We start from the raw sequence: 56995 nt of genomic DNA on the forward strand, positions 1-56995 counted from the left end.
ACCTGGCCACCTTCTTGCGCTGCATCGAGTTGCCCCAGGCCATTGCGGACTGGTCGTTGACCAGCCTCCAACTGAAGCTGATCAAGATCGGGGCGCGTGTGGTACGTCACGCCCGCGCCATCACCTTCCAGTTGGCCGAGGTGGCCGTCACCGGCCCGATGGTGCGCGCCATCCTCGCCGCCATCCGCCGTCTTCGAGCGCCACCGCTATGCGCATGACAGCGATCCAGATCCAAACTGAACGAAAGCGGCAGGACGGGTCTGCCCGATGCGCTGAAAAACACCACCGCCGGGCAAGAACGTGGTGGCTTCAACGCCAAATCCGCCCAGTTCCAAGAGCCTGCGCGAACGCAGACGCCTCTCGGGGCGAAAATGCTTGTCCAGAGGGCAGATTCAGTCGATTTTAGCGTCAGAGGGCACGCCACTTGGAGAATGTCTGTTAATAAGGTTGGAATGATGTCGCTGGCGCTACAAGCAATAAAATATAAGATCTGGCTTCAGCTTCTGGCAGTCGGTCTAGGCGTTCTTTTATATTTGGTCGAACAGGATACAGCCGTCCTGTTCGCGATTGCCTCAATATTGTTAGTGATAGGAATTTTGTACTTATTTCTGATAGGCTTGCGGCAAGGTTATGTTTGGTTCGCTATCCTGTTTGCCATTCTGTGCGCATTCAATTTTATGCTCAACGTGACGGGTGGATTGAGCATTGGCCGCATTTTCCACTTTGTTGACGCAGTTCTTTCATTCGTAGCAATATGCGGGATCGTGATTTGGTTTCGCGAACGACGAAAGTTAGAAAAAAGCGGCGACAGATTTGAATAGTTTCCATGCAAAAATGGGGACTGTTGCATTAACCGACATTGACGACGCTGATAGGTGAGAGCTGGCCAATTACACGGCCAGCCCAAACAAGGCGTTGACGAAGGCGATCTCGCCCCGGACGCCCGGCTCCCTGCTTTGGATATGCCCGTTGATCACTTAGTTTTCAGCCGTGCGCTCCGGCATGAAATCTCGGCCGCAGGCCAGACTATATGTCAAAGATAACCATTCACACCCATCGACGAGGCAGAGATGCGCAGGAAGCTTCCGTTCTAAAGGAGCCCCTTGAACGAAGTCTGAAAGGAGCGAACGGCACAGAGCCGACGTTCGCGCCAAGCGTTTCGAAACCCAGTTGTTACGATATCACAATGGCTCATTCATTCTCACCCGAGGCCTTACGAAGGCATGCTCTACCGCACCAGAAGTTTATAAGCGTCGGCTGATTTAGGACTTTTGAAAGCCACCTCAGTCGTCCCCATTTCGAAGGCCTGCTCATAGCCCATGCCAGCAGCAATACTCTGATAGAAAAGATAGCTGAAACGTGCGGCCGTTTCGTCATTTACCGCACCTGTCGAGCCCACAACGCAATCTACGTAAGGAAGACACTTCTGAGCCACATCATCAGCGTAGCATGCGTGAAGCACGAGGCACTCAATGTCGCGGTATGCCTTCAAAACCCGAGCAAGTAGATCACCGTCAAGCGGGGCTGTGCTGCCATCTTCCGTCTCGAAGAGTAGTACTCCGGGAGCGCCGTGCCCGCTGAAATGGAGGATCGCCGGGCGTTGGCGCACGAGCTCCTGTTGGATCTGGTTGAGCTGAGCGGCATAGATGCTGTCAAACGCAAGCGGGCGTTTCTGACTCGGCATTGCTGCCATTCGTTCGCGAAGCGCGGCAACCTCTTTGTCTGGACGAATTAGCCGTTGGTCATTGGGCGTCGCAGTCATGATCAGTACTTTCGTCTTTGCTTGTTCTTTGATCATTCTGATTAATCCTCCATGCGCGTTCAAGTCGTCCCCGAATAGGTCCGCGACAACCGGATCTTCCCGATGAAGCTTATTATGAAGAGGCTTGCCCTCAGCTCCTCGCAGCACATGCCGTCGCACATCGCCACCCTCCGAGGCAAGTTCAATCGCGGTTTCCTCATACGAAGGTAAGCAATCGGCATATCGACCGAAGTGCTCGGCGAGCAGCACTCGGACGCGCGGCTCGGCTTCGGTTCTAGCCCAGTCGAGCGTGATGTCCCCAAGTCCGTCGTAGTAGCTTCGCAATAAACCCTTCGCTAGACCCTCTCGGGCCAAGACGGAGTGATAGCTACTTCCTGCAAGGATTAGGTCCTGTCGTTCGGTCGGGTCAGATATTTTCGATGCGCCGAGCTCAAGCAGTTTTGCTTGGACATTATCTGGCTCGGCCTCGGTCCGCTCAAAGGGGATACCCAAGTGCTCAAGGCCGAGGGCACGGTTCTCCGTGACGGCCCAAATGCTGTATTGCCGTACGATTGCGTCATCGTGCTGTCCCAAGGCACGCACGAGCTGGCCGTTATCGTATCGCGGGTGCAGTAGGTGCTTGATGTCTCGATTTAGCCCGATAACGATCAGTGCGAGTTTAAGGAGTTCCGCATCGGCTAGATCAATATCGATACTCAGCTGGACGTTCCCGAGCTGCGCGGCGGTGACGGTTTGCATTGCGGCGAGCGTCCGTATCTCAGGAGAAACGGGCGCTTTCAAAGAAAGTGCAGGTATGGCGCCACGGTAGAGCTTGGCAAGGGCGGCGATGGCCGCGCCGACGATCTCAGGGTCTTCAGCATGCCGGGTAAGCGCAACGGTGACGCTATTTGCTGCACCTTGTTGCGTACCAATGCGCGCGATGGTGTTAAGGGCCCATCGGATGACTTTTTGATCGCCGGCGTTAACGGCCAAATACCCCGCCAGAACCTCGAAATCACGACGAGCCTCGGGCGACAGAGAGTGGCCGCTTCGGCACCGGCGGCAAAGCTCTTGCAAGGCGGCCTTCTGTCGTCGAACGTCTGAGCTATTAAGCTCAAATTTCAGGAAAGCGACTTCGAGGTCACTAATTCTAGTCGTGGACAAATTCTGCTTGACCCTTCGCTGTAAGCCATCCAAGAAGTCTCGCACTCCAAGGCTCGAAATCGTTAATGTCATTCGGTGGCGCGGACGTTTTAAGCCAGCTAGGGTCATTCAGTGAAAGGCGCTTAGTCGTAGGCTCAAACCAATCGGGGCTGTCCCAGCGAAGAACGATCACTAAATCGAGATCGCCCTGCAGGTCGGCTAGTGCGGTTACACACTCAATTTTCGGTACCTGCTCTGCGGAGTCCTCGAATGTGGCGAGGGAAAGATCGAGGTCCTGAGTAAGGACGCCGACCGCACAATCGAGAACTCCGAGGCGGTCGGTCGAAAAAAGTGATACATCTTCAGCAGCAAGAGCTCCAGGGAACCCAATCGACCGTCGGTTGGCAAATGTGTCACGATCGTCGCGATAGCGCCCAAGTCGATATGAAAGCACCTCACTGCCTCGTCGGACAATCGAGAATGTCCATATCGCGCAATAGCCGTGCTTCTTCATATCCTTAGGCTGCATCACGGTAAGGCCACCGGACCCATCCAAACGTTCGGAGAACTCCGACATCGAAATGCTAGTGTTTTCAAGCGATGCGACCATCGTGCGGCGTATGGCGAGGCTGTCGGGTCGCTTAAGGTCGCGCGTCCGTCGCCGGGCGGGAAATTCGATCTTCCACTTTGCAGGATAGTCAGGATCGTTAAGGAACTCTTTCAGTGCGTACTGTCCCGGCTCAGTGCGGTAAAAAATAGATCCCTCTCGGTCGCGAAGAATGTCTTCACTTAGACGAGCCTGCAAAGTCTTTTGCTGAGTTTTTCCAAAGAGGTGAGCTGGTAGGATTTCGGCTTTTTGCGCAGTAGCCAATATCGACTTAGCTCCCATGGGGCGCCGCCGTGCGCGAAGTACGATTCTGGCGATGTCGAGATATGAATCCACGGTTACCCCCAGTGGCAGGATGATAAAGGACACTATACTTAGCAAGGTCTGACTGCACAATGATGGACTGATTGCTAACTTTATCCACTACCTGCACACCCCTGCCCGCCTAGCGATTTGCAGCATCACCTGCAGAAGACTCGCCTGGTTGAGCGACCGCCTTCGTGATTGTAGGCTGTGAAAGTCGCGGCTGCGGGATTAAGGATGCTGCACGAGGCACGAAGGTCGAGAAAGGGCTGCGAACGGTCATGCTTCCTGGGATGCTTGGACCTCAGCAACGTATTATTTCGGGCTCTGCAGATTGTGTTTCCCGGAGATATTGGTGCGGAGCGAAAGCCCCACCGTTGCCGATCATCTTTGACGCTATGAGCCCTAGGTGTTTAGCTCCGACGTCTCTGCCCTAGAACCATGTCGCCTGCCTAGGCAGGCCAAAAGCACCGCGTGGCCCGCCCTTCAAGTCGTACGATCAACGTCCGGCAGGAGGGAGTGAAGGTCAGACACTAGCTGATCCCATGGAAGAAAATGTCGATCTCCAGTGCCAGACCCACATCGAATTCACTGAGCTCGGGCCCAGTCCAGCTGTGCTGCTCGAGGTCATCAAGGAAGTCCCGGCGTTTCTGCTCGTCGCTCGGCTCCAAGGGCAGTGCTCCGGCGGCACGCAGCAGGTCGATCCGCTTGTGGACCTCGCGCATGGCTGAGAAGGCTTCCATCATCATCGGCATCAGGCGCGGGTCTTTCCGCCAAGACTGACCTGCGAAGACCTCCTGAACGACACGGTTGCCGGCGCCCAGGCAATCATAGGCGACACAGCCGGGAAAACCTTCCTGCGTCAACCTGTCATGAATCGAGCAACTGTGCCCTGAGAGGTTCCGGCAAGGTTCCTCGGGGTTCTTGGAAAATGCGAAATCCTTGCCTTTGTCGAAGGCCAGCACGACGCAGCAAAGCGCCGCGCATTTTGAACAGTCGGTCTTGAGATGGTCGGTCTGGGGCATTGTCTCTTTCGGTTTTCAACGGACCTCCCAAGGGAGGGTGTCCTGCCATCGTATCCCGCGAAATGCCTCTGAGATTCAAGATCCGGCCTTTCTCCCACCATTTCGTATCAGGCCGCGCGACCGCAACGCGCAGGAAGCGAGCAGTGCCAAAGAACGAATTCGCTGAAGGCAATATGGAGAGAATGGGCCGGAGCCGACATCGGCCGAGCGCGTTGTACTACGCCGCAGCTTCCGACTGGCCCATCAGCATTGAGTAACTGCGCTGGCACTGACCTGCCACTTAACCGTATCCACCTACAAGGATCTCTGCCGTTCAGGATAGTACGTCCAGGCGATAAACCGGCTGGTCTTCTGGCCCTGCGCCATTTCGACAACCTTGAGCTCGGCAACCTTCGCTTTGTTCAGCAGTCTGAAGAGTGGCTTGAGGTTGTCTTTTTTGGACACCAGGCAAGTGAACCACAGGCACTGCTCGGCAATATTCATGCTCTGCTCAATCATTCTGGCGATGAAGCCGATTTCACCACCTGGGCACCAAAGTTCAGCATTCTGGCCGCCAAAATTGAGCTCGGCAGAGTGACCCTTGCCAAGATTTCGCCACTTTCGTCGCGTGCCCTCTTCAGCCTGCGCAAGCGACGCATGAAACGGTGGGTTGCATAGGGTTACATGGAAAATATCACCAGGGCCAACGACGCCTTGAAAGATATCCTCCGGGTTGTTCTGACGTCTGAGCCTGATTTTCAGCTCGTTTCGCTGGCATATCTGTCGTGCCGACTTGATCGAGACCGGGTCGATATCGACGCCGGTGAAGTCCCAGCCATATTCATGCTGACCTGTCAGCGGATACACGAGGCTGGCACCGGTCCCGATGTCCAACGCCTTGATCTCGGGACCGTGCGGGATCTCCTTGCCATTACTCTCGGCAAGAAGATCCGCCAGGTAGTGGATGTAATCGACGCGGCCCGGGATCGGGGGGCACAGAAAGGAGGCAGGAATATCCCAGAAATCAACTTCATAGTGCGTCATCAAGAGCGCTCGATTTAGCATACGGACCGCGTCCATGTCCTGAAAATTGATCGTCATCTGACCGCGCGGGTTTCGCTTGGTGAATGCCTCCAGTTCGGGAGATTTCACGATCAGGCGTTCAAAGTCGTACCCCTCCCGGTGTTGGTTGCGGGGGTGCAACATGGATTTGATAGCCATGGAAAACCTTCTAGCCTACTGGTGCAGGCAGCTCGCCCGACAGGGTGTCATGATTAGAGCTTCGTAGCCGCTTAAGGAATACCTGAACGGCCCTCCGCTACCATTGACGCAGAACGCGACTAAGTCCGCAGCCAGCCCTTCTACGACCTTCGTGCCAAGTACAGAATGAAATGGGGCCACCGACACGAAGGGCGGAAAGCTGACTTTCGCTGCGATTGCGCGCCGATCAGACCAGCATGGCCAAAGCAGACCTAGGGAATAGCTTTCTGAGCATTGAATAACTACAGTTTCAGTGGCTTGTGCGCCGAAGTGGATTAGAGTGGCGCATGCAATGCCCAAGTGCGATTCTTCCACTCGTAGCGTCCATGTTAAATTCGGAACCAAATAGAGAGATGCAATGCCTGATAGTCGGAATCGTATATTTGTGTCCGTTGCCGTCTCTAAGCCCGACGGCGACCTCGGTGAGCTGCCGGGGGTGATTAGGGCATCTGAGCGGATGGCAGCGTGGGCCGATGCTCACGATTATATCCCCTTGCTTATTAACGATAATGACTTCCCAGAAGTCACAATAGAATTGCTGCGCACTGAGATTTCCAAGGTAATTAAGGAAGTCACCAATCGGTCAGCACTGCGCCGCATAGTTATCTTTTTTGCTGGCCACGGCGCTTCCTTTGGCATTGACGACCAAAGCTGGATGCTTAGCAACTGGGACAAGCGACCGACCGAAGCCGTGAAGGTTTCTTCATTGCAGCGAATGCTCGAATACTATGGACCAGAACAAGTAACAATCATTGGTGATGCCTGCCAAGAATTCTCCGCTAAGTTTATTGAGGTCGTTGGCAGCCCAGTTCTCGACAAGCCAGCAGAAGAACGTAGGGACTACGAGCTAGATCGCTTTTTTCCAGTCGACGCCGGCAGCCAAGCCTTCATGATAAAAGCGAATGGCGAAGAACAGGCTTTTTGTCTTTTCACCGAGGTGATGCTCGACATACTGGAAGGCGATGCCCCTGAGAAATACTTCGAAACAATAGACGGCAGCCGCCACGTGACGAGCCAGACGCTGGCTATGTATCTAAAAGACAACTTAGCAACTGAGGCAGGCAAGTATGGCGTCATTATGAATCCACGCCCGAGACCGGGCTTCTACACTGATCGAATTTACTACTCACTACCGAAACAAGACATGCCAGCTAGTTCAAAACCACTGAGAGCACGTGGATCGTCTACCGACCGTATCATCCTACCCTTAGACTCTGTTGATTATCGTTCACCATTCGGCAGATCTGTGCCTCGATTAGCGCTGACCGAAAGATCCGATCAAGCGCATGCTGGCGAGCTTGCAGAAGCGCTTAAGGAGACGCATTTTACAAATGAACGTGACTATGCAGCTGCGGCCTACGACGAAGTTAGTGATTACTTCGAGACAGGCTGCGGTATCTGTTTCAGCGGCGCTGAAATCAACAAGGTCCACGCTTCACGTGGATCGCTCTCGCAGGAATATTTACCTCCGAACTGGTATCGACTGGAACTTAGTAACGACCACGATCCATTATTGTGGGCCGACGTGGTTGTTGAACATGGCGACGGCAACTCTTCTTCTGCCTGCATCGTTCAAAATTTCATCACTGCTATACATGTTTTCGAGCAGGGCAGAACTAATGTGCTGCATCGAAAACTCTTTGCGTCTGTCAAAGAGGGTCAGGACATTATCTCACTGCTCGGCAGGATGCATGCGGGGTTACTGACTGAAAACGAAATCGTTGATTCTGCTGCGTTTCTGCGGTGGGGAAAACATGAAGTGATAACTGTGGGAGTGGTTGCCTCGCAATTTTACGATTCGATACGTGATACTGAGAGTCTGCGTTCTATCGCCGCATTCTATGCAAAAAACAATCAACCAATACCACTCGACATCGTTTTGTTCGGCGGAGGGCGATTGTTTTTCAGGGATGGTTCTCTGTACGCTAACGTCCCTGCTACGCCTTTGAGAGAACCTCGTTCGGAAGTCGAGCGCGAGCGAAATTACACGTTTAGTGCGACGAAGGAAGTATTTGAACACCCCGTTGCAGGGCGAGTGCCCTGGATGCGTCAGGCATGGGGCGCGATCGAAACGGCTGATTGTCACGAAAGTGCTAAAGAGTGGCGTGCCCTCGCTTTGCGTGTATTGCCACACCTTGGCGCGGGACCTTTTACCTTGGTGAAGCGCGAGGGACGAGACGCGCTACTGGCGCTCGCTGGCATAGTTACCCGCCGAGAAGAAGATACTGGTACAATGCGGGCAATGGATTGACCGACTCCCAGGGAGGACGACACAATGCGGATGATATTGGTACACGGCATCTCGCAGGAGGGCAAAAGCGAGAAGATAATTCTCGATGAGTGGCTAACACCGCTTCGTGCAGCTCTAGCCAAACAAGGTAGCGACCCGATTGGCCGTCTTAGTCGGATAGAGGCAGTATTCTATGGAGACTTGCTTGGTTCAAATAGTTCGCCTTGGTTAAAATCGGAGACCCTCCCGATGGGAGCCGAAGAGGCGAGTGACGATTTTGATGATTTTGCCGTTGAAGCACTGGAGGCTATGGCCATTTCCATCGGAGTTACGAGGGCCGAGATCGAGGCTGAGGCAGCGGACACGACTGTGCCAATGGGCAAAGGGCCACACAAAAAATGGCTAAAAGCAATTGCTAGGGCCGTTGAGAAGATTTCTCCGCTCAAGGGAGCAATGGCGTTGCGTGTGCTTGGGGAAGCCCACGCATACATTCGCAATAAATATGTTCACAATCTCGTCAATAACAATATTCGTCCGGTTTTTGAAGATGACGAGCCCGCAATCATTATTTCACATTCTCTTGGAACCGTCGTGTCATATGCACTATTGCGAGAGTTTGAGCGGAACAATCGATCGCGGCAATCGCCTCTTTGGCTTACGCTTGGATCGCCCCTTGGTATTGACGTTGTTCGAAAAAGCTTCACCAAACCACGCATTCGGCCTTCAGGCGTTTCACGATGGGTAAACGCTGCTGATCCTGAGGACTTTGTGGCGTTGCATTCTGCCCTTTCCGCCCCAGACTTTGGTCCTGACATAGAAAACTTTTCTGATGTTGAAAATGGGCCGGAAAACCCGCATGGGATTGCTGGCTATTTAAGCGATGTACGTGTTGCAAAGGCAATCATTGAAGCTATCCCATAGCTGAGCGATCACTCTCTGAAAAAATTACCCTAAAGCGAACCTCATTACGTAAATAGGCACTGTTGCGCAAATCGGATTGGGGATTCATCCCTTGAATCCAGCGTGATAACTGGGAGGCATGAGCAGACCATCACCCCCGACCGGCTCTGTTGCGCAAAGTGCGTGAACTCCGGACTCACCCTTCCCCCAGCCGGACTTCTCCCAAGGACTCCATGACAGGTATGCCGAGCACAGTGTAGCCGTTCATCACGCGGCGCGGACTTGGAGTTAAGCGACCTGACGATCGAAGTCGCGTGCCATGAGGCTCTGCCCCAGCAGCTTCACGTAGTACATCTTCGTCGCGTCTCGGCGCGGCGCGGCTTCGGCGGTGGTATCCGCTCCGCGTTCGCCAGATGGCACGGCCGAGGTATTTCGAGGCGCGCAGCGCCTCGTTGCGGGCGCTGGCGGTCGACGGCTTCCACGGCCTAGCGTTCTTGCGTGGCGGTATAACCGCATCGGCGCCGCGGTCGGCGATAGCGTCGTGGCACTTGCGCGTCTCGTAGGCGCCGTCCGCGGTGACCGACCCGACCTCCACATCGGCGGCGATCTGGCCGAGCAGCTCGGGCAAATCGGGCAGCATCGGCGCGTCACCGACGTTGCTGCCGGTGACCTCGATGACTCGTATCTCCAGTGTCTGTTCGTCGACTCCGATACCGACCGACGTGATTGAAAGCATGAATTCCGGTTCAGCGCCCATTATCAAACCCTCAACAGCTCATTGGGGAACCCCAATACCGCCCACTTGGTTACGCTGTCCGAGCCGCAACAAGTGATTTGATGCTCGCCGCGCTTTCGCTCGTGGCGGGATTGAAAACCATCAGTTTCAGATCGGGACGGCTTTCTACGGCGAAGGTAGAGAACTCCAGCTCGATCAGGCCGATCTCTGGATGGCGGAGGCGTTTGACGCCCTCGCCGTGCCCAGCCACGTCATTGTTGCGCCACATAGACTCAAACTCCGGGCTCGTCCGGGAGAGCTCTTCGACAAGCTGAGCGATCTCGACAGAGGCCCCGGCTCGCGTGGCATCGGCCCTGAATGCCCCCACAGCGAACCGCGCAACGCTGAGCCAATCCTCATTTGCCGCCCGCGTGCCTGGGTCCGAAAATAGCCGCCGCAGAATGTTGCGCTGCTCCCGAGGGAGCTTGGAGTAGTCAGTCAACAGCACTGCCGCCGCATCGTTCCACGCCACGACGTCCCATGTCGCAGTCATGATGATGGCCGGGCTGGCGGGCATTGCGTCCAGCACGCGCTGCAGCCGTGGCGTAATGCCGTCGTGTTGCTGCAGCCGTGGCTCTGGGCGGTGCCCGAACGCGAGGATAAAGAGGTGTTCGCGCTCGGGCTCGGTCAGCATCAGCCCGGCCGCGATACGTTCAAGGACTTCTCTCGACGGTGCCCCGCCCCGCCCCTGCTCCAGCCAAGTGTACCATGTCGGGCTGATGTTGGCGCGCTGAGCAACCTCTTCCCGTCGCAGGCCGGGCGTGCGTCGGCGGCCGATCTTGAAGCCGAAGGTGGTGGGATCAAGCCGGCTCCGACGATCGCGCAGAAAACTGCCAAGTGTGATGCTGTTCTGATTGGACATGGCGATCCTGTTACCACTTATACCACGATAAGGAAACTACTTTACCTGTAACGATAGTGCGCGCAGATATGCTTCAAAGCAATATCGGAGGATATCCCATGCTAGTTTTTCTTACCGGAGCAACCGGTTTCATCGGATCGCGCATCGTGCCGGAGTTGTTGGCCGCCGGACATCAGGTGCTGGGCATGACCCGGTCCGACCGTGGTGCCAAGGCGCTCGAGGCTGCCGGAGTGCAGGTGCATCGCGGCACACTTGAGGATCTCGACAGCCTTCGGGCAGGGGCCGCAAAGGCCGACGCCGTGATCCACACCGCTTTCGACCATGAGTTCGAGAACTTCGTCGCGAATTGCGGAAAAGACGGCCGTGCGATCGCCGCAATGGGGTCAGTGCTTGAAGGCTCCGACCGGCCTATGATCATCACTTCGGGCACGGGGATGGGCGACGGCGAAAAAGGACAGCCCGCCACCGAGGATGTGTTCAACATCGACCACCCCAATCCCCGCTCGGCTTCGGAAGTGGCCGGCAATGCCCTGCTCGAGGCGGGCGTGGATCTACGGGTGATGCGGCTGCCGCAGGTTCACGACACGGTCAAGCAGGGCCTCATCACGCCCTACGTTGATATCGCGCGTGCGAAGGGCGTCGCGGCCTACATCGGCGACGGTGGCAATCGCTATCCGGCGGCACATGTGCTGGACGTGGCGAAACTCTTCGTCCTGGCGCTCGACAAAGGTGAACGCGGCGCGCGCTATCATGCCGTCGCCGAGGAAGGCGTGATGCTCCGCGATATCGCCAAGTCGGTAGGCGCCGGTCTTGATGTACCGGTGACATCCATCACCCAGCAAGAGGCGGCGGCGCACTTCGGATGGTTCGGGATGTTTGCCGGAATGGACCTTCTGGCCTCCAGTGAAATGACCCGCGCGCGCCTTGGCTGGCAACCGACAGGGCCGGGATTGCTCGAGGATCTCGCGCGGATGGACTACGCTTTGCCAGCGACAGCTTAACGGCTCTGAAGCCTGCTGGCACATCGTTTGGCATGGTGAATGTCGGCGCCGCGCACCTCGCCAGTCGGTCTTCATCAAAATAGAGGGCAGCGGCGTCTCTCATCTGACGTCGATAGAACGGGCCGGGACACTCATGCCCCGGCCCGTTCTTTATCTGCGCCCCAGTCGCCAAACGATCCGCGGTGCGTCCCAGAGCGTCGGCAGCAGCGTCAAAGACACCGGCACCGCAGTGACCACGATGAAGCTCTGCAGCTTGCTGACCCCGCCGGAGCCGATGGAGACAAGGATCACCGCCATGATGCCCATGGCGATGCCCCAGAAGGCCCGCAGCCAGGCGCGCGGCTCGCCCTGCGACATGGATTGCGCCACGACGTAGCTCATCGAGTCGCCCGTGGTGGCCACGAAGGCCACCGTCAGCACAAGGAAGGCAACCGACAGCGCGGTGCCGAAGGGGAAAGCCTGGGTGATCGCCAACAGGCCCGCCGGCAGGTTCAGCCCCTCGAAGGGAATGGAGATGACGCCCGGATCCATCTGCTCGAAGATGATGCCCGAACCGCCGATGATGGAGAACCAGAAGTTGGTCACCACGGGCGCCACGATGGAGAGCATCAGGATCATCGACCGGATCGACCGGCCCCGACTGATCCGCGCGATGAAGATCGCCATCAGCGGGCCATAGCCAATGAACCAGCCCCAGAAGAAGATCGTCCACCAGCCGAGCCAGGCGCTGTCGCCGAAAGCGCCGGCCTCGCCACGGAACAGCGACATGGCGAAGAAGTTCTCCATATAGGTGGTGAAGCCGCCTGCGAAGTTGGCGAAGATCGCCGTCGTGGGACCCATCACCAGCATGAACACCAGCAGCACGAAGACCAGCCCGATGTTGAACTGCGACAGGATCCGGATACCTTTCGACAGGCCGGTCACAGCAGAGATTGAGTAGATCGCCACCAATCCCAGCACCACGATGGCCTGCGTCACGAAGGTGTCCGGAATGCCGAAGAGCGCGTCCAACCCATAGCTGACCTGCAGCCCGAGGAAGCCGATCGGCCCGACGGTGCCGGCCACCACCGCGATGATGCAGGCGGCGTCGACGAGGGTGCCGAAGGGCCCGTGGATCACCCGGTTGCCGAAGACCGGGTAAAGCAGCGTGCGCGGCGCCAGCGGCAGCCCGCGGTCATAGTGATAGTGCGACAGCAGGATGGTCGCCAGGGCGCCAAGGATGGCCCAGCCGGGAAAGCCCCAGTGCAGAAAGGCCTGTGCCAGCGCGGCATGAGCGCGCGCGTTAGGGTCGCCGGAAAGGTCACCGAAGAGAGGTGGAGTCGAGAGGTAGTGCGCGATGGGTTCGCCCGCCGCCCAGAAGACGCCGCCGCCGCCGAGCAGCGTACACATGATCATCGCGCCCCACTGGAAGGTGGAGAACTCGGGGACCTCAAGGCCCCCCATCTTGTGGCCCGCACCGCGCATCACGCACAGGCCGATGCCGACTAGGAAGGTCGCCAACAACAGCACCTGCCAATAGAGCCCGAACCACCGGGCCGAGAAGGCGAAAGCGGCGTCAATCCAGGTGGAGAGCCGGTCGATGTCGAACAGCGCCAGGGCGCAGAATGCAAAAATGAAGCCGCCAGTGAGCAGCACCAGCGGCACGTCGAGGCTCCGGTTCCGGCCATCACGGCCGTCCGGGCTTTGTATGTCAGGCATATCGTCCTTTCGGGGAAAGTCGCTTTTGCGCTCGTTCCGCGCTTTCTTGCTGCGGGCTCAGGGTCCATGAACGACATGGCGCACAACTGGGACGCGGAAAGCGCCTGGCTGCGGCACAGCCGGCTCGCGTCGAAGCAGCCGCCTAACGAAGGCGCCTAGAGGATGTCAATACGTGACGCCAGCAGAGGGCGCTCTTTTCGGGGATGTTGAGAAGACCCAAAACCGGCAGTGGTGGCAGCTGCTTCACATGTCGTTCGGCCATGACTGGGCGGGGTGCCCTCCGGATATCCCGCCGGCAGTATTGCTATCGCCGCGTCATGTACGAATGGCACATACGCGCTGGCTGGCTTTGCTCTCGCCCCCATCGCGTGCGCCAGCCTTCCGGTCCTTGCGAGACTCCTGCGCCCTCCCCCTCACGGCTCCCAGTCACGGGTGATGTCCTGTGCGTCCCGCTCGATTTCCGGCGGCAGGTCGGGTCGACCCAGAAGGCTGCGGACGCGGTGCATCATCGTCTCGAGCCATGTCGCGCGCTGTTCGGTCTCATCGATCTTGCGCACGAGGCGCAGGATCGGCGGCAGCAGCCGCGCTCTCAGGCTCTTGGGCGCCGCTTGGACGGGCGCGGGATCCGCCATGGTGATCTTCCCGCCGTCTGTCACCCGAATCGTGCCGGCCCCAATCTCCGCGACCACATGGTGAATGGCCGCGAGGCTGGTTTCGACCTCGGCCTTTTCGTCCATGACCACCCGCGCTTCCTTCAACAGTTCCGTCCGGGCTTGAGCCAACATCTCTTCGGTCTGAGACACTTCTTCCGACAGGGTCGCCAGGCGCGCCGCTTCCGCACGGGCTGCCGTTTCCGCCACGGCCACGGCCGCTGCTTTCGCCTCGGCCTCCGACTCAGCCGCCTCTACCACGCCCGCACGCTGCGCTAGGTCGGCCTCTGCCGCCGCAAGCGTCCGCGCCCGCTCTTCCAGACCTGCGGTCGCCGCCGCGATCGCGGCCTCTTTCTTTTCGAGGCGCGCCTCGTAGGTCTGCCGCCTCTTCTCTTCCTTCGCGGCCAGCTCCGCGCGGGCCGTGAGCTTTGCGAGGTGCCCACGCGTTTTCGCGGCAGACGCCTCCAGCGCATGAATCTCGGACTGATGCGCCACCTTCTCCCGTCTCAGCGCCTCGATCCCGGCCTCCGTCTCGTCCCGGACAGCCCTCATCTGCTCCAGCTCCAACGGCAGATCCTGGTGCAGTTCGCGCACGCTGCGGTGAAGCGTCTCGGCATAGTCCGCGCCGGCGTCGAGGCGGTCGCGCTTGCGATGCCCGCGCTCAATCCCGGCGTGATAGCGCTGCATGACCTCGGCCGCGATGTCCTGCAACCGCGCCGTTGTCCCAGCCTTCGTCGCCGCGCTGACGGCGAGGCCCTTGTCCGTGTAACCGCGCAAAGTGAAATGGGCGTGGATCGTGGTCTCATCGAGGTGAATGACGAGGGACTCGAGCTGCGTGCCGAGCTCCGCAGCGATGGTCATTGCGAGGTCCAGGAATGCGGCGTCCTGCTCCGAGGCCGACAGCGACCCGAACATCTTCGCGGCCTCGGTCCCGAAGGTGATGATGCCAGAGGTGATCACGGCGGCATCCCGTTTCATGGCGCGCTGACGACCCGCGATCTGACGCAGAGCGGCATTCTCGCGCCGGATCTCAGGCAGCGGACGCAGGGTCATCAGGACGCGGTTCAGCTCGGTCCGGGCCGTGTCGACATAGTCCGGGATCTTGCCCAGACGGAAATCATGTGCTCGGGTCCCCTTGGCCTTCGACATGCTGCGCGCTTCGATATGCACGGAGACGGCACGCGGATTGGCGTCGCGGGACGGTCGGGCGGAAGAGGTGGCGGGGGTGTTGATCAGATCCTTCATGTCTGTGAAAGTCTGCGAGGTTGGCGAAAATACAAAACGCCTTATGTCAGTCTGGTATTACGTCTTGTCTGGTCCGGTGAGACTGGAATGGCAGAACCTACTAGGCATAACCTCACTCTGGCGAGTTCACTTATGCCGAGCAGTCGAAGGGAACCGCTGCGCATCCCCTTTCGAAACCCCAGGCCAAAAGGGGCATGCCCCTCTTAACACCCCACGCGCCAGTGCGCTTTTTTGGCGACGCACCCGGACATGTCCGGGTTGCTCTGAAGCTGCAGACCCCGGGTCCGGCTCTAGCGCTTGTCCGGGACATCGCGTTGCTGCGCCGGAGTACGGCTCGTATCTCTGAGAGGCGGGAGCGACGCCGGGCTGGACCTGACCTACCCGCGTGCGGTTTGCCATATCAGCCAAGACAACCACACATCTCTGTTCCCCATATCGCGACGAGGAACGCTCTCGCGCGACGTACCTGCCGCGGCATCATCCGGCCTCAGCCCCCGTCGAGGTTCAGCAGCGCGCGGCGAAACTCCGGCTCGCTCAGGACCACCTCGCCCGCGCCAAGCGCCTGCGCATGGGCCAGAGCGCGCGAGGTCAGGCGCTGCGCCGTCTCGATGGTCGTGGCCATGTCCAGCCCCCGCGCCTGCCCCACCACGATCAGCGCGGCGAACAGATCACCCGTGCCCGGCAGGGCAATCGGCAGATGCGGCGTCGGGTGGCGGCTGAGGCCTTCTGGGGCTAGCAGCAGGCTTTCGATCTGTCCGGGGGCTGTGTCCTCCAGCGCGCACCCGGTGACGATCAGTTGCGCCTGTGGCGACAGCGACAGCAGGCGGCGTGCGCTTTGCAGATCGTCCAGGGTGGCAATCCCCTGCCCGGTCAGCCACGACAGCTCAAAGGGGTTGGGTGTCGCGATATCGGCGAGGGGCAACAGCTGGTCGCGCATGACATCCGCAATCGCCTCAGGCACGTAAAGCCCCGGCCCGGCATCGCCCATCACCGGATCGCAGATATAGCGGAGCCGTGGGTTGGCCGCCTTCGCTCCGGCCACGAATTCCGCCAGCATCCGGGCGACCTCGACCGAGCCGATATAGCCCGACAGGATATAATCGGCCCGTTCCGGCAACCCGCGTTCCTGCGCGCCCAACAACAAATCGGCAAAGTGAGCCGGATCGAGGGCCCGTCCGCGCAGCGTCGGATAGTCGGGCGTGTTGGAGAAGATCACCGTGGGGATCGCCGCCACCTCCAGCCCCGCGGCCTGCATCGGGAACAGCGCGGCGGAGTTGCCGACATGGCCAAAGACCACCTGGCTCTGAATCGAGATCACAAAGGGCGGGCGTTTCATGCGGTGCCATCCAATCTTCTGGTCCGGTTTTCGTCATGGCCGCTGTTCAGCGGTCGCACGGCGCAGTTGCGCCATCCCTCGGACAGAACGTCAAGCGTGGCAACCCTGACGATGGCCGAGGGGACATCGCGCCATAGATCACATCGCTATAATGCTGCCCTCTCATCCCGGACGTTTCCGGGGAGCGGGTCAGCCGATACGGAAACGCCCCTGCGTTTTGCAAAATCGCCGGCTGTCCGTCCACCCGACACCTCTGCATCCTTCGCGCTTGACCTGAACCAAGGTTGAGGTCGTATCGAGACTGCGGGTTTAGTCTTGCCAGGAGAGAAAAGGTGACAAAGGCTGCGATTGAGGCCGCTTCAAAGGCTGAGCAGACAGGCGCTTTCGCGCGGTTCTGTGCGGCTGTCGGACTTGCAAATCTTGGCGATGGGATCGCTGTCGTCGCGTGGGCGTGGACGGCATCGTTGCTGACACGAGACCCGCTTTGGATCGCGGTCCTGCCTGCCGCGTTGCGGGTGCCTTGGGTACTGTTTGCCTTGCCGTCGGGGCTTCTGGCGGATCGCATGGACAGACAGCGCCTCATCGTGGTCTGCGATCTGATCCGCGCGACGGCCTATGGCATTGCAGGTGGGGCCCTCTTCCTGAGTCTGCCACTGCCGGTGCCTGCGACGGGGGACACCGACACGCTCTATACCAGCCTGCTCTGGCTCGGGCTGCTGATAGGCTGCGCCGAGGTCGCCAGAGACAACGCCGCTCAGTCCATGCTGCCCGCTATCGTGCCCCGTGAGCGTCTGGAGCGGGCCAACGGCCTGTTGGGAAGCATCGAGACCGTCGGGAACGAGATGGCCGGTCCAGCCGTCGGGGCATTCCTCATGACGCTGTTTCTTCCGTCACCCTTCTTGATGGTCGCGCTCGCCTTTCTACTTGCCGCTCTGTTGACCAGATCAGTGTCGGGAACCTTCAAGCCGCCGTCTCAAACCGGCAGGAGGCGGGAGTGGCGCGCGGAATTGATCGAGGGCTTTCGCTTCGTTGTCCACCACCCGATGCTGCGAGTGCTCGTGCTCATCACGGGGGTTTGGACCTTCTTTACGCAGATGGCTCTGATCGCGCTCGTCCTGCATGTGCAGGAGAACCTGAAAGCGGGGGCCACCACGTACGGGCTCATTCTCGCAGTCGGTGCAATCGGTGGCGTCGTCGGGGGTATCGCCGTGGCACCGCTCAGGAGATCTCTGCCACCCGGTGTGTTGGCACAACGGATGAACATGGTCGCTGCGCCGATGTTTATGCTCATCGCGATGGCACCCTGGCCGGCAACTGTCGCTGGCGCGATGTTCATCTTCTATTTCAGCGGCATCGTATGGAATACGCTTTCCATATCCTATCGCCAGCGCGTCGTGCCTGATGAGATCAGGGGGCGGGTCAACAGCGTCTACCGCCTCTTCGCGTGGGGAATGATGCCGCTTGGATTGGTCGCGTCAGGAGGCATCGTGACTCTGGCGGAGGATTTGTTTGGGCGCGAAACCGCGCTGACAATGCCTTTTCTGGTTGCTGCGCTCGGTGTGCTAATCCTCGCCACTCTGTCTTGGCGCCCTCTGGGCAGGGGGTTTCAGTGATCTGAGGGTTTCGCGCAGAGCAGGCGTTCATACTTGCGGCAACAGGCGTTCATACTTGCGGCAAGATGTGAGGCTTCCCATCGTTCACGACGCAGGAAAGAGCGAGGGCCATGCAGGCAAACCTGCTGTCCCAGACGTTCACATGAGCGCCTGCTATCTCCCGACACCAAGGGATCAGTGCAGCGAAACCCCATGTGACGACACGCGTTGTTCTGCCTGTTCGGTCGGTTTCGCAGACAAGGTGCCTTGTTTGATGATCGTAACGGCGTACCCCCTGTTTCGAGCGGCAAATGCCGTTTTCAGGACGCAATAGTTGAAGTCCAGCCCAGCGATGCGCAGCTTGCCAACCCCCAGCTTTTCAAAAAGCCTATCGAGTTCCCCTGTCTCAAAAGCGTCCTGCACCCGCTTTATAAGGACGTGATCAGCATGCCCGGCAAACGGCTCGGCCACCTCGGTGCCAGCCGTGCCTTCCAGCGCCTGCCCCTTCATCGCCATCCTGGCAACGGCCTTGGTCGAGGGGATCGACCATTCCTGGCGGACGGCAACAATCGGAAGGCCGTTCAACTTTGCAGCTTTGATTTCGTCAAGAATGACATCTCTGGCGGCCGCCTTCGCTGCATCTGAGTATGGGCCGTGATCCCAAAAGACGGACTGAAGGTCGATGAGCAGCAATGCCGTTCCAGTCCTGTCGCCAATCGGCTTGCCGCGACTGATCGCGCCGATGCGCATGATCCCCCAAGACAGCCAAGCGACGGCGGACAGCACCAGCGCACCAAGCAAGTAAACGATCACCATGTCTGTTCCTCTGCCTTCGCCTTCAGCTTCGTCATGACGGCCTGAACCACCCTCAAGGCTGTTGAAACATCTTCGTCTTTGAAGTCGGCTGCGATGTCTTTCATCACATCCATTTCCTTCTGCATGATGCCTTCGATCACTGCGCGCCCCTGATCTGTCAGAGCCAGCAGGAAGGATCGCTTGTGTCGGGGATTTGGCCGTTGGGTCGTGAACCCCGAAGCCAAGGTTTCGTTCACCATCAGCTGGACGTACTGTCGTTTGATCTCGAGCTTCTCCGCAATATCGGGGACTGCCAGTTCGCCGTGCGCGAGCAGCATTTCCAGAACGGCACGCATCCGGACGGTCAGGGCAGTATCGACGAGCCCTCTCTCGACACATGCTTCCGCGGCCTGCATCAGGGGACGTGACGCCCAAACTAGATCATATAATGGTTTTGCGTTCATATCGACATTGTGCATGTCAACTTGACAATATCAATGTCATATTTACCAGCAAGCCAAGCTTTCTGAAAATTTCAGCCTCGGCAGCTTCGGGCTCAGACCAGACCGCCGATGCGCTCGAAACGAAGGCAATCTATGTCTCGAAAATCGGTCCCTGCCAGCGATTTGGCAGGCATTCCAAATTCGCCTGAAAACGTGAATTTTGGCCACCAGCGCATCGTGGCGGACCTCTGTTTTGGCGATATCGCCTTTTGAAACTTTCCGGTTATGTTCCCTATTTGTCGATAGCTGTTTTGAAACGCCTACCCATTGATATCGTTTGATTATCAGATGGATTGCAAATCCGCGCATACCTAAACTCGCCGAAACCCACTCTTCAAGACCATGCGCCTGGACACAGACCTCCCCCTCAGGACTGATCTCCGCACTCTACCTCCCCTGACCGCCCGCGAAATCACCGCGAAGAAGCGATCCATTCGCACAAAGACTGGCCCGACAGGCCATCCGGGGCTAAATGAGACGTCAGCACTTCAAACCAGAAGGGCCAACAGGGGGATCGCATGACAAACACCGAAGCAAAGCGGCGCCTGCAGATCGTTTGCGCCGCATTCCTGCATATACCGCTCGTCGCCATTGCCGCCTTTGCGCTGTCGCAGGGGCTTGACCGCCATATCACCATCCTTGCGGTGGCTCTGGTCGCGACGATCTTCTCGACGCTGTTCATCGTGGTCTATATCGGTCGGGTGTTTGACCCGGCCACGCTCAGCGCCGCGCGGTAGGGCTCTAGACGAACAGGTAGAGTATCCAGATCAGCAGGGCCAGCTTGGCCAGTGCCAGCGCCATGACGACGCCCCGGTTGCGCGGGTCTTTCGCCTCCTGCAAGAGGCGCTTCCACATCGGGACGGGTGGCAGCGTGAACAGCTCGGCCTCGATCCTGCTCCAGACCTGTTGCGCAGGGGCCTCCTCCAGCGGGACCGCGGAGAAGAAGCAGGCGACAAAGTCCTCGTCCCAGGCCCGCACGGCGGCGCGCATCTCGGGATCGATGTTCAGCTCATGCAATGCATCCTGACGCTCCTGCCCCTGCAGAAGGCCAAGCGCGAGTTCTCCGGCAAGAGCGAATTTTTCGTCGTCCAAGGCCTGCACACGCCCCCACTCTGGCGATGATCCGTTCATCGCCGGCACTCTCTACAAGGCCAAGGTGACGCAAACCTTGCGACGACGCAATGGAATCGCCCGTTTACAGGCAAGTCGCAGCACCGCACGGCCGCAACGCGCTACAACCCTCAGCTCCGGGCAAACCTCCGCCGCCTTAGACGCAGGCCGCCTGCAAGCCCACGACAACCGCCTCAAGCGTCACCGCATCGCCGGTTGAAATCAGCACCAACCCAGTGATGTCCGGCGGCGACAAAGTCAGACTGACGCGCCGCCCGACACATTGCACCAGAACGCCCTGCCCCGTGGCCGCGTCGTGCACGCCGCCCTTGGCGCGGTGCACCGAGGGCGGCAGCCCCTCCAGCAGCGCGCGCAACCGATCCAGATCGACCGGCCCCTCCGGCTGCCAAAGCGCGGTAGAGAAATGCACATGGCTTTCGGGCGCAACAGCCGTGCCGTGCCCGCTGATGCCAAACAGCAGATCCAGCGGCAGATCGCCAGCATCGGCCCGCACCACGCCCGTGCCCGCGCATGTCTCGCCCAGCCAGTCGCGCACCTGCGCCGGATGCCCCGCCCCGACCAGATCGCCCTTGGTCAGCACCAGCAGATCCGCACTGCGCAACTGCGCGGTGATCAACGACCCGACGAACTTGTCGCGCGCCCGCGCCTGCACCGTCTCGGCGTCGACCGCCACCAGCACCGCATCCAGCGTAAAGCCCGGCCAATGCCCCGCCGCCATGGCGATCCGGCGCGGGTCGGCCACACCGCTCGCCTCAAGGATCAGGCGTTCGGGCGGGTCCTCCCAGGCGGCAATCGCGCTCAGCGTCTCGCCCAGATCGTCCCCGATGGAGCAGCAGACACAGCCGTTCGACAGCTCCACCACCCTCTCGCCACTGGCCCGGATCAGGGCGGCGTCGATATTGACGGGGCCGAAGTCATTCACCAGCACCGCCAGCCGCACCCCGTGATCGCCCGCCAGCGCCCGGTTGAGTATCGTCGTCTTGCCGGAGCCGAGGTAGCCCGACAGCACCGTGACCGGAATGCGCCCGCTCATCGTGCAATCGGAAACGGCGTGCCCTCGAACACCGTGCCCCAGATCGGAATATCGCGCAGCGCCTCGGGCGCCACCTCCCAGGGGTCCTGCTCCAGCACGGTGAAATCGGCCTTCTTCCCAGCCTGGATCGAGCCGACCTCGTCTTCCATCCCCAGCACATAGGCCGCGTCGATGGTGATCGCGCGCATCGCCGCACGCAGGCTGACGCGCTCCTCAGGGCACAGCACCGCGCCGGATTCCGCAATCCGGTTCACTGCCACCCAGGCCGAATTCAGCGGCATCGCCGGGGCCATGGTGAAATCGGAATGCAGCGCGAAGGGAATGCCTGCCCGCTCCACCGCGCCAAGCCGCGCCATCTGCGAGGCGCGCTCATACCCGATCGAGGCCTGCCAATAGGCCTCGCCCAATTCATGCACGTAATAGACGTTGGCCGAGACAATCGCGCCGAGGTCCTTGATCCGGCGCACCTGTTCCGGGCTGGAGACCCCGAAATGTTCAATCGTGAAGCGGTGGTTAAAGCGGGGCTTGTCGTCCTGCAGCTTCTGCAAGACCTCCAGCGCCAACTCCAACCCCAGATCGCCAGTGCAGTGGACGTGGATCTGCTTGCCCTCGGCCCAGAAGGCACGGGCGTGGGCCTCGAACGCTTCGGGGGCCATCAGCCATTCGCCGTGGTGCCCGTCGATAAAGCCCGGATCGCGCATCTGCATCAGCTCGGCAAAGAACCCTCCGTCGGTGAACAGCTTGACGCTGTTGCCGAAGAACAGCTTGTCGGTGCTGCGCCCGGCGAACCCGGCCACCCGCGCCACGTCCTCGGCCGGATCGCCGCTGAAACTGCCCCGCTGCAGGGCGCGCGGGACGATCTTCATGCGGAACGGCGTGTCGGGCCGGTCCAGCGTCGTACTCAGCACCTGCCATTCCAGCGCGTCGTTCATCAGCGGATAGGCCAGCTCTCCGATGGTGGTATGCCCGCCGAGGTGCACCGCCCGCTTCACCAGATCGAGACCCCGCATATAGCGCTGCGGCGCCAGCAGCACCTTGTTCATCGCCTGCGTCGCAATCGCCAGCCCGGTCTCGTAGAACCGCCCCGTCTCCAGATCAATCTGAGGATGCCGCTCCAGATCCTCGCGCGCGGCGCCAAGCCATGCGATCGCCGCGTCATTGGCAATGATCTCGTGAAACGAGCGCTGCCAGACGAAGATGGGCTTCGTCGCCGAGATCGCATTCAGCGCAGCACGGTCGACATTGCCGTGCCAGATGCGGTGAAATCCCCAGGTGACAACGATCTCGTCGCTGGCCCCCTCGCCCGCCACCACCTCGGCCAGCCGGGCAAGGTAGGCCGCGTGGCTGGTCACCGGCGCGCAGGTCCGATCCGGCAGCACCCATTCCATCGCGGTGATGAAGTGGCACGGCAGCAGCATCGCCCCCAGAGTGGGATGCAGATGCGGGTCGATGAAGCCGGGCATCAGCACATGCCCCTCGAACTGCCGGTCGATCCGGTGCGGATGCGCTGCCAGCCAGGGCGCGAGCGTCTCCAGCGTGCCGACTTCGATGATGCGCCCGTCGCGCACCGCGACCGCGCTGGCCTCCGGCATCGCATCGGTCATGGTGCGGATCTTGCGGGCAGTGAAAACGGTGATCTCGGACATAGCAAAGGCCCCTTGCGGCAGTGATCCCTGTCAGAAATTCGCTGAGCTGAACGACCAGACGATCACGGTGTTCACCGCGCCGGGATTGCGGCACCAGTGTCGACCCGTCGCGGTCATCTGGAAACTGTCGCCCGCCTCCAGCAGAAGCGTCTGCCCGTCGATCTTCAGCTCCAGCTGGCCCGAGACGACGAAACCGCCCTCCTCGCCCTTGCGCTCGCGTCCCTCCTCGCCGGTGCCGGCACCGGGGGCGAAGGTGGTCATCACCATCTCCAGCCCGCCGGTCAGATGCGGCGACAGCAGCTCCTCGCGTACCCCCGCCTGACTGAGGTTGATTTCCCGCCGGTTGCCGCGCCGCACCACGAAGTCGCTCTCGGGCGATTCCTCAGCGGCAGTAGCAGAGAAGAACCAGCTGATCGAGACGTCGAGCGTGCGCGCAATCTTATCCAGCGTGTCCAGCGTGATCGGGCTGACACCCCTCTCAAGCTCGCTCAGATGCCCGACAGAGCGGCCAATCGCCCCGGCCAGATCCGTCAGCGTCAGCCCCCGCGCGCGCCGTAGCTCTCTGATCTGACGCCCCGCTGGCAGGGTCGAGCCTTCGCCATAGGCCTGCGCCTGTTTCCGTTTGCCCGTGCTCTTCGCCGCCATCGATTTTTTCCCGTCAAATTTCGCATTGGTGAAATTTTTGTTGCATTATTTCGATTCTCCCGCAAGTCTCATGAAAATTCAGGGGCAAATTTTCACCAAAAAGACCCCGCGCCGTCCAGCCAACAGGAAAACCCCAATTCTTGCACATCTCTCCAGATCGTTACGCGGCGCGGCGCCACTTGCCCTTGCCGCAGCCCTCAGCTTTGCCCCCGCAGCCCATGCCCAAGACGGTGGCACGCTGAACATGTTCACCTCGGGCTATCGCACGCTGAACCCTGCCGTGCAGTCCGGCGCGGCAACCGGCGTGCCCGGCTCGCAGATCTTCGCGGGCCTGATGACAGTCGGCGCGGACTACGCGATCCAGCCCTACCTCGCGCAAAGCTGGACCGTCTCGGTCGACCAGCTGACCGTCACCTTCACGCTGACGCCAAACGCGCATTTCCACGACGGCACCACGATCACGGGCGAGGATGTGAAATTCTCGCTTGAGGCCGTGCGCGAAAACCATCCCTTCGGCGCGGCGATGTTCGGCAATGTCGCCTCGATCGACGTGCCCGATGACACGACGGTCGTGCTGCATCTCAGCCAGCCGGTGCCGGGGTTGATGTATGCCTTTCAACCACTGCTGATGCCGATCCTGCCAAAGCATGTCTACGGCGATGGTCAGCCCCTCAAGACCCACCCGCGCAACATGGAAAACGTCGTCGGCTCCGGCCCCTTCAAGGTGGCCGAGAATGCCCCAGCCGAACGTCTGGTTCTGGTCAAGAACGACGACTTCTTCCTGCCCGGCAAGCCGCACCTCGACAAGATCGTCTTTCCGGTTGTGAAGGACCCGCTGACCCGTGTGCTGATGCTGGAGAAGGGCGAGATCGACTATGCCCCCTTCGCCGGCCTGCGCCCCAACGATGCCAGCCGTCTGGAAAAGACCAAGGGCGTCAACGTCACGACCGAGGGCTACGACGCCATCGGCTATGTCCACTACCTTGAGATGAACCTGCGTAACGCCCCCTTCAGCGACCATGCAGTGCGCGAGGCGCTGGCCCATGCCATCGACACCGGCTTCCTGTCCAAGGTGATCTTTGGCGGCCGCACCGTGCCCGGCACCGGCCCGCTGCACACCGGCAACCCCTTCTATAGTGCTGACGTGCCGATGTACGCCCCCGACATGGACCTCGCCGCGCAGATGCTGGACGAGGCAGGCTATCCCGTCGGCGCGGACGGCACGCGGTTTGCCTTCACCCTCGACGTGCCGAGCTGGGCGCCCCAGGCGCATGTGCCCATGGCCGAATATATTCAGGCGCAGCTGGCCAAGCTGAACATCACGGTCGAGCTGCGCAAGGCCCCCGACTTCGGCACATGGGTCAAACGCATCGCCGCCTTCGACTATGACGCGACGATGAACGGCTCGTTCAACTACCCCGACCCGACCATCGGCGTGCAGCGTCATTTCGACTGCGACAACATCAAACCGGTGATCTGGGCCAATACCGAGGGCTACTGCAACCCCGATATGGACGCCCTGCTGGACGCCGCCGCGGTTGAGCCGGACTTTGAAAAACGCGCCCTGCGCAACGCCATCCTGCCCGTCGTCACCTTCGCCGGTCTGCAGTTCGGGCAGGTCATCTCTGGTGCCGTGCTGGTCGAGACGGTCTTCGCCTGGCCCGGCCTCGGCACGCTGGCCTATGAATCGATCCTGCGCCGCGACACCCCCACCCTGCTGGGCATCCTGTTCTTCTCGGCGCTGATGGTCATCGTGATGAACATGCTCACCGACGTCGTCTACCGCCGCATCGACCCGAGGATCAAAGCCAGATGAGCGACATCACCTCAGCGCCCCTGAACGCCCCCACCCCCGTCTCGCCCGGACGCCAGGCCTGGGCCATGTTCCGCCAGAACCACGCCGCCGTCTTCGGCCTTGCCATCCTTGGCCTCATCTTCACCGTCTCGCTCTTCGGTCCCCTGCTTTATACCGTCTCGCCGCGTGAGATGGTCTGGATGCCGCTGACGCCACCGGGCCAGTCCGAGTATCTCCTCGGCCTCGTCTCCTGGACCTCGACCGCGCGCCTGACCCGGGCCGAGTTCATGCGCCTGCGCGAGATGGACTACGTCAAGGCCGAACGCTCCATCGGGGCGGGCAATGCGCGGCTGATCTGGCGCGTCATTCTGCCGAACGCCGCGCCGCCGCTGATCGTGGTCGCCGCCCTCAGCATCGGCTCGGCAATCCTGTTCGAGGCCGGCCTGTCCTTCCTCGGCCTGTCCGATCCCAACGCCACCAGCTGGGGCCGCATGATCGGTGACAACCGCCCCTATATCCTCGACAGCTCCTGGGGCGTCACATTTCCCGGCCTGTGCATCTTCCTCACCGTGCTGGCGATCAGCCTTGTCGGTGACGGGCTGAACGATGCCTTCAACCCCAGACTGAGGCAGCGCTGATGACCACCCCCCTCCTCTCCGTCCGCAATCTTGAGATTTCCTTTCGCAGTGGCGGGCAGGACATCCCCGTGGTGCGCGACCTGTCGTTCGACCTTTCGTCCGGTGAAATCCTCGGCATCGTTGGCGAGTCCGGCTGCGGCAAAAGCATCACAGCCCTGTCGCTGATCGGACTGGTGCCCTCGCCCCCGGGGCGCATTTCGGGCGGGCAGATCCTGTTTCAGGGCGAAGACCTCGTGCAGGCGTCTCAGGCCCGCCTGAACGCCGTGCGCGGCAACGATATCTCGATGGTGTTTCAGGAACCCATGACCTCGCTCAACCCGGTGTTTTCCATTGGCGAACAGATTGCCGAGACCGCCCGCGCCCACTTCGGCCTCACCCGCGCCAAGGCCTGGGCCCGCGCGGTCGAGATGCTGGCCCTCGTCGGCATCCCCTCGCCTGCGAAACGCGCCCATGACTATCCGCACCAGCTGTCGGGCGGCATGAGGCAGCGCGTCATGATCGCCATCGCGCTGGTGTGCGAGCCGAAGATCCTGATCGCGGACGAGCCGACAACCGCGCTGGATGTCACCGTGCAGGCGCAGATCTTCGATCTGTTTCAAGAGCTTCAGCAAAAGATCGACGCCGCGATCATCCTCATCACCCACGACATCGGCGTCGTCGCCCAGATGACCGACCGCGTCATGGTGATGTACGCGGGCCGCAAGATCGAGGAAGGCCCGGTCACGGAGTTTCTCGGCGATCCGCGTCACCCCTACACCCGAGGCCTGATCAGCTGCATCCCCCGGCTGAGCCTGCCACCGCAGGATCACCCCGCTCCGCTGTTTGAAATCCCCGGCGTGGTGCCCGCGCCAAAGGACCTTGGCCGCCCAGGCTGCGCCTTCGCGCCGCGTTGCGCCGGGGTTCAGCCCCGCTGCCACACCGAAACCCCGGCCCTGAGCACCCGCGCCCCCGGCCGCGCCGTCGCCTGCTGGCTGGAAACCGAGGACGCCCTATGACCGCTCCAGTTCTCGAGGTTGAAAACCTCAAGGTCCATTTCCCGCTGCCGGGCGGAGAGGCGGTTCATGCCGTCGACGGGCTGTCTTTTTCTCTGCCCGCGGGCCTCGCCTTCGGGCTTGTCGGGGAAAGCGGCTCGGGCAAGACCACAGCCGCCATGGCCTGTGCCCGCCTGACCGAGATCACCTCCGGCCAGATCCGGCTGAGCGGGCGCGACATCACCGCCCTGCAGGGGACCGCACTGAAGGACGCCCGCCGCGATGTGCAGGTGGTGTTCCAGGACCCCTATGCCTCGCTCAACCCGCGCGAACGGGCCGGGGCCATCGTGCGCCGCCCCCTCGATCTGCTGAAGATCGGCACGCCAGCCCAGCGCGACGCCCGCGTGGATGAGCTCTTCGCCCTTGTCGGCCTGCGCCCCGATCAGAAGGCGCTGTTTCCGCACCAGTTCTCCGGCGGTCAGCGCCAGCGGATCGGCATCGCCCGGGCGCTGGCGACGGGGCCGAAACTGCTGGTCTGTGATGAGCCCGTCTCGGCCCTCGACGTCGCCATTCAGGCGCAGATCCTCAACCTTCTGGCGCGTCTCAAGGCCGACCTCGGCCTGTCGTTCCTGTTCATCAGCCACGACCTCGCCGTCGTGCAGCACCTGTGCGACCGCATAGCGGTCATGTATCTCGGTAAGATTGTCGAGATCGCCTCGCGCCGCGACCTCTTCACCACGCCGATGCACCCCTATACCCACGCGCTGATCTCGGCCGTGCCCTCGCCCCACACCGCCGCCAGCCGCATCCGTCTGCAAGGCGACCCGCCCAGCCCGATCAACCCGCCCAAGGGATGCCGTTTCGCCGGGCGATGCGCCCATGCGCAAGACATCTGTCATCGCGTCATGCCGACACTGATCGCGAACGACACCGACCACGCCGTCGCCTGCCACCGCGCCCATGACCCCGTGGTCGCCGCCGCCCGCACCGTCCTTCCGCGCAGCGCCCAATCCGCCTGACGCCCCCTTTCCCAGACCAATCCGCCCGCAAGGGCGCGGAGACCCCACCATGACCATCCCCACCAAGGCCAGCGCCGTCATCATCGGCGGCGGCATCGCCGGCTGCTCTGTCGCCTATCACCTGGCCAAGCTCGGCTGGACCGACGTCGTTCTGCTGGAGCGAAAGCAGCTCACTAGCGGCACCACATGGCACGCCGCCGGCCTGATCGCTCAGCTGCGCGCCACCAAGAACATGACCCGCCTCAGCAAATACTCACAAGAGCTCTACGGAGAGCTGGAGGCCGAGACAGGCGTCGCCACCGGGTTCCGCCGCAACGGCTCCATCACCATGGCCCTGACCGAGGAACGCCGGGAGGAGATCTTCCGTCAGGCCTCCATGGCCCGCGCCTTCGGGGTTGAGGTCGACCAGCTGTCCGAGGCTGACCTGAAGGCCCTCTATCCTCACCTCAACACGACCGGTTTCGCCGGGGCCGTCCACGTCCCGAAGGACGGTCAGGGCGATCCCGGCAACATCGCCCTCGCACTCGCCAAAGGTGCCCGGATGCGCGGCGCCCACACCTTGGAACATATGCTGGTCACCCAGGTCCACGAGACCACGCGCAACGGCCAACGCGCCGTCTCCGGCGTCTCATGGCAAAAGGACGGCACGCAGGAGACCGGCTTCATCGCCACCGATTTCGTCGTCAACTGCGCCGGTATGTGGGCCGCCGAACTGGGCCGCAAGAACGCCGTCAACGTCCCCCTGCAGGCCTGCGAACACTTCTACATCGTGACCGAGACGATCCCCGGCCTGACCCAGCTGCCGACTCTGCGGGTGCCCGACGAATGCGCCTATTACAAGGAAGACGCCGGGAAAATCTTGCTCGGCGCGTTTGAGCCTGTCTCCAAACCCTGGGGCATGCACGGCATCCCCAAGGACTTCTGCTTCGACCAGCTGCCCGAGGATTTCGACCACTTCGAGCCGATCCTCGAAAAAGCCATCACCCGTGTCCCCCTGCTGGAAAGCGCCGGTATCCACACCTTCTTCAACGGTCCCGAAAGCTTTACCCCCGACGATGCCTACCACCTCGGCGAGGTGCCCGAGGTGCGCGGCTATTACGTCGCTGCTGGCTTCAACTCGGTCGGCATCCAGTCCTCGGGCGGCGCGGGCATGGCGCTGGCGCATTGGATGGAACACGGCCAGCCGCCGTTTGACCTGTCGGACGTCGATATCCGCCGGATGCAGCCCTTCATGGGCAACCGCACCTATCTGGTGGAGCGCGCCAAAGAAACGCTCGGCCTGCTCTACGCCGACCACTTCCCCTACCGCCAGAAGGCCACCGCCCGCGGACTACGTCGCGCTCCGTTCCACGATCTGCTCGCCGCCCGTGGCGCCGTCTTCGGAGAAACGGCGGGGTGGGAGCGCGCCAACTGGTTCGCTGCCCCCGGTCAGACTCCGGCCTATGAATATTCATGGAAACGGCAGAACTGGTTCGACAATTCCGCGACTGAACACCGCGCCATCCGCGAAAATGTCGGCCTCTACGACATGACCTCCTTCGGCAAGATCCTCGTCGACGGGCGCGACGCGGAAACCTTCCTGAACCACATCTGCGGTGCCGAGATGGCCGTGCCCACCGGCAAGATCGTCTACACCCAGTTCCTCAACCCCCTCGGCGGGATCGAGGCCGACGTCACCGTCACCCGCCTGTCCGAGACGCGCTATATGGTCGTCACCCCCGCCGCGACCACCGTGCGCGACCTCAGCTGGATGACCCGCCATCGCGGCGATTTTGCCGTCTCTCTCTTTGACGCCACCGCGTCGGAGGCCGTGCTCTGCGTCATGGGGCCGAACGCCCGCGCCCTGCTGCAGGCCGCCGCCCCCTGGCACGACTGGTCGACCGAGGCCCACCCCTTCGGCACCATGCAACAGATCGAGATCGGCCTCGGGCTGGCCCGCGCGCACCGCGTCTCCTACGTCGGCGAACTGGGGTGGGAGCTGTACATCTCCACCGATCAGGCCACCCATGTGCTGGAGCATCTGCTGCAGGTCGGCGGCGCCTTCGGCCTGACCCTCTGCGGCCTGCACGCGATGGACAGCTGCCGGATCGAGAAGGGCTTTCGCCACTTCGGCCACGACATCACGCAAGAGGATCACGTCCTCGAAGCGGGCCTCGGCTTTGCCGTAAAAACGGCCAAGCCCAGCTTTATCGGCCGCGACGCCGTGCTGCGCAAGAAAGACTCCGGACTGTCCTCGCGAATGCTGCAGTTCCGCCTGAGTGACCCCGCGCCGCTGCTCTATCACGCCGAACCGATCCTGCGCGACGGCGCGGTCGTCGGCTACCTGACCTCTGGCGCCTATGGTCATACGCTGGGGGGCGCGGTTGGTCTCGGCTATGTGCCCTGCGCGGGTGAGGCGGTGGCGGATCTTCTGGCCTCCTCCTACCAGATCGAGATCGCAGGTGTTCGGCACGCCGCCGAGGCCTCGCTCAAGCCGCTCTACGATCCGACCTCAGCCCGCACCAAGGTCTGATTTTCGCACCGTTCAGTTACCGTTCAAATACCGACGGGATACCGACATCGCAATTTTGCGATATCTTCGCCTTGGGCGGCCGCCATTTCACACCGCCGCCCAAATCGGCCCTCTTCCTGCAAAACACCTGATTTTCAGGCGCAACAAATCCGTGATCTGATGCGTTGGGTTCGTGAACAGGGACCGGTACAACCGCCGGACCAGGGTCAAGGGACCGGAGCAACAGATGAACGCGATTGCAGAGCCGAACGGAGACACCCCACGAGATATGGATATCTCAGCCACTGAGCCCACTACATCTACCGCGATTGAGGGGCCCATCACGATCATCGCCAACCGCAAGTCCGGCACCAATGCCCGTGACGCCGAGGCGATTGACCGTGCGCTGGCGGTCTTTGGGGCCGACAAGGCCGAGCTGCGCCACTGGGATCCGAAAGAGGATCTGGACGCCCTTGTGCGCAGCGCCATCGACGACGGAGCCCGTCTGATCGTCGCCGCAGGCGGGGACGGCACCGCCATGGCCATCGCCTCCTCCATGCTCGGCACCGGCTGCGCCATGGCCGTCTTGCCCTTGGGAACATTCAATTATTTCGCCCGCGGGTTGAACCTTCCCGAAGATCCAGAAGAGGCCGCGAGGGCGATTTTGGCCGGCTACACCCGCGACATCAGCGTCGGCATGGTGAACGACCGGGTATTTCTGAACAACGCCAGCCTCGGCATCTACCCCGCGATCCTGAAGGAGCGCGAGACGGTCTATGCCCGCTGGGGCCGCCGCCGGTTGATGGCGCATTGGTCCGTGGTTAAAACCTTTCTGCAATTTCAACGCCCTATGAAGCTGACCATCTCCGCTGACGGCAAGAAGATGGACCGCCGCACGCCGCTGCTGTTCGTTGCACGCTCCGCTTTTCAGCTGGAGCGATTCGGACTGACCGGGGGCGAGGCGATCCACCGTGATCAATTCGCCATGCTGGTCGGGCTTGGCGATACGCGCGCCGACCTGTTCGCCCTCGCCTGGCGGCTGGTCACACGCAGCATGCGCGAGGGCCGCGACTATGAACTGATCTGCGCCAGCGACGTCACGGTCGAGACCGCAAAGCGCCGGGCTCTGGTGGCGTTTGACGGCGAAAAAACCCGTGATTACAGTCCCTTCGAGTTCAAGATGTCCGACGAAAAGCTGACCATTGTGCTGCCAAAGGATGGCCCGGCATGAGGCGCATCCTGCATCTTTCCGATCTGCACTTTGGCCGCACCTCACCCGAACTGGAGGCGCCTCTGCTGGAGGTGATCCACCGGCTGGACCCCGATCTGGTGGTGATTTCGGGCGATTTCACGCAGCGCGCAAGGATTTCGCAGTACGAGCAGGCGCAGGCCTTCGTCGCCCGGATCAAGGCCCCTGTGCTGGGCGTTCCGGGCAATCACGACACGCCGCTCGACAACCTTTTCATGAGGTTTTTCAAACCCTTCTCGCGGTACAAGCGCTATATCAACCGTAATCTGGAGCCGGGGTTCCGCGACAGTGAAATCTCGGTCGTTGGCGTGAACACGGTTAACAGGTTTGCGTGGCAGAGTGGTAAATTCGCCGAACGTACGGTGCAGCGGGTCTGTGGCAGCTTTGAAGATGCCTCGTCTCGTCTGCGGGTTGCCGTGCTGCATCACCCGCTGGAGCATGGCCCCGAGGTCGACAAACGCCCGATGAAGGGCGGCGGCAAGGCACTGCAGGCGCTGGAAAACTGCGGCGTCGATGTCGTGCTTTCGGGGCATTTGCACACCGCCTCAACCGCGCCTTTCACCGCCGCGCCGGGGTTGCTCTGCGTGCAGGCGGGCACCGGGCTTTCGACACGCCTGCGCGGAGAGCTGAACACTTTCAATATGTTGGAGGTCAGTGCCGAGCGCGTCGAGGTGACAACCTGGGCCGCGCGCTGGCCCGAGGGCGACGCGCCGGTCTTTGAAGCAACCGACACTTTCGTGCATCGCCGCCAGAGCCATGGGGCCGATCTGATCGACCGCCCCGGACACCGCTTTCAGCCCGCGCAGCATCTGGAGACAGAGCCGCGAGAGGCCCATCAACGCTGAGTTTCAGCACCGCCCGCCGTAAGGTTAATGGCCACAGAGCCTGAAATCGCGATGTCGGTATTGCGTCGGTATCTGAACGGTATCCGGGCGGTGTGGTTTTGCCCGGCCAGACAAGCGTTAACGCATGGCCCGGTCCTCAGTCGGATATCGGGCGCGCCGGGTTGCCGACCCAGGTTTCCCCGGCGGGCACGTCATGGGTGACGATGGCCCCTGCCCCGATGATCGCGCCGTCGCCGATGCTGACACCCGGCAACAGGATCGCGCCGCCGCCGATCCAGGTGTCGGTGCCGATAGTCACGGGATAGCCGATCTCCTGCCCTGCCGCGCGCAGGGCCGCGTCGCCGTGATGCTGGGGGGTGTAGATCTGCACATTCGGGCCGATCAAGGTGCGCGAGCCGATGCGCACGGGGGCCGTGTCCAGAATGGTGACGCCCGCGTTCAGATAGACTCCGGTTCCGATATGCAGGTTGAAGCCGTAGGCACAATGGAACGGCGCTTCGATGAAACAGCCATCCCCGACCGAGCCGAGCAGATCGCGCAGGGCCGAGGCCATCTCTCCGCGCCCACCGGGGTGGGTCATGTTGTGTTCATGCACCGCGGCGCGGGCGGCGGTGCGCAGATCTTCAAGCTCGTCGCCAAGGCTGTTGTACCAAAGGCCGGCCTGCATCTTTTCCAATTCAGTCATGGTGTGCCCCTGCTGCATGAACGGGTCAGAGTGGCCGTCTGTCCGCAGGAAGGCAATGGGGATCGCGGCGGTCTGCGCAGCAACAGCAGGTCTGCGCCGATGCGTGGCCGCGGCGAGGGGGGTGCCCCGCCGCAGCCCCTAGGGATCAGGAGGCGTCGATCTTGAGATCGGACAGGCAGGCCTGCGCCAGATCACGGTCGGCGGATTCGGAGCCCGGCATGGTGGCCCAGCCCGCATCCATCACCGCATCGCGGCGCTTGTAGGTCGAAGCTTCGCGGATCGTGGCCATCTTGGCGAACCGGTCGCTGTCGTTGGCCGATTTTTCGAGGCAAACAGGCACCAGCGCGCTGATCACGCTGCTGTGGGACATTTCACTGGCCATCTCGTCTGCGCTGCTGCCGGTCATCCAGCCGCCCCATGAAAATCCGACGATACCAATCGCTACGGCACCGACGATGGCACCATAGATGCCGGGTTTCAGCCATTCGGGAGTGTTCATTCAAAAGTTCTCCTGCGGGGGAAGCGCCGCTTCGCTTGCATCGGAAAATGCTCGGTCACGGCTAAGCGCCGCGTCCAGGTCTGTTTCGGAGATCTCGCGCCATTCGCTGCGCCGGGCGTGACCGCCCTTGCCATGCACCGTCAGGAAGGTTGCCGTGCGCCGCCAGGCCTCGAAGGAGAGGCCCTGCAGCTGCTCTTCCTCGATGACAACTTCGTAAGTGCCGCCGGGAAAAGTGCCGGGAGCGCCCTGCAAGGAAAAGGGGTGTGCAAACGTCACCGATGTTCTGGAAGTCCGCATGTCCCTCTCCTCTACGCCATGACTGGTGGTGGAGCGCGTGCAGCGCCAGATCTTCCCCAAGACCTAACATGGCGAGATTGCGCCGGGGCTGATCCAGGTTAGGGCGAAGGAATGCGTTTGCGGCCTTTGGCCGCAACGGTGTGGGTTTGCGGCCTGCGGCCGCGGCGGTGGCGGTAGGGGTTATTTCAGCAGAGGCCCGGTGTGATCCAGATAAGCGGGGTCGAAATCGGCCAGCGCGACCAGACCGTCGTAATCGTCGAAGGTGACGTGGCCATCGCGGAAGGTCAGCAACCCTGCTTCGCGCAGGCGGCGCAGCACGCGGTTGACGTGCACGGCACTGAGGCCCAGCGTATCGGCCAGATGGTATTGCGTCAGCGGGCAATCGTATCCCGCCCGCGTGCCGAGCCCCACCAGCTTCAGACGCGCGCCGAGTTCCAGCAGGAAGTGCCCCATGCGCTGATCGGCGTCGCGCCGCCCCAGCCCGACAAGGTGCTCCACGACCATCGCCTCGTCCCGCGACACGGCCCACAGGACCGCAGTGGCAAGGCGGGGCGTCTGGGCGAAGGCGGCCAGCAGATCGGAGACCAGCACTTCGGCCGCGACAATCTCGCCGATCGGCTCGACGCTGTGGTCGGAGGTGTGCAGCAACACACTGCGCAACCCGAGGAAATCGCCCGGGATCTGGAAATCGACGATCTGGCGCGAGCCATCCATCTGCAGCTTGTACGAACAGACCCAGCCCTCGGACAGGATATACGCGGCCTGTTCGCTTTGCCCCTGATGCACCAGATCGCGGCCGGCGTGAAAGACGCGGCGGCGCTGGTGCAGACGCTCCAGCACCTCAAGTTCGACCGAGGTCAGGGCGACGAAGGCTTTGAGTTTGCGGGTCAGTGGGGTGCTATCCATGGCGCTCGACCGAGCCTCCTGAAAAGGGGGGACGTTATAAAGGCGATGGCGCGTGCTGCTCTCGATCAGTCCGGTATAGCAGGTTTCCTGACAGACTGTTGGCCTAGTTCAGGCAGGTCCCCCTGTCCTGATCATCAATCGCCGGGAAGGACAACACGAGATGCCAGAACGCAGAGATCATGCCGGAATCGCGGCCCTGTCGCTGTGCGAAGCGATGCTGCTGGCGCTGAGGGACAACGCCGTCCTGCCCGAGCGCGAGATCGAGGGCATCCTGCGCGATGCCGCCGACACCCATGCCAATGCCGCCAAACCCGATGCCGATCAGCAGATGCACCGCGCCGTGGCGCAGCTGATCAATGGCATTCTGGGCAAGTTCGTACCCTTGCAGGGCCGCTAGGCTCGGCTGCGCCCCAACGACGCCAAAGTATATTCGCCGTGCCCCATTGCCGTGGCGCGTGGCAATCGCTAACTCTGATGCATTGGCACTCTCACAGACAGAGTGCCAGACCTCATTCACGATATAGCTATCACCTCAGGAAATCTCGAAAAGGAGCGTTTCCCTTGTCATTCTCCCCCCTGCACGACCGTGTTCTTGTCCGCCGCATTGAAGGCGAAGAAAAAACCAAAGGCGGATTGATCATCCCCGATTCCGCGAAAGAAAAACCGCAAGAAGGCGAAGTCGTCTCGGTCGGTGCTGGCGCGAAGGACGAGTCCGGCGCGCGCATCACGATGGACGTCAAAGCTGGCGACAAGATCCTGTTCGGCAAATGGTCGGGCACCGAGATCAAGCTGGACGACGAAGAGCTGCTGATCATGAAGGAAAGCGACATCCTCGGCATTCTCGCCTGAGGCCGCCCTTTCCGACGTCGATCAATCATTTTCAGGAGCATTCATAATGTCCGCCAAAGAAGTCAAATTCGGCACCGATGCCCGCGACGCCATGCTGCGCGGCATCAACACGCTGGCCAATGCCGTCAAGATCACGCTGGGCCCCAAGGGTCGCAACGTGGTTCTGGACAAATCCTTCGGCGCGCCGCGGATCACCAAGGACGGTGTCTCGGTTGCCAAGGAAATCGAGCTTGCCGACAAGTTCGAGAACATGGGCGCGCAGATGGTGCGTGAAGTCGCATCGCGCACCAATGACGAAGCCGGCGATGGCACCACCACCGCCACCGTTCTGGCGCAGGCCATCGTCAAAGAGGGCATGAAGGCCGTTGCGGCCGGCATGAACCCGATGGATCTGAAGCGCGGCATCGACAAGGCTGTTGCCGCTGTCATCGCCGAAGTCAAATCCATGTCCCGCCCCGTCGGCGGCACTGATCAGATCGCCAAGGTTGGCGCGATTTCGGCCAACGGCGACAGCGCCATCGGCCAGCAGATCGCCGATGCCATGGCGAAAGTCGGCAACGAGGGTGTCATCACCGTCGAGGAAAACAAGGGCCTTGAGACCACCACCGAGGTCGTCGAGGGCATGCAGTTCGACCGTGGCTACCTCAGCCCGTACTTCATCACCAACGTTCAGAAGATGACCGTTGAGCTGGATGATTGCGTGATCCTGCTGCACGAAAAGAAACTGTCGTCGCTGCAGGCTATGGTGCCGCTGCTGGAGGCCGTCATTCAGGCCGACAAACAGCTGCTGATCATTGCCGAAGACATCGACGGCGAAGCGCTGGCGACCTTGGTCGTCAACCGTCTGCGTGGTGGCCTCAAGGTCGCTGCCGTCAAGGCCCCCGGCTTTGGCGATCGTCGCAAGGCGATGCTGCAGGATATCGCGATCCTGACCGGTGGCGAAGTGATCTCGGCCGATCTGGGCATCAAGCTGGAGAATGTCACGCTCGACATGCTCGGCACGGCCAAGAAAGTTGCGATCACCAAGGACACCACCACCGTCATCGACGGCGCGGGCGACAAGGACGCGATTGCGTCGCGTGTCACCCAGCTGCGCGCGCAGATCGAAGACACCACCTCTGACTACGACAAGGAAAAACTGTCTGAGCGGCTGGCCAAGCTGTCGGGCGGGATTGCCGTGATCAAGGTCGGCGGCTCGACCGAGATCGAAGTCAAGGAACGCAAGGACCGTGTCGACGATGCGCTGAACGCGACCCGTGCGGCCGTTCAGGAAGGTGTGGTTCCGGGCGGCGGTGTTGCGCTGGTTCACGCGGTGCGTGCGCTGGCCGAGCTGAAAGGCGACAACGCCGATCAGGACGCGGGCATCAAGATCATGCGTCGCGCCATTCAGGCCCCGCTGCGCCAGATCGCGCAAAACGCCGGTGTTGACGGGTCGGTGATTGCCGCGCGCGTCATGGAGTCCACCACCGAGGGCTTCGGCTTTGACGCCCAGACCGAAACCTATGGCGACATGCTGAAGGCCGGGATCATCGACCCCACCAAGGTCGTGCGGATCGCGCTGGAAAATGCGGCCTCGATCGCTGGTCTGCTGATCACCACCGAAGCGATGGTCGCCGAAAAAGTCGCAAAGAAATCTTCCGGGCATGATATGTCCGACATGAACGACATGCTCTGAGCGACGCCTTTACCGGGGGCAGCGCGGTACGCCGCCCCCAACCCGCACGGCGCGGGTCTCACAGCCGATCACCACGATGAAACTGCACTCAGCTTTCAGGAGATACGGGACATGAGCAAGGGCGACAAACAACGCAGCAACAAAGAAATCAAGAAACCGAAGAAGGCCAAGGAGAAGGTCGTCGCGGTGGCTGATTTTTCCAAGGGTCAGACCCCTTTGAGCATCAATAAAAAGAAATAAGGCCCCCGAAAGGGAGCCTTTGATCTTCGCTGCAGTGAACAGCCCCTGCCCCGTATGACCGGGACAGGGGCTTTTTGGTGTCGTGGTCAGGAGTTCTTGGCGTGCAGCGCCGAGATGATGTCCTGATTGGTGATCGAGCCGAGGTCGGTTTCGCCGTCCTTGACGCCGATGATATCGGTGCCGCCAGACAGGGTCTGGATGACATCATTGACCGGCGTGTCGGGATGCACCTGAACGCTCGCCTGCTGCGCCAGAGTCTTGGACATGACGTCCGAGGCCAGCAGCACGTTCAGCGGGTTCATGTGCGTCACGAAATCCTCGACATAGGCATTGGCCGGGTTGGCGATGATGTCCTGCGGGGTGCCGCATTGCACGATGCGCCCGCCCTCCATGATCGCGATCCGGTTGCCGAGCTTGAACGCCTCATCCAGGTCGTGGCTGACGAAGACGATGGTGCGCTTGAGCTTCTGTTGCAGCTCCAGCAGTTCGTCCTGCAGGCGCGAGCGGATCAGCGGGTCGAGCGCGCTGAAGGGTTCGTCCATCAGCAGGATCGGGGCTTCGGTCGCAAAGGCGCGGGCCAGGCCGACACGCTGCTGCATGCCGCCCGAAAGTTCGGACACCTTGTTGTCGGCCCAGTCGGTCAGGCCGACCAGATCCAGCTGCTCACGCGCCTTCTTTTCGCGCGCCGCCTTGGACATGCCCGAAAGCTCCAACCCGAGGGCGACGTTGTCGACCACGTTGCGCCAAGGCAGCAGGCCGAACTGCTGGAACACCATCGCGACCATCTGACGACGCAGCTTGCGCATGTCCTCGCCCTTGCACTTGGCCGCATCCAGCGTCGAGCCGAGCGTCGTCACCCGTACCGAGCCGCGCACCACGGGGTTCAACCCGTTGACGGCGCGCAGCAGGGTCGATTTGCCCGACCCCGACAGACCCATGAGGACGAGGATCTCGCCCTCCTCCACCGAGAGCGAGCAGTTGTGCACGCCCAGCACCTGGCCGGTTTCCTTCTGGATTTCGCTGCGGCTTTGCCCTGCGTCCATCAGCGGCAGAGCCCTTTCGGGCTTGTCCCCAAAGACGATCGAAACATTGTCGAATTCGACCGCCGGGGCTTTCTTGTCAAACATCTGTTCGCTCATTTCCGGCCTCCGATACGCAACATGCGATCAAGGATGATTGCCACGACAACGATGACGAACCCACTCTCGAACCCGAGGGAGGTGTTCACCTGGTTCAGTGCGCGCACGACAGGCACGCCAAGACCGTCAGCACCGACAAGCGCGGCGACCACGACCATGGAGAGCGACAGCATGATGGTCTGGTTCAGACCGGCCATGATCTGCGGCAGAGCATAGGGCAGTTCTACCTTGCGCAGGGTCTGGCTGGGGGTGCCGCCAAAGGCCTCGGCCGCCTCAAGCAGCGGCGTGGGCGTCGAGGACACCCCGAGGTAGGTCAGCCGGATCGGCGCGGGCAGCACGAAGATCACGGTCGCGATCAGGCCCGGCACCATGCCGATGCCGAAAAAGACGATGGCCGGGATCAGGTAGACGAAGGTGGGCAGCGTCTGCATCAGGTCAAGCACGGGCTGCATGAAGGCGTAAAGGCGCGGCCGGTGCGCGGCGGCGATGCCGATGGGCACCCCTATGGCCATGCAGACAATACAGGACGAGATCACCAGCGTCAGGCTCTGCGTCGTTGCCTCCCAGTAGTCCTGGTTGATGATGAACAGGAACCCCAGTGCCACGAAAAGGCAGGTCTTCCAGTTGCGTTGCAGCACCCATGTCAGGGCGACGAAACAGGCGATGATGACCAGCGGATGCGGTGTCTGCAAAATCCATTGCAGCCCGTCGATCAGCTTTTCCGCACCATTGGCGAGCGCATCAACGACGCCCGAGAAATTGTCGCGCAGCCAGTCGAAGAAATCGCTGGCCCAGTCCCCTACGGGAATCTTGTGTTCAGTGAGCCACTCCAAGGCGACCTCCTATGTGAAATAAGGCCCGGTCGATGACCGGGCCCTTTCAGAATTGCCTTACAGGCCCAGCTTCTCTTTGACGGCGGCAGCGCCATCGGCACCATCCACCGTGGTCACGCCGTCAACCCAGGACATCACCAGATCGGGGTTCGCCTTCATCCAGGCCATCGACGCATCATCTGCATCTTCGCCGTCGTTCAGGATCTTGCCCATGATCTCGTTTTCCATCGGCAGGGTGAACTTGAGGTTGGTCAGGAACTTGCCGACATTGGGGCATTCCGTGACATAGCCCTTGCGGGTCACGGTGTTGACGACGCCTTCACCGCCAAAGAAATCCTCGCCACCGGGGAGATATTTCAGATCGAAGTTGGCGTTCATCGGGTGCGGTTCCCAGCCGAGGAAGACGATATCCTCGTCCTTGTCGACCGCGCGGCGCACCATCGAGAGCATGCCCTGCTCGGAGCTTTCGACGATCTTGAAGTCTTTCAGACCGAACTTGTTCTCGTCCGCCAGGCTGACGAGGTAGGCGTTGCCTTCATTGCCGGGCTCGATGCCGTAGATCTTGTCGTCCAGATCATCGGCGAACTTGGCGATATCGGCGTAGGATTTCAGGCCCTTTTCGTAGGTATAGGCAGGCACGGCGAGGGTGTACTTGGTGCCGGTCAGGTTGGTTGCGACCGATTCAATCTCGCCCGATTCCAAGTAGGGATTGATGGCGCTGTTCTGCGCCGGCATCCAGTTGCCCAGAAACACATCGACGTCGTCGCTGTCGAGCGAGGCGAAGGTCACGGGAACGGACAGAACCTTGACGTCGACGTCGTAGCCCAGAGCCTCAAGCACCTGCTTGGAGGCGGAGGTGGTGGAGGTGATGTCCGTCCAGCCGACATCCGAAAAGATCACTTTTTCGCAGTTTGCGTAGGCGGCACCGGCGGTCAAAGCCAGCGCACTGGTCATGGTCAGCAGAGTCTTTGTCATTGCGTATCCTTCATGTTGGCGCATGGGTTGCTTTTTTGTTGATTGATGAGTTAATCAAAAACGATGAGACGCTAAAAGTAAAGCGTTGTGGATGAAAGGACAGTGACATGCCAAAGGTCGGGATGGAACCGGTTCGAAAAAAGGCACTGATCCACGCGACCATCGCGGAGATCGGAGAGGCCGGGACTCTGGAGGTCACGGTCAGCCAGATTGCGAAGCGTGCGGGCATGTCCTCGGCGCTGGCACATCACTATTTCGGCTCCAAGGAACAGATGTTTCTGGCGACGATGCGCTATGTCATGCGCGAATACGGCGAGACGGTGCTGAGCAACCTCAAGGCGGCCACAACGCCCGAGGCCCGGATTCGCGCCATCACGGATTCGAGCTTTGATTCCAGCCAGTTCGAGCGCGAGGTGATCGCGGCTTGGCTGAACTTCTACGTCCGCGCCCTGCGCTCGGATCAGACGCGCCGCCTGTTGCAGGTCTATGCACGCCGTCTGCACAGCAACCTGATCCACGATCTGAAAAAGCTGTTCGAGCCGGAGATCGCCGAGGAGATCGCGCAAGGCCTCGCCTCGCTGATCGACGGGTTCTACGTACGCTCGGCCCTGCAGGAAAGCGTGCCCGAGATCGGGCAGATCAAGGCGATGGTCAACGACTACCTAACACTTTGGCTCGAAAGGAAAAATCGTGGCGCATAAGCAGCCCAACATCCTCATCTTCATGGTCGATCAACTGAACGGAACGCTGTTCCCCGACGGCCCCGCTGAGTGGTTGCACGCGCCAAATATCAAGGCGCTTGCCGCACGCTCCACCCGGTTTGCCAATGCCTATACCGGCTCGCCTTTGTGCGCCCCGGCGCGGGCCAGCTATATGTCCGGGCAGTTGCCGCGCCGCACCCGCGTTTACGACAACGCCGCCGAATTCGGCAGCGCCATCCCGACCTATGCGCACCACCTGCGCCGCGCCGGCTATCAGACCTATCTGTCTGGCAAGATGCACTTTGTCGGCCCCGACCAGCTGCACGGGTTCGAAAAGCGCCTGACGACGGACATCTACCCCGCCGATTTCGGCTGGACGCCGGATTACCGCAAACCGGGCGAGCGGATCGACTGGTGGTATCACAACATGGGCTCCGTCACCGGTTCGGGCGTGGCCGAGATCACCAACCAGATGGAATACGATGACGAGGTCGCCTTTCAGGCCCGCCAAAAGGTCTATCAGCTGGGCCGGGGTCTGGACGAACGGCCCTGGATGATGACGGTCAGCTTCACCCATCCGCATGACCCCTACGTCGCGCGCAAGAAATACTGGGACCTCTACGAGGATTGCGACCACCTTGAGCCGGAGGTCGGCACCCTTGGATACGACGATCTGGATGCCCATTCCCAGCGCATCTTTGATGCCAATGACGCGAAGAAAACCGATATAACTCAGGATGATGTGCGCCGCTCGCGCCGCGCCTACTTCGCCAATATCAGCTATCTCGACGACAAGATCGGCGAGATCATGGAGGCGCTGGAGGGCACGCGGCAGACCGAGGATACGGTGATCCTGTTCGTGTCGGATCACGGCGACATGCTGGGCAACAAGGGGCTGTGGTTCAAGATGACCTTCCTGGAAGGCTCGTCCCGCGTGCCGATGATGATCGCCGCGCCGCAGATGCCCGCAGGTCTGATCGAGACGCCGGTCTCGACCGTCGACGTCAACCCGACGCTGGCCGATCTGGCCGGCATCGACCTTTCCGAGATCATGCCCTGGACCGATGGCGAATCGCTGGTGCCGCTGGCCAATGGCACGGCGCGCACCACGCCGGTGAAGATGGAGTACGCCGCCGAGGCCTCCTATGCGCCCCTCGTCGGGTTGCGCCAGGACCAGTGGAAATACATCCACTGCGAACTGGACCCGCCGCTGCTGTTCAACGTCGAAACCGACCCGAACGAGCTGGTGAACCTGGCGCAGGACCCCGCGCACGCTGAAATCGCAGCGGCCTTTGCCGAGGCGGTCGCGGAATACTGGAACATGGAAGATTTCGACGCCGAGGTCCGCGAAAGCCAGGCCCGCCGTCTGATCGTCTACGAGGCCCTGCGCAACGGCGACTATTTCCCGTGGGATTTCGAGCCGCTGCAGAAAGCCTCAGAGCGCTACATGCGCAACCACATGGATCTGAACGTGCTGGAGAACAATCAGCGCTTTCCCAGAGGAGAATGACAATGAAAGACGTCCAACCCAAGGGCAGCCACTTCATTGATGGCGCCTATGTCGAAGACACCGCCGGCCGCGTGATCAACTGCGTCTATGCCGCAACGGGCGAGGTCGTGGCCAAGCTGCACTCGGCCACCCCTGCCGTGATCGCGCAAGCGCTGGACTCGGCCAAGCGCGCGCAAAAGGAATGGGCGGCCCTGCCCCCGGTCGAACGGGGCCGCGTGCTGCGCCGCGTTGCTGACATCTTGCGCGAACGGAATGAGGCCCTGTCGGAGCTTGAGACGATCGACACCGGCAAGCCCATTCAGGAAACGCTGGTGGCGGATGCGACCTCTGGCGCCGACGCGCTGGAATACTACGGTGGCATCACCGCCTCGATCACCGGCGAGAGCGTGCCGCTGGGCGGTGATTTCGTCTATACGATTCGCGAACCGCTCGGCGTCTGTGTCGGCATCGGGGCGTGGAACTATCCGACGCAAATCGCCTGCTGGAAGTCCGCGCCCGCGCTGGCCTGCGGCAATGCCATGGTGTTCAAGCCGTCCGAGATGACGCCGCTCTGCGCGCTGAAACTGGCCGAGATCTATGTCGAGGCCGGGGCCCCTGCGGGCCTGTTCAACGTCGTCAACGGCTATGGCGATGTCGGGGCCGCGCTCGTCACCGATTCCCGCGTCGACAAGGTGTCGCTGACCGGCTCGGTCCCCACGGGCCGCAAGGTCTATGCCGCAGCAGCCGAGGGCATCCGCCACGTCACGATGGAGCTGGGCGGCAAATCCCCCCTGATCGTTTTCGAGGATGCGGATATCGAGAACGCCGTTTCCGCCGCGATCAACGCCAACTTCTATTCCACCGGACAGATCTGCTCCAACGGCACCCGCGTGTTTGTGCACGCCGATATCGCCGAAGCCTTTGCCGCGCGGCTGGTTGAGCGCACCAAAACCGCCGTGATCGGCGACCCGCTGGACCCCGAGACCAACATCGGCCCGATGGTCACCGACACGCAGCGCGCCAAAGTGCTGGAATACATCGAGATCGGCAAGTCCGAGGGCGCCAAGCTGCTGTTGGGCGGCGGTATTCCCGCGGGCTTCGAGACCGGCAACTATATCGAACCGACGATCTTTTCCGGCGTCACCGACGACATGCGCATCGCCGCGGAGGAGATCTTTGGCCCCGTCATGGCGATCCTGACCTTCACCAGTGAGGAAGAGGCGATCACCCGCGCCAATGCCACTGAATTCGGCCTCGCCGCCGGGGTTTTCACCAATGATATCAAGCGCGGCCACCGCGTCGTGGCGCAGCTGGAGGCCGGCACCTGCTGGATCAACCAGTACAACCTGACGCCGGTCGAGGCGCCCTTCGGCGGCGTCAAGATGTCCGGTGTGGGCCGTGAAAACGCCCGCGCCGCCCTGGAACACTACAGCCAGATCAAATCGGTTTACGTCGCGCTGAGCGATGTTGAATCGGCATTCTGAGAGGACACCACATGGACGCGGATTTCGTCATCATCGGGTCAGGCTCGGCAGGGTCGGTCATGGCCGCGCGGCTGTCGGAAGACGCGGCCAACAGCGTGATTGTGCTTGAGTTCGGCGGCACCGACGCCGGCCCCTTCATCCAGATGCCAGCGGCGCTGAGCTATCCGATGAACATGAAGCGCTATGACTGGGGCTTTGCCTCGGACCCTGAGCCGGGGCTGGGCGGGCGCACTCTGGCGACGCCGCGCGGCAAGGTCGTGGGCGGGTCATCCTCGATCAACGGGATGGTCTATGTGCGCGGTCATGCCCGCGATTTCGACCATTGGGCCGAGAGCGGCGCGGCGGGTTGGGGCTTTGCCGACGTGCTGCCCTACTTCAAGCGCATGGAAGACTGGCACGACGGCGGCCATGGCGGCGACGCCAGCTGGCGTGGCAAGGGCGGCCCGTTGCATGTGACGCGCGGCCCCCGGAAAAACCCGCTGTTTCAGGCCTTTGTCGAGGCTGGCGCCCAGGCGGGGTTCGAGCTGACCGACGACTACAACGGCGAGAAACAGGAAGGCTTCGGCCCGATGGAGCAGACGGTCTGGAAGGGCCGCCGCTGGTCCACCGCCAATGCCTATCTGAAACCGGCGCTCAAGCGCGACAATATCGAACTGGTGCGCTGCTTCGCCCGCCGTGTGGTCATCGAGAATGGCCGTGCCGTGGGTGTCGAGATTGAGCGTGGCGGCAAGATCGAGGTGGTGCGCGCGCGCCGCGAGGTGATCATCGCCGCGTCGTCGATCAACTCGCCCAAGATCCTGATGCTGTCGGGCATCGGCCCTGCGGCGCATCTGGCCGAGCATGGCATCGAGGTGGTCGCCGACCGCCCCGGCGTCGGGCAGAACCTGCAGGACCACCTTGAGCTTTATATCCAGCAGGCCAGCACGCAGCCGATCACGCTCTACAAACACTGGAACCTCTGGGGCAAGGCGATTGCCGGGGCCGAATGGCTGTTCTTCAAGAGCGGTCTGGGCAGCTCGAACCAGTTTGAAAGCGCGGCCTTCATCCGCTCAAAACCCGGTGTCGAATACCCTGACATCCAGTACCACTTTCTGCCGATCGCCGTGCGTTATGACGGCAAGGCGGCGGCCGAGGGGCACGGGTTTCAGGCCCACGTCGGGCCTATGCGCTCAAAATCCCGGGGCGAGATCACGCTGACCAGCGCCGATCCCAAGGATGCGCCGCGGATTTTCTTCAACTACATGTCCCATCCCGACGACTGGGAAGACTTCCGCCACTGCATCCGCACCACGCGCGAGATCTTCGGCCAGGCGGCCTTTGATCCCTATCGCGGCAAGGAAATCATGCCGGGCAGCGCCGCCCAGAGCGACGAGGCGCTGGACGCCCATATCCGCGAACACGCCGAGAGCGCCTATCACCCCTGCGGCACCTGCAAGATGGGGCGCGCGGATGATCCGATGGCCGTGGTCGACCCGGAATGCCGCGTGATCGGCGTCGAGGGACTGCGCGTCGCCGACAGCTCGATCTTTCCGCGCATCACCAATGGCAACCTGAATGGGCCGTCGATCATGGTGGGGGAAAAGGCCTCGGATCACATCCTCGGCAAGGCGATGCTGGCGCCGGAAAATGCCGAGCCCTGGATCAACCCGCGCTGGCAAGAAAGCGACCGCTGAGCCTGCGCAGGAAATAGGCCAAACCCCCTGTGGCACAGGGGGTTTTCCACCCGAATGGGCGAAAATCAACCGCGCCTGCATACAAGTGCTTTGATATCTTAAAAATTTGTTCATTAAATGACAGAAAGATCATCTTGAAACGCCATGTGAATCGCCTCGGCGCGACGTGGTTCAAGGACAAAAACGGCAGGCAGGCACGTGATAGCACAACCGCAGACAGGGTTTCAGCTGAGCCATGAGGGGCACAATGTTGTGCAAACCCAATATGCTGCGCTGTGCTATCGTCTGATCAGGGACAAGCCTCAGGTGCTGCTGATCACCTCGCGCGGGACCGGGCGCTGGATCATCCCGAAGGGCTGGCCGATGCAGGGCAAACCCCCCGGGGCCGCCGCGCTGCAGGAAGCCTATGAGGAAGCGGGCGTGGTCGGGCGCGTGACCGAGCTGCCTCTGGGCATGTATTCCTACGCCAAGACACTGTCGAACGCGCGGCTGGTGCCCTGCATCGGGGTCGTCTACGCGGTGCGCGTCGATGCGATGAAGGGCCGGTTTCCCGAAGAAGGCGAGCGGCGTCGCAAGTGGTTCTCGCGCAAGAAGGCCGCCCGCAAGGTGGGCGAAACCGAACTGGCGCGCATCATCCGCGATTTCGACCCGTCGCAGGTGGATCTCTAGACCCGCGGGTACAGGAAATCTTGCATCTGCCGCGCGCGTGATTATGTGATGGGGCAGAGATATTCCAATGGGTTGCCCATGATCCAGTTCACGCTGAAATGCGACTCCGACCACCGCTTCGACAGCTGGTTCCAGTCTTCTGCGGCCTATGACAAGCTGGCGACGGCGGGCATGGTCAGCTGTTCGGTCTGTGGGTCGAGCAAGGTCAGCAAGGCGCTGATGGCGCCGCGCGTGAACACCGCACAGCCGCCCGAAACTCCGGCCAAACCCACGCGCCCGCTGTCCGAGCCCGCCAGCGACGCCGAACGCGCCATGGCCGAACTGCGCCGCAAGGTCGAGGCGAATGCGACCTATGTGGGCGGCAACTTTGCCAGCGAGGCGCGTGCGATCCACGACGGCTCCAGCCCCGACCGCCCGATCTATGGCGAGGCCAAGCCAGAAGAGGCCCGTGCGCTGATCGAGGAGGGCGTGCCGGTCATGCCCCTGCCCTTCGCGCCGGGCCGCAAGACCAACTAGGCTGACATCGAACCGAAGGGGAGAGGATCCATGCATGTTGTGATCACAGGGGCGAGCCGGGGCATTGGCGAAGGTCTTGCCAGACGCTTTCGCGACCGGGGCGACCGCGTCACGGCCACCTCGACCAAGGGCGGCGATGGTTTGGTGGCGCTGGACGTCACACAGCCCGACAGCATCAAGGCTTTTGCCGAAGCGGTCGAGGGGCCGGTTGATCTGCTGATCTGCAACGCCGGGGTCTACCTCGACAAGGGGCAGGCGCTGGAGGGGGGCTTTGACGCCGCAACCTGGGCGCAGACCATGGCCGTCAATGTCGCGGGGCCGTTCCTGAGTGTGCAGGCGCTGCTGCCAAAGCTGCGCGCCTCGGCGCTGGCGGGCAAGGTCGCGATCATCGCCTCGGCCATGGGCAGCCAGGCACGTGCACCGGGTGGCAGCTATATCTATCGCGCCTCCAAGGCGGCGGTGGTCAATGTCGGGCGCAACCTCGCGGCGGATCTGGCGGCAGATGGCATTGCCGTCGGCGTCTATCATCCGGGCTGGGTGCAGACCGACATGGGCGGCGCGGGCGCGGATATCGACACCGCAACCTCAACCGCCGGGCTGATCCGGCGCTTTGACGCCCTCTCGCCCGCCACCACGGGCTGCTTTGAGGCATGGGACGGCGCACCGATCCCGTTCTGAGGGCGGCTGCGTTGCGCAAAATCGCCTCGCGGCCTTGTAAAAGCGCGCTTGCGCTGCGCCTTGTCCGCGCGTAAACCGCCTGCGATCTGCATGGTAGGACTACGGGCGAAGGACCAGATATGCCTGTTCTCGTGATGAAATTCGGCGGTACTTCCGTCGCCAACCTTGACCGTATCCGCCGCGCTGCCAAGCGCGTGGGGGTTGAGGTCGCTAAAGGCTATGACGTCATCGTCATCGTCTCGGCCATGTCCGGCAAGACCAATGAACTGGTCGGCTGGGTGAACGAGACCTCGCCGATGTATGACGCGCGTGAATATGACGCCGTTGTCAGCTCGGGTGAAAACGTCACCGCCGGGTTGATGGCGCTGACGCTTCAGGAAATGGATATTCCGGCGCGCAGCTGGCAGGGCTGGCAAGTGCCGCTCAAGACCAACAGCGCGCATTCCTCGGCCCGGATCGAAGAGATCCCGAACGACAACATCAACGCCAAGTTCGCCGAGGGCATGAAGGTGGCCGTGGTCGCAGGCTTTCAGGGCGTCAGCCCCGAGGGGCGCATCACCACGCTGGGCCGGGGTGGCTCTGACACCACCGCCGTCGCCTTTGCCGCGGCCTTTGATGCCGAGCGTTGCGATATCTACACGGACGTTGATGGCATTTACACCACCGATCCCCGCGTCGCCCCCAAGGCGCGCAAGCTCGACAAGATCGCCTTCGAGGAAATGCTGGAACTTGCCAGCCTCGGGGCCAAGGTTCTGCAGACCCGCTCGGTCGAGCTGGCGATGCGCTATAACGTCAAACTGCGCGTTCTTTCGAGTTTCGAGGAACCATCCGACACAGCCGGCACCCTTGTCTGTGCCGAGGAGGACATCATGGAATCCAACGTCGTCAACGGGATCGCCTATTCCCGCGAAGAAGCGAAGATGACCCTGATCTCGGTCGCCGACCGTCCGGGCATCGCCGCCAAGATCTTTGGCCCGCTGTCAGAGGCCGGCATCAACGTCGATATGATCATCCAGAACATCGCCGAGGAAGGTCGCACCGACATGACCTTCTCCTGCCCCACTGAACAGGTGAAGCGGGCCGAAAAGGCGCTGAACGATGCCAAGGATCGCGGCGATATCAACTTCCACGACCTGGTCGCCGACACCAACGTCTGCAAGATTTCCGCCGTCGGCATCGGCATGCGGTCGCAATCGGGCGTCGCTGCGAAGATGTTCAAGACCCTCTCGGACGAGGGGATCAACATCAAGGTCATCGCCACCTCCGAGATCAAGATTTCCGTACTGATCGACCGCAAGTACATGGAGCTGGCCGTACAGGCCCTGCATGACGCCTTCGAGCTCGACAAGGCCAACTGATCGGCCGTCTTGCGGCTGCCTGATTATTAGGACAGGCGCCGCGCCGTGACTGCCTGAAAAAACAATTTGATCCGCGCGCTTCGGCGGCGCGGATCAACGCCATAAAAGCGCTGTGGGGCAAGGGCCTGAGCCCGTCTCGCGCTTCGGCCAAAATCCCCCCTGCGCGCATCTGCCCGCGCCTTTGCACTCAGATAGTCGTTTCGCTTGCCCCCCGGCTGTGGTCTAGTCACAGCGGTCGCGAGCCGTGCAGATTTCGCCCGCTCTGCGACCACTAATGGGGACAGGGAACCCGACGGGATGAGCGATTATTTCCAGACCGACAGCCGAAAATTGCTCGGCCGCCTGCGTGAGGTCATGGCCGAACACGCGCTCGGTCAGGCGCGACTGGACCGGATCACCCAGCTGATTGCCGATTCGATGCGCACCGAGGTCTGCTCGGTCTATCTGTTCCGCGACGCCGAAACGCTTGAGCTTTGCGCGACCGAAGGCCTGAAGGCCGAGGCCGTGCACCAGACCCGCATGCGTCTGGGCGAAGGTCTTGTGGGGCGCGTGGCGCGCACTGGCCAGCAGATCAACACGGCGGATGCGCCGAAAGAGGCCGGTTTCCGCTATATGCCCGAAACCGGCGAGGAGATTTACTCCTCCTTCGGCGGTGTGCCGATCCAGCGGCTGGGCGAAACCCTCGGCGTGCTGGTGGTGCAGTCGAAAACCGCGCGCAAATACTCCGACGACGAGATCTATGCGCTGGAAGTGGTCGCCATGGTGCTGGCCGAGATGACCGAGCTGGGCGCCTTCATTGGCGACGGCGCGGCGCTGACCGCGCGCCATACCAAGCCGGTGATGTTTCGCGGCGCCTCGGGCCAGGAAGGCTCGGCCGAGGGGCACGTCTGGCTGCATGAGCCGCGCGTCGTCATCACCAACCCCATCGCCGACGATCCGGTGCGCGAGAACGAGCGCCTGCACGAGGCCGTCGATCAGCTGCGCGTCGGGGTCGATGCCATGCTGCAGGGCGCCTCGGACGGTGACGCCGAACAGCTTGAGGTGCTGGAAGCCTACCGCATGTTCGCCAATTCCAAGGGTTGGATGCGGCGCATGGAGGAGGACATCGGCCGTGGCCTCAGCGCCGAATCTGCCGTTGAAAAAGAACAGAATACCGCCCGTGCCCGTATGGCGACGGTGGCCGATCAGTACCTGCGCGAACGGCTGCACGACCTCGATGACCTGTCCAACCGCCTGCTGCGTATCCTGACCGGGCAAGGCAGCCAGACCGGCGCCGAGCTGCCCTCCGACCCGATCCTTGTGGCGCGTAATATCGGCCCGGCCGAGCTGCTGGATTATGGCCGCTCGCTGCGCGGTATCGTGCTGGAGCAGGGCTCGGTCGGCAGCCACGCCGCGATTGTGGCGCGGGCACTGGCGATCCCGCTGGTGATCCACGCCAGCAATATCACGACCGAGGCGCTGAACGGCGATCACATCATGGTCGACGGCGATCAGGGCATCGCGCACCTGCGCCCCGAGGATTCCATCGTCAGTGCCTTCCGCGACAAGATCGCGATGCAGGCGCAGGCGCAGGAACGCTATGCCTCGATCCGCGAGACGCCCTCGATCACCGCGTGCGGCACGCATCTGTCGCTGCAGATGAATGCCGGGCTGATGGCCGACCTGCCCTCGCTCGAAAGCTCTGGCGCGGATGGCGTTGGCCTGTTCCGCACCGAATTGCAGTTCCTGATCCGCAACCAGATGCCGAAACGCTCTGAGTTGTCGGCGCTCTATTCGCATGTTCTGGACAATGCCAAGGGCAAGCGCGTGGTGTTCCGCACCCTCGACATCGGGTCGGACAAGGTGCTGAGCTACATGAAGCCCAACGACGAGCCGAACCCCGCGCTCGGCTGGCGGGCGATCCGGGTCGGCCTCGACAAACCCGGCGTAATGCGGATGCAGTTGCAGGCGTTGCTGCGCGCCGCCAAGGGACGGCCGCTGACGGTGATGTTCCCCTTCGTCGCGCAATACGAGGAATACCGCGCCGCCTGCGCCGAAATGGACAAGGCGCTGGAGCGCGAGCGTATTCTGGGCCATCCGGTGCCCGAAACGCTGGAAATAGGGGCGATGCTGGAAACCCCCAGCCTCGCCTTCGCGCCGCGTGCCTTCTTTGAAGAGGTGCAGTTCCTCTCGATCGGCGGCAATGACCTCAAGCAGTTCTTCTTTGCGGCGGACCGCGAAAACGAACGGGTGCGCCGGCGCTACGACACGCTGAACATCTCGTTCCTGACCTTCCTGCGCCAGATCGTCGAGCGCTGCGAGGAGACGAACACCCCGCTGTCGTTCTGCGGCGAAGACGCTGGCCGCCCGGTCGAGGCCGTCTGCCTTGCCGCCATGGGCCTGCGGACCCTGTCGATGCGCCCGGCCTCCATCGGGCCGGTGAAAAGCCTGCTGATGCGTGTCGACCTTGGTGTCGTGCGTCAGGTGATCGACGCCGCCGCCGCGCGCGGCGATCAATCCGCGCGCCATGCGGTGATGGAGTATCTGCGCACCACACCTGCCGCCGAGACGCAATCCTGACGACAAGAGACCCAAATGCCCCATCTCAATGACGTCGACGAGACCTTCGTCGCCACCCTGCACGACCTTTTGCCCGATGCCGCCTTTCGCGATATCGCGGGCTACATCGAGGAGCCCCGCGGCAGCTGGAGCGGCAAGGCGGGCGTCGTCGTCGCCCCCGGCTCGACTGCCGAGGTGTCGGCGGTGATGCAGGCCGCCAATGCCGCGCGCGTCGCCGTCATTCCCTATGGCGGGGGCACCGGGCTGGTCGGGGGACAGATCCTGCAGGACGGCCCCCTGCCCCTGATCCTGTCGATGGAGCGGATGACCAGGATCCGCCATATCGACGCCTTCGAGAACGTGCTGATCGCCGAGGCCGGGACCATCGTCGAGCAGCTGCATCAGGCGGCGGAGGCCATCGACCGGCTGTTCCCCCTCAGCTTTGCGGCGCAAGGCTCGGCCCGGATCGGCGGCAGTCTGGGCACCAATGCGGGCGGGCTGAACGTGCTGCGCTATGGCAACACACGCGATCTGTGCCTGGGGCTTGAGGTGGTCATGGCCGACGGGCGGGTGATGAACACCCTCAAACGCCTGCGCAAGGACAACACCGGCTACGATCTACGCAACCTGATGATCGGCTCCGAAGGGACGCTGGGCGTGATCACCGCCGCCGCGCTGAAGCTGTTCCCGCGTCCCGCCGCCCGCGCCACCGCGCTGATGGTCGTGCCCTCGCCTCAGGCCGCGCTGGAGCTGCTGGCCAAGACCCGCGACCACGCGGGCGAAAGCATCTCGGCCTTCGAGCTGATCTCGGGCATGGGGCTGCAGTTTCTGGCGAAAGAGCTGCCCGACATCCGCCGCCCCTTTGATCCCGCCCCCGACTGGATGGTGCTGACCGAGCTGGGTCTCGCCACGGGCGGTCAGCCCGAAGCGATGCTGGAGGCGATCTTCGAGGAGGCGTTTGAGGCCGGTCTGGTCAGCGACGGCATCATCGCCCAGAACGCCACGCAGGCGGCTGAGCTGTGGACGGTGCGCGAAACCATCCCCGAGGCGAACCGGCTGACCGGTGCCATCTCAAGCCACGATATTTCGGTGCCGATCACCAGCCTGCCCGCCTTCATCGAGGAAGGCCGCCAGATCCTTGCCGGGATGGGCCCCTATCGGCTGAACTGCTTTGGCCACCTCGGCGACGGCAACATGCACTACAACGTCTTCCCGCCCGAGGGGCACTCCAAGGCCGAATACGCCGCGCACAAGGCGCCGGTGATGGAGGCGATCCACGATCTGGTCGCGGCCTATGGGGGCTCGATCAGCGCCGAACATGGCATCGGACGGCTGAAGGCGGCGGACCTCGCGCGCTACGGCGATCCGGTCAAGCTGGAGCTGATGCGCGGCATCAAGGATCTGTTCGACCCGAATGGCATTCTGAACCCCGGCGCAGTCCTGCTCTGACGCCAACCTGAAATGACGCGCCCTGCCGGGGGGGGGGAGGCAGGGCGCGTCGGCAGATCGGGGTCGAACCGTTGCAAGCAGAAGCGGTACCCGACTGTGCTGTCTCGATAACGCGATCATCCTTAAGGCGGAGTTTACGTGCCCTCGAATTCGCAGAGGGCATGCACCTCCATGCCCATGCCTTCCAACCGCGCCCGCCCACCAAGTTCGGGCAGGTCGACGATGAAGGCACAGCCCATGATGGTGCCGCCCAGACGCTCGATCAGCTTGATCCCGGCCTCGGCGGTGCCGCCCGTCGCCAGCAGATCATCGACCAGCAGAATGCGCTCTCCGCCCGCAATGGCATCCTCGTGGATCTCGACCTCGGCCTTGCCATACTCCAACGTATAGCTCTCGCCCAGCGTCGGCCCCGGCAGCTTGCCCTTCTTGCGGATCGGCACAAACCCGACCGAAAGCTGATGCGCAATCGCCCCGCCAAGGATGAAGCCGCGCGCCTCAAGCCCGACGACCTTGTCGATGCGCATGCCTGCATAGGGGTGCAGCATCTGATCCACCGCGAGGCGCAGCCCGCGCGGGTCTGAGAACAGCGTCGTCACGTCTCGAAACAGGATGCCCTTATGCGGGAAATCGGGGATCGTGCGGATGTAGTCCTTGACGGTCTTCACTATGGCCTCCCTGCGGCAGCTTGATCGCGCAAGTGTTGGCCGATGGCTGCGCGTCGGGCAAGCGTCTCAGCCCAGAACGCGGCCTGCAACGGCGTCGAGTTTCCCTAACAGCACAGGGTCGCGCTTGCCCGGCGCGGTCATGATGGCGAAATCCAGCGCCGTTTCGCACCCCGTCGGGCAGCCCGCCCCACCGAAGATCCGTGCAAGATTGGCCACGGTATCGCGCGCATGCGCCGCATTGCCCTGCAACACCGCCACGATGGAGGCGACATCGACATCGCCGTGATCGGGATGCCAGCTGTCGTAATCGGTGACCATGGCGATGGTGGCATAGTGCAGCTCGGCCTCACGCGCCAGTTTCGCCTCGGGCATGTTGGTCATGCCGATGACGTCGCACCCCCAGACCTCGCGGTACATCCGGCTCTCGGCCAGGGTCGAAAATTGCGGCCCCTCCATCACCAGATAGGTGCCGCCCTCGTGTACCGTGACGCCGGCTTGTCGCGCCGCATCGCCCGCCGCGCGCGACAGCCCCATGCAGATCGGATGCGCCATTGAGACATGCGCCACGCAGCCCGTACCGAAAAAGCTGCTCTCGCGCGACACGGTCCGATCAATATACTGATCCACCATGACAAAATGCCCCGGCGCCATCTCGTCCCGGAACGATCCACAGGCCGAGATCGACAGCACATGCGTCGCCCCCAGCCGCTTGAGCGCGTCGATATTGGCGCGGTAGGGCACGTCCGTCGGACTGTGCACATGGCCCCGCCCGTGGCGCGGCAGGAACGCCATGGCGACCCCGTGCAGCCGCCCCGTCAGGATCTGATCCGAGGGCGCACCCCAGGGCGTGTCGACGCTCTGCCACTGCGCCTCCTCAAGCCCGTCGATGTCGTAGATCCCCGATCCGCCAATCACCGCCAGCATTGTCATGATCCGCCTCCCTGCCCTGTTAGCCTCATGTCTGACGCGGGCGGTGCGGGGCTGCAATCGTGATGACGTGGCCACAGCGCACTGAGACGCCAAAATCCCACGCCACTGGGCGTTTTGCCTCAGCTTTCGCCCCATTGCCTTGCCGCATAGCAGCAAACAGGCTAGTCCCTGCGCAAACATCTCAACATTCGCATCCGGAAGGGTCCCATGCCCAAAGCCAAACTCGCGGCCTTTGCCAATCGCATCACCATGCCTGACCTGCGCCTTGCGCCGACCGACACCGGGCTGTCGCCCACCCGTATCCGGATCGAGCTGCTGTCGGGTCTGACCGTGGCGCTGGCGCTGGTGCCCGAGGCGGTGGCCTTTGCCTTTGTCGCTGACGTCAATCCGCTGGTGGGCCTCTATGCCGCCTTCATCATTGGCCTGATCACCGCGGTGATCGGGGGACGGCCCGGCATGATCTCGGGCGCGACGGGGGCGATTGCGGTCGTCATCGTGGCGCTGGTGGCCCAGCACGGGGCCCAGTACCTGTTTGCCGCCGTTGTGCTGATGGGGATCATCCAGATCTTCGTCGGCTTCATGCGGTGGGGCAAGTTCATCCGACTGGTGCCGCATCCGGTGATGCTGGGCTTCGTCAACGGGCTGGCCATCGTGATCTTCCTCGCCCAGCTCAGCCAGTTCAAGGTGCCCGGCACGACCGAGGCCTCTGGCCACGGCGCGGGTGGTGGCGAATGGCTGTCGGGCGGACCGATGGCGCTGATGCTGGGCCTCGTCGCGCTGACCATGCTGATCGTCTGGGGCATGCCGCGCCTGACCAAGGTGATCCCGGCGCCGTTGGCTGGCATCGGCATCACCGCCATTCTGGTGATCGTGCTGGGCCTTGATGTGCCGCGCGTCGGCGACATGGCCTCGATCAACGGTGGGCTGCCGAGCTTTCATATCCCGATGGTGCCCTTCACCTGGGAAACCCTGCAGATCATCCTGCCCTATTCGATCATCATGGCGATGGTCGGCCTGATTGAATCGCTTCTGACGCTGAACCTCGTGGGCGAGATGACCGGCCAGCGCGGCGGAGCGAGCCAGGAATGCGTCGCCCAAGGCACCGCCAACGTCGTCACCGGGTTCTTCGGGGGCATGGGCGGCTGCGCGATGATCGGCCAGTCGATGATCAACGTAAAATCCGGTGGCCGCACCCGCATCGCCGGGATCGCCGCCGCTCTGTTCCTGCTCAGCTTCATCCTGTTTGCCGCGCCGCTGATCGAACAGATCCCGCTGGCGGCGCTGGTCGGGGTGATGTTCATGGTGGTGATCGGCACCTTCGCCTGGAACTCGTTCAAGATCCTGGCCAAGGTCCCGATGACCGATGCCGTCGTCATCGTGCTTGTGACGGTCGTAACCGTGATGACCGACCTTGCGACCGCCGTGGTCATCGGCGTCATCGTCTCGGCCCTCGCCTATGCCTGGAACAACGCCCGCCGGATCTACGCCAACACCTATATCTCGGACGAAGGCGCCAAGGTCTATCAGATCAACGGCCCGCTGTTCTTCGGCTCCTCCGATGGCTTTTCCGAGCTGTTCACGGTTGAGGCCGACCCCGATCTGGTGATCGTCGACTTCCAGATGAGCCGCGTGGTCGACC

Annotated in this window: 52 protein-coding genes and 1 pseudogene (2 of these 53 cut by a window edge); 29 read left to right on the plus strand and 24 right to left on the minus strand. The window is 62.0% G+C overall.

Annotation, left to right across the window (positions count from 1 at the left end; translation table 11 throughout):
* A protein-coding gene (locus tag F3W81_RS09965; protein WP_193083425.1) for an IS1380 family transposase crosses the window boundary here: on the plus strand, nt 1–218 show its 3' portion. It extends 1135 nt beyond the left edge of the window; 218 of the gene's 1353 nt are visible here — the last part of the coding sequence; its start codon lies off the left edge, out of view; its stop codon occupies nt 216–218.
* 234 nt (nt 219–452) lie between these two features.
* Complete coding sequence (locus tag F3W81_RS09970) at nt 453–821, plus strand: hypothetical protein (protein WP_226941941.1); 369 nt, start codon at nt 453–455, stop codon at nt 819–821.
* Nucleotides 822–1228: 407 nt separating this feature from the next.
* Here the strand turns inward: F3W81_RS09970 and F3W81_RS09975 are convergent, their stop codons facing one another.
* The 4 genes from F3W81_RS09975 to rlmF form a co-directional block, all read right to left on the minus strand.
* Nucleotides 1229–2818, minus strand: coding sequence for a CHAT domain-containing protein (locus F3W81_RS09975; protein WP_193083427.1), 1590 nt, complete (start codon nt 2816–2818; stop codon nt 1229–1231).
* A 73-nt stretch (nt 2819–2891) separates the two neighbouring features.
* Nucleotides 2892–3827 carry a winged helix-turn-helix domain-containing protein gene (locus F3W81_RS09980; protein ID WP_193083428.1) on the minus strand — a complete coding sequence of 312 codons (936 nt, stop codon included), beginning with the start codon at nt 3825–3827 and terminating at the stop codon, nt 2892–2894.
* A gap of 500 nt (nt 3828–4327) precedes the next feature.
* On the minus strand, nt 4328–4819 hold the full coding sequence (locus tag F3W81_RS09985; RefSeq protein WP_193083429.1) for a hypothetical protein: 492 nt from the start codon (nt 4817–4819) through the stop codon (nt 4328–4330).
* A gap of 294 nt (nt 4820–5113) precedes the next feature.
* Nucleotides 5114–6019, minus strand: a complete 906-nt coding sequence (gene rlmF, locus F3W81_RS09990; RefSeq protein ID WP_193083430.1) for a 23S rRNA (adenine(1618)-N(6))-methyltransferase RlmF — start codon at nt 6017–6019, stop codon at nt 5114–5116.
* Between the two features lie 397 nt (nt 6020–6416).
* On the opposite strand from rlmF, the gene F3W81_RS09995 reads away from it, so the two are divergent.
* The gene (locus tag F3W81_RS09995; RefSeq protein ID WP_193083431.1) at nt 6417–8309 is read left to right on the plus strand and encodes a hypothetical protein; all 1893 of its coding nucleotides are present in this window, start codon (nt 6417–6419) and stop codon (nt 8307–8309) included.
* Nucleotides 8310–8333: 24 nt separating this feature from the next.
* Nucleotides 8334–9209 carry a hypothetical protein gene (locus F3W81_RS10000; RefSeq protein WP_193083432.1) on the plus strand — a complete coding sequence of 292 codons (876 nt, stop codon included), beginning with the start codon at nt 8334–8336 and terminating at the stop codon, nt 9207–9209.
* 175 nt (nt 9210–9384) lie between these two features.
* Here F3W81_RS10000 and F3W81_RS10005 read toward each other — a convergent pair.
* Both F3W81_RS10005 and F3W81_RS10010 read right to left on the minus strand, forming a co-directional pair.
* Nucleotides 9385–9906 (minus strand): annotated as a pseudogene (locus tag F3W81_RS10005) (IS5 family transposase); the annotation flags it as partial.
* 88 nt (nt 9907–9994) lie between these two features.
* Nucleotides 9995–10825, minus strand: coding sequence for a helix-turn-helix transcriptional regulator (locus F3W81_RS10010; RefSeq protein ID WP_193083433.1), 831 nt, complete (start codon nt 10823–10825; stop codon nt 9995–9997).
* 98 nt (nt 10826–10923) lie between these two features.
* On the opposite strand from F3W81_RS10010, the gene F3W81_RS10015 reads away from it, so the two are divergent.
* Complete coding sequence (locus tag F3W81_RS10015) at nt 10924–11826, plus strand: SDR family oxidoreductase (protein WP_193083434.1); 903 nt, start codon at nt 10924–10926, stop codon at nt 11824–11826.
* Nucleotides 11827–11976: 150 nt separating this feature from the next.
* Here the strand turns inward: F3W81_RS10015 and F3W81_RS10020 are convergent, their stop codons facing one another.
* From F3W81_RS10020 to pdxY, 3 genes are all read right to left on the minus strand, one after another.
* Complete coding sequence (locus F3W81_RS10020) at nt 11977–13524, minus strand: BCCT family transporter (RefSeq protein WP_193083435.1); 1548 nt, start codon at nt 13522–13524, stop codon at nt 11977–11979.
* Between the two features lie 413 nt (nt 13525–13937).
* A complete protein-coding gene (locus F3W81_RS10025) occupies nt 13938–15419 on the minus strand; it encodes a plasmid recombination protein (RefSeq protein WP_193083436.1) in 1482 nt (493 codons plus the stop codon).
* 487 nt (nt 15420–15906) lie between these two features.
* Entirely contained in the window at nt 15907–16755 is an 849-nt protein-coding gene (pdxY, locus tag F3W81_RS10030; protein WP_193083437.1) for a pyridoxal kinase, read from the minus strand.
* Nucleotides 16756–17087: 332 nt separating this feature from the next.
* On the opposite strand from pdxY, the gene F3W81_RS10035 reads away from it, so the two are divergent.
* Nucleotides 17088–18368: an MFS transporter gene (locus F3W81_RS10035; RefSeq protein WP_226941942.1), complete on the plus strand. Its 1281-nt coding sequence runs from the start codon at nt 17088–17090 to the stop codon at nt 18366–18368.
* 174 nt (nt 18369–18542) lie between these two features.
* On the opposite strand, the gene F3W81_RS10040 is transcribed toward F3W81_RS10035, so the two are convergent.
* The gene (locus tag F3W81_RS10040; protein WP_193083438.1) at nt 18543–19163 is read right to left on the minus strand and encodes a cysteine hydrolase; all 621 of its coding nucleotides are present in this window, start codon (nt 19161–19163) and stop codon (nt 18543–18545) included.
* The gene (locus tag F3W81_RS10045; RefSeq protein WP_193083439.1) at nt 19157–19621 is read right to left on the minus strand and encodes a MarR family winged helix-turn-helix transcriptional regulator; all 465 of its coding nucleotides are present in this window, start codon (nt 19619–19621) and stop codon (nt 19157–19159) included. Before F3W81_RS10045 ends, F3W81_RS10040 begins: the two co-directional genes overlap by 7 nt.
* A gap of 542 nt (nt 19622–20163) precedes the next feature.
* On the opposite strand from F3W81_RS10045, the gene F3W81_RS10050 reads away from it, so the two are divergent.
* Nucleotides 20164–20382: a hypothetical protein gene (locus F3W81_RS10050; protein ID WP_193083440.1), complete on the plus strand. Its 219-nt coding sequence runs from the start codon at nt 20164–20166 to the stop codon at nt 20380–20382.
* Between the two features lie 4 nt (nt 20383–20386).
* Here the strand turns inward: F3W81_RS10050 and F3W81_RS10055 are convergent, their stop codons facing one another.
* The 4 genes from F3W81_RS10055 to F3W81_RS10070 form a co-directional block, all read right to left on the minus strand.
* A complete protein-coding gene (locus tag F3W81_RS10055) occupies nt 20387–20776 on the minus strand; it encodes a hypothetical protein (protein ID WP_193083441.1) in 390 nt (129 codons plus the stop codon).
* Between the two features lie 136 nt (nt 20777–20912).
* Nucleotides 20913–21809 (minus strand): CobW family GTP-binding protein, encoded by an 897-nt coding sequence (locus F3W81_RS10060; protein WP_193083442.1) that lies wholly within the window; start codon nt 21807–21809, stop codon nt 20913–20915.
* Nucleotides 21806–23455, minus strand: a complete 1650-nt coding sequence (locus tag F3W81_RS10065; protein ID WP_193083443.1) for an amidohydrolase — start codon at nt 23453–23455, stop codon at nt 21806–21808. Before F3W81_RS10065 ends, F3W81_RS10060 begins: the two co-directional genes overlap by 4 nt.
* Before the next feature lie 30 nt (nt 23456–23485).
* Nucleotides 23486–24100, minus strand: a complete 615-nt coding sequence (locus tag F3W81_RS10070) for a helix-turn-helix domain-containing protein (protein ID WP_193083444.1) — start codon at nt 24098–24100, stop codon at nt 23486–23488.
* Nucleotides 24101–24170: 70 nt separating this feature from the next.
* Here F3W81_RS10070 and F3W81_RS10075 point away from each other — a divergent pair, with 70 nt between their 5' ends.
* From F3W81_RS10075 to F3W81_RS10105, 7 genes are all read left to right on the plus strand, one after another.
* Nucleotides 24171–25916, plus strand: a complete 1746-nt coding sequence (locus F3W81_RS10075) for an ABC transporter substrate-binding protein (RefSeq protein ID WP_193083445.1) — start codon at nt 24171–24173, stop codon at nt 25914–25916.
* Nucleotides 25913–26533, plus strand: a complete 621-nt coding sequence (locus F3W81_RS10080; RefSeq protein WP_193083446.1) for an ABC transporter permease — start codon at nt 25913–25915, stop codon at nt 26531–26533. Before F3W81_RS10075 ends, F3W81_RS10080 begins: the two co-directional genes overlap by 4 nt.
* Complete coding sequence (locus F3W81_RS10085) at nt 26533–27528, plus strand: ABC transporter ATP-binding protein (protein ID WP_193083447.1); 996 nt, start codon at nt 26533–26535, stop codon at nt 27526–27528. The genes F3W81_RS10080 and F3W81_RS10085 overlap by 1 nt, the downstream gene beginning before the upstream one ends.
* Nucleotides 27525–28523, plus strand: coding sequence for an ABC transporter ATP-binding protein (locus F3W81_RS10090; RefSeq protein WP_193083448.1), 999 nt, complete (start codon nt 27525–27527; stop codon nt 28521–28523). Before F3W81_RS10085 ends, F3W81_RS10090 begins: the two co-directional genes overlap by 4 nt.
* A 49-nt stretch (nt 28524–28572) precedes the next feature.
* The gene (locus tag F3W81_RS10095) at nt 28573–31035 is read left to right on the plus strand and encodes a GcvT family protein (protein ID WP_193083449.1); all 2463 of its coding nucleotides are present in this window, start codon (nt 28573–28575) and stop codon (nt 31033–31035) included.
* 226 nt (nt 31036–31261) lie between these two features.
* Entirely contained in the window at nt 31262–32245 is a 984-nt protein-coding gene (locus F3W81_RS10100; protein ID WP_226941943.1) for a diacylglycerol/lipid kinase family protein, read from the plus strand.
* On the plus strand, nt 32242–33108 hold the full coding sequence (locus F3W81_RS10105) for a metallophosphoesterase family protein (RefSeq protein ID WP_193083450.1): 867 nt from the start codon (nt 32242–32244) through the stop codon (nt 33106–33108). Before F3W81_RS10100 ends, F3W81_RS10105 begins: the two co-directional genes overlap by 4 nt.
* A gap of 136 nt (nt 33109–33244) precedes the next feature.
* Here F3W81_RS10105 and F3W81_RS10110 read toward each other — a convergent pair whose 3' ends face one another.
* The 4 genes from F3W81_RS10110 to F3W81_RS10125 all read right to left on the minus strand — a co-directional run bounded on the left by F3W81_RS10110 (nt 33245) and on the right by F3W81_RS10125 (nt 35495).
* Nucleotides 33245–33793: a sugar O-acetyltransferase gene (locus tag F3W81_RS10110; protein WP_193083451.1), complete on the minus strand. Its 549-nt coding sequence runs from the start codon at nt 33791–33793 to the stop codon at nt 33245–33247.
* Between the two features lie 145 nt (nt 33794–33938).
* Nucleotides 33939–34292 (minus strand): hypothetical protein, encoded by a 354-nt coding sequence (locus F3W81_RS10115; RefSeq protein ID WP_193083452.1) that lies wholly within the window; start codon nt 34290–34292, stop codon nt 33939–33941.
* The gene (locus F3W81_RS10120; RefSeq protein WP_193083453.1) at nt 34293–34589 is read right to left on the minus strand and encodes a hypothetical protein; all 297 of its coding nucleotides are present in this window, start codon (nt 34587–34589) and stop codon (nt 34293–34295) included.
* Between the two features lie 180 nt (nt 34590–34769).
* Nucleotides 34770–35495: a Crp/Fnr family transcriptional regulator gene (locus F3W81_RS10125; RefSeq protein ID WP_193083454.1), complete on the minus strand. Its 726-nt coding sequence runs from the start codon at nt 35493–35495 to the stop codon at nt 34770–34772.
* Nucleotides 35496–35655: 160 nt separating this feature from the next.
* Between F3W81_RS10125 and F3W81_RS10130 the strand changes: the two genes are divergently transcribed.
* From F3W81_RS10130 to F3W81_RS21030, 4 genes are all read left to right on the plus strand, one after another.
* Nucleotides 35656–35892, plus strand: coding sequence for a hypothetical protein (locus F3W81_RS10130; protein ID WP_193083455.1), 237 nt, complete (start codon nt 35656–35658; stop codon nt 35890–35892).
* 164 nt (nt 35893–36056) lie between these two features.
* Nucleotides 36057–36344: a co-chaperone GroES gene (locus F3W81_RS10135; protein ID WP_193083456.1), complete on the plus strand. Its 288-nt coding sequence runs from the start codon at nt 36057–36059 to the stop codon at nt 36342–36344.
* A gap of 46 nt (nt 36345–36390) precedes the next feature.
* On the plus strand, nt 36391–38019 hold the full coding sequence (gene groL, locus F3W81_RS10140) for a chaperonin GroEL (protein WP_193083457.1): 1629 nt from the start codon (nt 36391–36393) through the stop codon (nt 38017–38019).
* Nucleotides 38020–38130: 111 nt separating this feature from the next.
* Nucleotides 38131–38259 carry a hypothetical protein gene (locus tag F3W81_RS21030; protein WP_264298906.1) on the plus strand — a complete coding sequence of 43 codons (129 nt, stop codon included), beginning with the start codon at nt 38131–38133 and terminating at the stop codon, nt 38257–38259.
* Between the two features lie 86 nt (nt 38260–38345).
* On the opposite strand, the gene choV is transcribed toward F3W81_RS21030, so the two are convergent.
* From choV to choX, 3 genes are read right to left on the minus strand one after another with little or no spacing between them, the layout of a single operon-like run.
* Complete coding sequence (gene choV / locus F3W81_RS10145; protein ID WP_193083458.1) at nt 38346–39398, minus strand: choline ABC transporter ATP-binding protein; 1053 nt, start codon at nt 39396–39398, stop codon at nt 38346–38348.
* Entirely contained in the window at nt 39395–40231 is an 837-nt protein-coding gene (choW, locus tag F3W81_RS10150; protein ID WP_193083459.1) for a choline ABC transporter permease subunit, read from the minus strand. The genes choV and choW overlap by 4 nt, the downstream gene beginning before the upstream one ends.
* A gap of 57 nt (nt 40232–40288) precedes the next feature.
* Complete coding sequence (gene choX / locus F3W81_RS10155) at nt 40289–41206, minus strand: choline ABC transporter substrate-binding protein (RefSeq protein WP_193083460.1); 918 nt, start codon at nt 41204–41206, stop codon at nt 40289–40291.
* Nucleotides 41207–41313: 107 nt separating this feature from the next.
* On the opposite strand from choX, the gene betI reads away from it, so the two are divergent.
* The 10 genes from betI to F3W81_RS10205 all read left to right on the plus strand — a co-directional run bounded on the left by betI (nt 41314) and on the right by F3W81_RS10205 (nt 53761).
* Nucleotides 41314–41907, plus strand: coding sequence for a transcriptional regulator BetI (gene betI / locus F3W81_RS10160; protein WP_193083461.1), 594 nt, complete (start codon nt 41314–41316; stop codon nt 41905–41907).
* 22 nt (nt 41908–41929) lie between these two features.
* Nucleotides 41930–43417 (plus strand): choline-sulfatase, encoded by a 1488-nt coding sequence (gene betC / locus F3W81_RS10165; RefSeq protein WP_193083784.1) that lies wholly within the window; start codon nt 41930–41932, stop codon nt 43415–43417.
* Between the two features lie 2 nt (nt 43418–43419).
* Nucleotides 43420–44880: a betaine-aldehyde dehydrogenase gene (gene betB / locus F3W81_RS10170; RefSeq protein WP_193083462.1), complete on the plus strand. Its 1461-nt coding sequence runs from the start codon at nt 43420–43422 to the stop codon at nt 44878–44880.
* A gap of 11 nt (nt 44881–44891) precedes the next feature.
* Complete coding sequence (gene betA / locus F3W81_RS10175) at nt 44892–46553, plus strand: choline dehydrogenase (RefSeq protein ID WP_193083463.1); 1662 nt, start codon at nt 44892–44894, stop codon at nt 46551–46553.
* Nucleotides 46554–46805: 252 nt separating this feature from the next.
* Nucleotides 46806–47222, plus strand: coding sequence for an NUDIX hydrolase (locus F3W81_RS10180; RefSeq protein WP_319022312.1), 417 nt, complete (start codon nt 46806–46808; stop codon nt 47220–47222).
* A 78-nt stretch (nt 47223–47300) separates the two neighbouring features.
* Nucleotides 47301–47738, plus strand: coding sequence for a DUF1178 family protein (locus F3W81_RS10185; RefSeq protein WP_193083465.1), 438 nt, complete (start codon nt 47301–47303; stop codon nt 47736–47738).
* 30 nt (nt 47739–47768) lie between these two features.
* Nucleotides 47769–48416 carry an SDR family NAD(P)-dependent oxidoreductase gene (locus tag F3W81_RS10190; protein ID WP_193083466.1) on the plus strand — a complete coding sequence of 216 codons (648 nt, stop codon included), beginning with the start codon at nt 47769–47771 and terminating at the stop codon, nt 48414–48416.
* A 119-nt stretch (nt 48417–48535) separates the two neighbouring features.
* Nucleotides 48536–49774, plus strand: a complete 1239-nt coding sequence (locus F3W81_RS10195; RefSeq protein ID WP_193083467.1) for an aspartate kinase — start codon at nt 48536–48538, stop codon at nt 49772–49774.
* A 297-nt stretch (nt 49775–50071) separates the two neighbouring features.
* On the plus strand, nt 50072–52333 hold the full coding sequence (gene ptsP, locus F3W81_RS10200) for a phosphoenolpyruvate--protein phosphotransferase (RefSeq protein ID WP_193083468.1): 2262 nt from the start codon (nt 50072–50074) through the stop codon (nt 52331–52333).
* 15 nt (nt 52334–52348) lie between these two features.
* Nucleotides 52349–53761, plus strand: coding sequence for an FAD-binding oxidoreductase (locus F3W81_RS10205; protein ID WP_193083469.1), 1413 nt, complete (start codon nt 52349–52351; stop codon nt 53759–53761).
* Between the two features lie 134 nt (nt 53762–53895).
* On the opposite strand, the gene F3W81_RS10210 is transcribed toward F3W81_RS10205, so the two are convergent.
* The gene (locus F3W81_RS10210; protein ID WP_193083470.1) at nt 53896–54426 is read right to left on the minus strand and encodes an adenine phosphoribosyltransferase; all 531 of its coding nucleotides are present in this window, start codon (nt 54424–54426) and stop codon (nt 53896–53898) included.
* A gap of 66 nt (nt 54427–54492) precedes the next feature.
* Nucleotides 54493–55356, minus strand: a complete 864-nt coding sequence (locus tag F3W81_RS10215; protein WP_226941945.1) for an S-methyl-5'-thioadenosine phosphorylase — start codon at nt 55354–55356, stop codon at nt 54493–54495.
* A 207-nt stretch (nt 55357–55563) separates the two neighbouring features.
* Here F3W81_RS10215 and F3W81_RS10220 point away from each other — a divergent pair, with 207 nt between their 5' ends.
* A protein-coding gene (locus F3W81_RS10220; RefSeq protein ID WP_193083471.1) for a SulP family inorganic anion transporter crosses the window boundary here: on the plus strand, nt 55564–56995 show its 5' portion. 200 nt of this gene lie beyond the right edge of the window; only the first 1432 of its 1632 coding nucleotides appear in the window; it begins with the start codon at nt 55564–55566; the stop codon falls past the right edge of the window.

Source organism: Pseudooceanicola spongiae (assembly GCF_014899185.1).
Taxonomy (GTDB): domain Bacteria; phylum Pseudomonadota; class Alphaproteobacteria; order Rhodobacterales; family Rhodobacteraceae; genus Pseudooceanicola; species Pseudooceanicola spongiae.

Bases quoted from the DNA above. Each gene is read 5' to 3' on its own strand.
- F3W81_RS09970 (WP_226941941.1), top strand. From the start codon at position 453: ATGATGTCGCTGGCGCTACAAGCAATAAAATATAAGATCTGGCTTCAG.
- F3W81_RS09985 (WP_193083429.1), bottom strand. From the start codon at position 4,819: ATGCCCCAGACCGACCATCTCAAGACCGACTGTTCAAAATGCGCGGCG.
- rlmF (WP_193083430.1), bottom strand. From the start codon at position 6,019: ATGGCTATCAAATCCATGTTGCACCCCCGCAACCAACACCGGGAGGGG.
- F3W81_RS09995 (WP_193083431.1), top strand. From the start codon at position 6,417: ATGCCTGATAGTCGGAATCGTATATTTGTGTCCGTTGCCGTCTCTAAG.
- F3W81_RS10000 (WP_193083432.1), top strand. From the start codon at position 8,334: ATGCGGATGATATTGGTACACGGCATCTCGCAGGAGGGCAAAAGCGAG.
- F3W81_RS10010 (WP_193083433.1), bottom strand. From the start codon at position 10,825: ATGTCCAATCAGAACAGCATCACACTTGGCAGTTTTCTGCGCGATCGT.
- F3W81_RS10015 (WP_193083434.1), top strand. From the start codon at position 10,924: ATGCTAGTTTTTCTTACCGGAGCAACCGGTTTCATCGGATCGCGCATC.
- F3W81_RS10020 (WP_193083435.1), bottom strand. From the start codon at position 13,524: ATGCCTGACATACAAAGCCCGGACGGCCGTGATGGCCGGAACCGGAGC.
- F3W81_RS10025 (WP_193083436.1), bottom strand. From the start codon at position 15,419: ATGAAGGATCTGATCAACACCCCCGCCACCTCTTCCGCCCGACCGTCC.
- pdxY (WP_193083437.1), bottom strand. From the start codon at position 16,755: ATGAAACGCCCGCCCTTTGTGATCTCGATTCAGAGCCAGGTGGTCTTT.
- F3W81_RS10040 (WP_193083438.1), bottom strand. From the start codon at position 19,163: ATGGTGATCGTTTACTTGCTTGGTGCGCTGGTGCTGTCCGCCGTCGCT.
- F3W81_RS10045 (WP_193083439.1), bottom strand. From the start codon at position 19,621: ATGCACAATGTCGATATGAACGCAAAACCATTATATGATCTAGTTTGG.
- F3W81_RS10050 (WP_193083440.1), top strand. From the start codon at position 20,164: ATGACAAACACCGAAGCAAAGCGGCGCCTGCAGATCGTTTGCGCCGCA.
- F3W81_RS10055 (WP_193083441.1), bottom strand. From the start codon at position 20,776: ATGAACGGATCATCGCCAGAGTGGGGGCGTGTGCAGGCCTTGGACGAC.
- F3W81_RS10060 (WP_193083442.1), bottom strand. From the start codon at position 21,809: ATGAGCGGGCGCATTCCGGTCACGGTGCTGTCGGGCTACCTCGGCTCC.
- F3W81_RS10065 (WP_193083443.1), bottom strand. From the start codon at position 23,455: ATGTCCGAGATCACCGTTTTCACTGCCCGCAAGATCCGCACCATGACC.
- F3W81_RS10070 (WP_193083444.1), bottom strand. From the start codon at position 24,100: ATGGCGGCGAAGAGCACGGGCAAACGGAAACAGGCGCAGGCCTATGGC.
- F3W81_RS10075 (WP_193083445.1), top strand. From the start codon at position 24,171: ATGAAAATTCAGGGGCAAATTTTCACCAAAAAGACCCCGCGCCGTCCA.
- F3W81_RS10080 (WP_193083446.1), top strand. From the start codon at position 25,913: ATGAGCGACATCACCTCAGCGCCCCTGAACGCCCCCACCCCCGTCTCG.
- F3W81_RS10085 (WP_193083447.1), top strand. From the start codon at position 26,533: ATGACCACCCCCCTCCTCTCCGTCCGCAATCTTGAGATTTCCTTTCGC.
- F3W81_RS10090 (WP_193083448.1), top strand. From the start codon at position 27,525: ATGACCGCTCCAGTTCTCGAGGTTGAAAACCTCAAGGTCCATTTCCCG.
- F3W81_RS10095 (WP_193083449.1), top strand. From the start codon at position 28,573: ATGACCATCCCCACCAAGGCCAGCGCCGTCATCATCGGCGGCGGCATC.
- F3W81_RS10100 (WP_226941943.1), top strand. From the start codon at position 31,262: ATGAACGCGATTGCAGAGCCGAACGGAGACACCCCACGAGATATGGAT.
- F3W81_RS10105 (WP_193083450.1), top strand. From the start codon at position 32,242: ATGAGGCGCATCCTGCATCTTTCCGATCTGCACTTTGGCCGCACCTCA.
- F3W81_RS10110 (WP_193083451.1), bottom strand. From the start codon at position 33,793: ATGACTGAATTGGAAAAGATGCAGGCCGGCCTTTGGTACAACAGCCTT.
- F3W81_RS10115 (WP_193083452.1), bottom strand. From the start codon at position 34,292: ATGAACACTCCCGAATGGCTGAAACCCGGCATCTATGGTGCCATCGTC.
- F3W81_RS10120 (WP_193083453.1), bottom strand. From the start codon at position 34,589: ATGCGGACTTCCAGAACATCGGTGACGTTTGCACACCCCTTTTCCTTG.
- F3W81_RS10125 (WP_193083454.1), bottom strand. From the start codon at position 35,495: ATGGATAGCACCCCACTGACCCGCAAACTCAAAGCCTTCGTCGCCCTG.
- F3W81_RS10130 (WP_193083455.1), top strand. From the start codon at position 35,656: ATGCCAGAACGCAGAGATCATGCCGGAATCGCGGCCCTGTCGCTGTGC.
- groL (WP_193083457.1), top strand. From the start codon at position 36,391: ATGTCCGCCAAAGAAGTCAAATTCGGCACCGATGCCCGCGACGCCATG.
- F3W81_RS21030 (WP_264298906.1), top strand. From the start codon at position 38,131: ATGAGCAAGGGCGACAAACAACGCAGCAACAAAGAAATCAAGAAACCG.
- choV (WP_193083458.1), bottom strand. From the start codon at position 39,398: ATGAGCGAACAGATGTTTGACAAGAAAGCCCCGGCGGTCGAATTCGAC.
- choX (WP_193083460.1), bottom strand. From the start codon at position 41,206: ATGACAAAGACTCTGCTGACCATGACCAGTGCGCTGGCTTTGACCGCC.
- betI (WP_193083461.1), top strand. From the start codon at position 41,314: ATGCCAAAGGTCGGGATGGAACCGGTTCGAAAAAAGGCACTGATCCAC.
- betC (WP_193083784.1), top strand. From the start codon at position 41,930: ATGGTCGATCAACTGAACGGAACGCTGTTCCCCGACGGCCCCGCTGAG.
- betB (WP_193083462.1), top strand. From the start codon at position 43,420: ATGAAAGACGTCCAACCCAAGGGCAGCCACTTCATTGATGGCGCCTAT.
- betA (WP_193083463.1), top strand. From the start codon at position 44,892: ATGGACGCGGATTTCGTCATCATCGGGTCAGGCTCGGCAGGGTCGGTC.
- F3W81_RS10185 (WP_193083465.1), top strand. From the start codon at position 47,301: ATGATCCAGTTCACGCTGAAATGCGACTCCGACCACCGCTTCGACAGC.
- F3W81_RS10190 (WP_193083466.1), top strand. From the start codon at position 47,769: ATGCATGTTGTGATCACAGGGGCGAGCCGGGGCATTGGCGAAGGTCTT.
- F3W81_RS10195 (WP_193083467.1), top strand. From the start codon at position 48,536: ATGCCTGTTCTCGTGATGAAATTCGGCGGTACTTCCGTCGCCAACCTT.
- ptsP (WP_193083468.1), top strand. From the start codon at position 50,072: ATGAGCGATTATTTCCAGACCGACAGCCGAAAATTGCTCGGCCGCCTG.
- F3W81_RS10205 (WP_193083469.1), top strand. From the start codon at position 52,349: ATGCCCCATCTCAATGACGTCGACGAGACCTTCGTCGCCACCCTGCAC.
- F3W81_RS10215 (WP_226941945.1), bottom strand. From the start codon at position 55,356: ATGACAATGCTGGCGGTGATTGGCGGATCGGGGATCTACGACATCGAC.